Source organism: Streptoalloteichus tenebrarius, assembly GCF_024171885.1.
In the GTDB taxonomy this organism is placed as follows: domain Bacteria; phylum Actinomycetota; class Actinomycetes; order Mycobacteriales; family Pseudonocardiaceae; genus Streptoalloteichus; species Streptoalloteichus tenebrarius.
Map to the genome: position 1 here is coordinate 1 of NZ_JAMTCP010000052.1, position 42,838 is coordinate 42,838.

A 42,838-nucleotide genomic window follows, 5' to 3' on the forward strand; every position below is an offset into this window, starting at 1 on the left:
AGCAGCACCACCGGAACGCCCACCGCCGCCGACCACGCAACCAACCCACCCACCACCACAAGTGGCCCCACCAGCCAATCCTCATCCGCCAGAACCGGCCCATCCCTGGCGCCCCGCGTCAGCAATCCCAAGAATCTCCGAGGTCAGGACGCCTGTCAGCTACTCACCCCACAACAACAGGCAGAACTCACCTTCACCAAGCCAGGAGAGAAAGGAACCTCCGCATTCGGCGAGTCAGAATGCCGCTCGTCGAACGACAACCTGCGAATCTACCTCGCCCTTGACACCAAGCGTCGCGGACTAGAGGAGACATACCTCCGCAAGGAACGCTTCCCAGACTTCACACCATCAACCGTCGCCGGCTACCCGGCAGTGCGAACCCATCTGAACGACAAACTCAAGTCGTGCCGTATAGCCCTCGGCGTCGCCGACGACCAGGTGCTCTACATCACCTTCGACCTCAATTCCCACACCAATCCAGAGTACGAGGACCCCTGCGGGTTCGCGGAGAAGGTCGGGAAAATGGTGCTGGACAACCTACCACCCGCACGCTGAACAGGTCCCCGGTACGGAAGCAAAGAATGAGCAAAATACAAGGGTGGCAGACCGGAGTCCTCGTGCTAGCGGGACTGATGGTCGCTGGCTGCTCCAGCAGCACCACCGGAACCCCCACAGCCGCCGACCACGCAACCAACTCACCCACCACCACAAGTGGCCCCACCAACCGCTCCCCATCCGCCAACGCTGGCCCGTCTCTTGCACCACGGGTCGCCAACCCCAAGAATCTCCGAGGTCAGGACGCCTGTCAGCTACTCACCCCGCAACAACAAACACAACTCACCTTCACTCAACCCGGAAAGAAGGGAACTTCCATCTTCGGCGAACCAGAGTGTGACTGGTCGAACGACAACCTGCGAATTCGTCTGGCAAGTGATACGAAACGACGCGGACTGGAAGAGACCTACCTCCGCAAGGAGAGGTTTCCAGACTTCACGCCGTCAACCGTAGACGGCTACCCGGCGGTTCGAACAGGACGTAATGACAAGATCAAGTCATGCCGCGTCGACCTCGGCGTTGCCGACGACCAGGTCCTCTACATCGAATTCGACCGCAATTCCCGCAACAATCCGGAGTATGAAGACCCCTGCGGGTTCGCGGAGAAGGTCGGGAAGATGGTGCTGGACAACCTACCACCCGCACGCTGAACAGGCCCCCTGACAGGTAGCAAAGAATGAGCAGGATACAAGGTTGGCAGACCGGAGCCCTCGTGCTGGCGGGGCTGGTGGTCGCTGGCTGCTCCAACACCGCCACCGGAACACCCACCGCCGCCGACCACGAACCCAACCCACCCACCACGACAAGTGGACCCACCAACCCCTCCCCACCCTCCAACGCTGGCCCATCTCTGGCGCCTCAGGTCACGAACCCGAAGAACCTCCGTGGGCAAGACGCATGCCAGCTACTCACCCCTCAGCAGCAAGCGGAACTCACGTTCAGTGGATCCGGAACAAGGGGCGTTTCCGACTTCAAGGAGGAGGAATGCACGTGGTCGAATAGCAATCTCGCCATCTATATGGCGCTGGACACCAAGCGGCACGGACTCGAAGAGGTGTACCTGCGAAGGAGCACGTATTCAGATTTCACGCCATCGACCGTCGCTGGATACCCCGCGGTTCGAACCCGCCGCAACGACAAAATCAAGTCATGCCGAGTTGTGCTCGGCATTGCCGATGATCAGGCTCTTCATATCGAGTTCAGTCGTCATTCCGACGGGCGTGATCCTGGGTACGAGGACCCTTGTGGGTTCGCGGAGAAGGTCGGGAAGATGGTGCTGGACAACCTGCCAGCCGCACGCTGAGCAGGAGAGGGGGAGGAGATAGCGATGTCCTGGATCGACCGCCTGTTCCCTGGTGACGACGCCAACTGGGACGGGATCAGCCACCAGCAGTTGTGGGAGTGGTTCTCCCAGCCGAACTTCTCCGGTCTGACCGTGACGAGCGAAAGCATGTCCGAGTTGGCCGGGCACTTCGACAAGGCCGCTTCGGCGGTGTCCGCCGCGTTGAATCAGGCGGGCGCCGTGTGGGAGGGCGGCGCGGCCGACGCGATGCGAGGCGGGGTCGCCCCGTTGGTGGAGCACGCGCTGACGGCCAAGGAACACAGCTCTGCCGTGCTCGAAGCCACCTTCACGCAGCAGACAATGCTCCACAACATGGTGGTGGCCATGCCGGAGCCGGTGCCGCGCCCCTCGTTGAGCGAGATGTCGAACGGAAGCCTCGTCGACATGATGCTCGGCTCCGCTCGTTTCCTGGAGAACGAGGTCAAGGCCATCGAGGCCGAGGAGCGGGCGCGGGACATGGCGCGGAGTTACGGGAACTCGGTCAACGCGACCGTCAGCGGCCTGCCGGAGTTCGTCGAGGCTCCCCGTGTCACCTCCGACGTCACCTCGTCCGAGGGCACCACTTCGAACGACGGGTCCGGTGACGGGTCCACGCGCCAGGGAGGAGACAGGCCGCCGCGACCGGGGACCCAGGATCTCGACCAGCGGAGCCGTCCGCCGGTTGACGGCGGCGGTCAGGAGCAACGGAGGCCGATCCCGCCTCTCCCGGGCACCAGGGGTGACGTGGGCTCGGAGCCACCGGCCCAGGTCAACCCGAGCTGGCACGTCCCGAACCCCGTCAACCCTCCACAGTGGAATGGTGGGGGCGGGCCAGGCCAGGGTGGACCTGGTCAGGGCGGTGGCGGCGCCTGGGCCGTGCCCTCGCCCGTCGTTCCTCCCCGTGGCGGGCCCCAGTACCAGACCCCTGGCGGGCCGGGTGGTCGTGTGCCCGGCGGAGCTGGGCGTGTTGGTGGACCGGGCGGTCCTGGTGTTGGAGGTGGAACTGGTCCGAGGACTCCCGGGCCGGTTCGGGGTGGACTGGGTCCTGGTGGCGGGTTCGGTCCCGGTGGCGGGTTCGGTCCCGGTGGCGGGTTCGGTCCCGGTGGCGGTGTCGGGCAGGGCGGCCCTGGGCAGAGCGGTGGTTTCGGGCCGAGGGGCTCGGGGTTCGGTCCGCTCGGGCCGGGCGGTGGCAGCGGCGCGGTCAACCCGGGCGGGCCGGGTGGGCCGGGGTTCGCGGGTGGCTCCGCTGGCAGTGGGGCAGGCGCACGTGGCGCGGCTGGTGGCCCGGCGGGCGCTGCCGGCGCGGGCGCGGGTCGGGGACAGGGCGGCGAGGACACCGAGCACCAGCGACCGTCGTACCTGATCGAGATGGAGGACGTTTACTCCACCGACGTCAAGGTCGCGCCGCCGGTGATCGGCGAACGCCCACAGGGGTAGCGGTAGATCGTCGTCCGTCCGGCTCGGCGTTGGGGTCGCCCCAGGTCTTCCGCCTGGCCCGGTTTCCCGCGTGGGCAACAGAACGTGTGCGCGGGATGGTCGATCTGGACAGAGGGTGAGCGCGTGCGGGCAGCCCGCTGGGGTGTCCGCACGAACGCACTCTGACGTCCGTGGCGGGATGTCTACTGTGGACGGTGTCGCTCCAACAGGTGGATCTCGGCGTGGTCCACTCGCATGGGTCATGCAGCGGGGCGTTTTCTGTCAGACCCCCGTGAGACGTTTGAAGTGGGGGTCCCCCTATTACAACTCTCGGGCGCGCCGCGCCCGGCGGACGGCCGCACGGGCTGGCGGACAGCGCCGTGCTCGCGCTCGCGCCTCCGCGGGGGATGCCCAAACCCGTTGTCGAGGCCCGTCGGCCGCTGTTAGCGTCCCACCAGCGCGAAGGACGCGTGATCACCGGTACGTGGGGGTTGATGAATATGGCTGCCAGCAGCCGTCTTCAGCATGCCCTCGTCCGGTCCGCTCGCGGCTGGTGAGCAGCCCGTGGACCGGGTCGTTCCTCACGACCAGGAAGTGACCACGTGTCTTCGTTCTCTTCATCCACCACCGACCTGACCACCGAGCGCCTCGTCCTGCGGACCTGGCCCGCCGGTGACGTCTCCGCCGTCCTCGCGGGCTCGCGCCTGCCGCACTGGGCCGAGGACTTCCCCGCCGAGGGGGACGGCGTCATCGCCGGCTTCATCGCCGAGAGCCCCGAATCCCTGGGCGAGTACGGACAACGGCAGATCATCGAACGCGCCAGCGGTCTCGTGGTCGGTTCGCTCGGCCTGTTCTGGCCGCCCCGGGACGGCATCGTCGAGATCGGCTACGGCGTGGTGGCCTCCCGCCGGGGCAAGGGCTACGCCACCGAGGCCGCCAGGGCGTTGGCGGAGTTCGCGCTCCGCGCGCCCGAGGTCCACACCGTCCGTGCCGGGGTGGAGTTGGCGAACCCCGCATCGGTCCGGGTGCTGGAAAAGGCGGGCTTCCAGCGGTGGCCGGCGGAAGGACCAGCGGAGGAGCCGGTCACGACAGCCCAGTTCCGCCTGACGGAGCGGGATCTGGCGCGCGGCTGATCCACACCGGGTGAGACGGACCCCGTGCCCCACGACGGGGCACGGGGTCCGTTCCGCTCAGTCCAGGGTGAACGGGTCGTACTTGATCCGGTCCAGCGGTGTGCCGGCGACGAGCATCCGCGAGACGGTCGCGCGGATCATGCCCGGCGAGCCGCAGACCAGCACGTCGCGGTCCGACCAGGCGCCGTAGCGGGTGACCGCGTCCGCCAGGGTGCCGTGCTCCGCGCCGTGCATCCGCTCGTTCTCCAGCACCGGCACGACCGTGAGCCACGGGTTGCCCATGGCGATGCGTTGCAGGTTCTCCAGGTCGTACAGGTCCTCGTGCCCCCGGCCGCCGACGAAGAGGTGGACCCTGGGGTTCTCGCCCCACCCCGCCATCTCGTCCAGGATCGCCCGCATCGGCGCGACGCCGGTGCCGCCGGCGACCATCAGCAGGTCGCGGTGGGTCCGCCGGTCGTAGCCGAGCCGGCCCATCGGCGGGCCAATCCGCCAGACGTCGCCGAGCCGGGAGTGGCCGACGATCGACCGGCTCACCCAGCCGTCGGGCACCGAGCGCACGTGGAACTCGATGACGCCGTCCGCGCGGGGGGCGTTGGCGGGGGACAGGTACCGCCACAGGCGGGGGCGCTGCGGCACCTCCACGCTGAGGTACTGCCCCGCCCGGTAAGGGACCTGGTACTCCGGCTGCACCCGCACCACGGCCAGGTCCCAGCTCAGGCGCTGGTGGTCGACCACCTGGGCCGGCCACCACGCCGGGTTGTCGTCGGCCGCCGCGGCGTCCTGCATGGTCCGCGCCATGATCCGGTACGCCTCGTACCAGGCGCGCTCGACGGTGGGGCTCCACGCGTCGCCGCAGAACTTCTTCAGCGCGCCGACCAGCGCGGTGCCGACCGCCTCGTAGTGCGCGCTGACCACGCCGAACTTGCGGTGGTCGCGGCCGAGTTGGCGGAGGAAGGGGATCAGGTCGTCGGGGCGGTCCACCATCTGCACGACGTGGACCAGCGCGCGCAGCAGGCGGCTGCGCTGCACCTCCATGTTCACCGGGAACAGCTCGCGTGTGGCGGGCGCGATGCTGAACAACATCCCGTAGAAGAACTTGGCGACTTCGTCCGCCCGCGGCTCGACCACCGCGAAGCTCTCGCGGATCATGCGCACCATGGCGCTGACTCCCGACGGGGGCTCGCGGCGTGGCGGCGGGACTGGGGTAAGCACGGCGTTCGCGGTCATGGTCCGGGCGCAGTCTTCTCCAGGTTGTCCGGTGCGCCGGCGAGGCGCGCCGTTGCTGTCGTCATGCATCCCCCGACGGGGGTGGACACTAACTCGGTTCGGAGCCCTCTTTCTCCTTGATGCCACCTTCGGGTGCACTTGTGCTACTGCCAGTAGATCACTGCTGCGAAGGACGGGGGAACAACCGGGGCCGGATGTGCACGCGCGGTCTCGTTCATGACACGGTGGGGCACGTGACCCCCGACACCCTCGTCCCGACCGGCATCGCCGGTCCCGAGTTGTTGGAGCTGGAACTGGCCGAGGGCGCGCCCTCCCTCCCCCACGCGCCCGCCCCCTCCGCCCAGTTCGCCGACCGGTCGCCCGCCGCCGCGCCGACCGACCGGCCCCGGGACGGCGACCCGCCGCCCGACCCCCTCCAGGACGACCTGCCGCGCGGGATGCCCGGCTCGCAGGGCGAACACCTGTTGCAGTGCGCCTACGGCACCCAGGACCGGGCGCGGCGCTTCTACACGCAGCAGGTGCTCGACCGCCTGAACCCGGCGATGATCGAGTTCATCGGCCGGATGGACATGGCGTTCGTGGCGACGGCCGACTCGCGCGGCGAGTGCGACGCGTCGCTGCGCTGCGGTCCCCGCGGGTTCATCCAGGTGATCGACGACCGCCACCTGGCCTACCCGGAGTACCGGGGCAACGGCGTGCTGGCGAGCCTGGGGAACATCAGCGAGAACCCGCACGTGGGCATCCTCCTCGTCGACTTCGTCACGGACCTGATCGGACTGCACGTCAACGGACGCGCCCGGATCATCGAGGACATCGACCTCCGACTCACCTACCCTGAGCTCCCCGACGACTTCGAACGCGGACGCACACCGGAGCGGTGGGTCGTGGTGGAGGTCGAGGAGGCCTACATCCACTGCCGCAAGCACATCCCCCGGATGGTGCCGGTGGTGCGGAACCGCCCGTGGGGCACCGACGACACCAAGCGCAAGGGCGGCGACTACTTCAACGCCAAGGCCGAGCCCCGCCCGTGGGTCATCCCCGAGGACGCCGACCGGGCCGACCAACCGGTGGCCAGTCAGCTCTGACCGCCAGCGCGGACAACGGAAGCCGTTGCGGGGTGGGGCGTCCGCCGGGACGCCCCACCCCTTCCGTCATGAGCGCCGGGAAGGTGACGCGCCCCGACGCTCGGACCACCGTCAGACCCTGCCGTGACGGGGGCGTGACAACGAGCGGCGACCGTTGGCCCGGGGCGTCGCGGGGCCGGGCGACAATTCGGACGACAATGAGGTCAACGGACGACAGCACGACGGCCGTTCCCCCGACTCGTTCCTCCCGGCGGAACGGCGCACCGGGCCGGGACGGCTCATGACCGGCGGACCCGGGTGACTACGGTTCCCCGGGATCGAGTGGCGGGAGGACGAGCTGGTGACCACCGGAAACGGCGAGGCGGGGCGCAGGACGGCGTTGGACGCCGTGGAGCGGGAGCTCGCCGTGTTGTTCCGGCGGGCCCGGAGCACGTCGATGGCGGTGGCGGCGAAGGTGCACCCCGGCCTCGACGCGGCGGCGTACGGGTTGCTGGTCCTCATCGACGACGCGGGCCCGCTGCGCGGCGCCGACGTCGTCGAGCGGCTGGGTCTGGACAAGTCGACGGTGAGCCGGCAGATCGCCGACCTCGTCTCGTTGGGCCTCGTCGAGCGGGTGCCCGACCCCTCGGACGGGCGCGCCCGGCTCGTCCAGCTCACCGAGGTGGGCAGGGACCGCCTGCACCAGGTGCGGGCGGAGCGGCGGCGCCGGGCCAGGGACCGGTTCGCGAGCTGGCCGACCGACGACCTGGAGCAGCTCGCGCGGCTGCTCTCCCGCCTGCACGACGTGCTCTGACGTCGTCCGCTCCGCGTGCGCCGCCCGCGCGCGGCACTGCCGGCCGCCTCGCGCGGCGCGTGCCGGCTCCTTCGGCACTCCTTCCGCTCCCTGTCCGGAGTGACGCGGATCTCAGGATTTGTCGGCCCACTGATCCATAGTTGTGGAATACAACCAACATCCCTATAGTTGTGTGTAGCAACTAAGGAGGTGTCATGGGTCCGACGTCCGACGCGTGGGTCGACCTCGTCAGGGAACTGCGCGAGCTCGGCCAGTTGTCCCAGACCGCCATGCACCGCACCTGGCGCAACGACCTCGGGTTGCATCCGGCCGCCGCCGGGCTGCTCGCGGAGCTGGCCCGCCGGGGCGAGTGCAGGATCACCGAACTCGCCCACCGGCGCATGGTCGACGTGTCGGTGATCAGCCGACAGGTCGCCCAGCTCGAACGGGTCCAGCTCGTCGAACGACGACCGGACCCCGGCGACCGCCGCGTCGCCCTCGTCCACGCGACCGAGCACGGCCTGACCACGTTGGCGCGCTGGCGGTGCGAACAGGTCGACGCCCTCCACCAGGCGCTCGGCGACTGGGACGAGGGAGCCGTGCGCGCCGCCTGCGCCACGCTCGGCGCCATCAACGACCAGCTTCGTCGGTCCCTGACCGGCGACCCCGAACCCGCCAACCCCGACATCCTGGAAGGAGCCCGATGAGTAGCGCGTCCTCCGCTGTCCCGGCGCAGGCCACCCCGCGCGCCCAGGGCGTCGGCGGCGGTCACGAGCGGCCGATGGGCCACCGCGAGGTGCTGGAGGCCATGAGCGGCCTCCTGCTGGCCCTGCTGGTCGCCATCCTCAGCTCGACGATCGTCTCCAACGCCCTGCCCACGATCGTGGCCGACCTGCACGGCACGCAGGGCCAGTACACCTGGGTCGTCACCGCGACCCTGCTCGCCTCCACCGCGACCACGCCGATCTGGGGCAAGCTCTCCGACCTGTTCAGCAAGAAGCTGCTGTACCAGGTGGCGATCGGCGTCTTCACCCTCGGCTCGGTGCTGTCCGGCTTCTCCCAGTCGATGGGCGCCCTGATCGGCTTCCGCACCCTCCAGGGCGTGGGCATGGGCGGCCTCCAGGCCCTCGCCCAGGTGATCATCGCCGCCATGGTGAGCCCGCGCGAGCGGGGCAGGTACAACGGCTACACCGGCGCCGTGATGGCCGTGGCCACCGTGGGCGGCCCGCTGGTCGGCGGTGTCATCGTGGACACCTCCTGGCTCGGCTGGCGCTGGTGCTTCTTCGTGGTCGTGCCGCTGGCCGTGCTGGCGCTGGCCGTGCTCAGCCGCACCCTGCACCTGCCGGTGGTGCGCAGGAAGGCGCGCATCGACTGGGCGGGGGCGACGCTGATCACCGGCGGCGTGAGCCTGCTGCTGATCTGGGTCTCCTTCGCCGGCAAGGACTTCGCCTGGTGGTCGCTGTCCACGCTGGCCTACCTGGCGGGGGCGCTGGCCTGCGTCGTGCTCGCGCTGGTCGTGGAGTCCCGGGTGGCCGAGCCGGTCATCCCGCTGCACCTGTTCCGCAACCGGACGACCGTGCTCGCCGTGCTCGCCAGCGTGGCCGTCGGCACCGCGATGTTCGGCACCTCGGTGTTCCTCGGCCAGTACTTCCAGCTCTCCCGCGGCTACTCGCCGACGGAGGCCGGTCTGCTCTCGCTGCCGATGGTGGCCGGCCTGTTCGCCGCCTCGACCGTGTCCGGCCAGGTCATCTCCCGAACCGGGAAGTGGAAGGCGTTCCTGGTCGCGGGCTCGCTGCTGCTGGTCACCGGCCTCGGCCTGCTCGGCACCGTCGACCACGAGACCAGCCTGTGGGTCATCGGCTGCTTCCTCGTGCTGGTCGGCCTGGGCATCGGCATGACCATGCAGAACCTCGTGCTCGCGGTGCAGAACACCGTCGGCCCCAGGGAGCTGGGCGCGGCCAGCTCGGTCGTGACCTTCTTCCGCTCGCTCGGCGGCGCCGCCGGCGTGTCCGTGCTGGGCTCGGTGCTCGCCACCCGGGTGACCGAACTGGTCAACGAGGGGCTGTCGCGGCTGCCGCGCCGGCCCGGCGCGACCGGGGGCTCGGGCGGCCTGGCCATGGACATCGGCCACATGCCGGAGCCGGTGCGGGGGATCGTCCGCGCGGCGTACGGCGACGCGACCGGTCGGATCTTCCTCATCGCGGGGATCGTCGCGGTCGTGACCGTGGTGACGGTGGTCTTCATCAAGGAGGTGCCGCTGCGCACCTCGGCCGGCGGCGCGCCGCAGCCCGAGGCCGCTCCTCGGGTCGGGCAGCCCTCCGCGACCCCGTCTGTGCACAGCGTTATCCACAGGCCTGTGGATGAGTTCCAGGGGAATGTGGACAACTCAGCCCCGACTGTGGACAACTCGCTGCGTCGTGTGGGTGAACTGGGGGTAACTCCGGCGACCTCCCCGACACGGGCGAACGGGCACGCCGAGCGGGTCGACGACTGGTACGCCCGACTGCACGCCCACCTCGCGGAGTTCACCTCGTCGCTGGCCCAGGCCGGCCGACAGCTCACCGACCAGGCCACCGCCCTGCGGGCCGAGCTGGACGCCGCCCCGCCCAGGGTCGCCCCGCCGGCGCCCGCGCCGGAGGTCGACCAGGAGGCGCGGGAGCGACTGCTGGCGGAGGCCCGGCACGAGGCCGAGCGCATCGTGGCCGCGGCGCGCGAGGAGTCCGAGCGGCTGCGCCGGGAGGCCGAACGCCAGGCGGAGGAACTGGTGGCGTCGGCCAGGGCCCGGGCCGCGCGGGTGGCCGCCTCGGCGGAGCCGACCGGGACCGGCGACACCGCCGACACGATCGCGTGGCCCGAGGCTCCGGTCACCGCGTCCGCGTCCCGGCCCGAGGCTCCGGCCGGCGCGCCCCTGCCCCAGGCCGGGCCCCAGACCGAGCCCGGGGTCGAGGCCAGGCCGGAGGGCGCCGGCGAGACCGGGAAGGCTCCCAGGCGGGCGCTGTTCGAGGTGCCCCGCGCCGCCACGCGTCGGGAGTCGTCCTTCGCCGGCGAGCTGCGCGCGTTGTTCGGCTACCCCGACGGCCCGATGAACGGTCAGCGCGGACCGCGCCACGCGGCCGGCAAGTAACACAGCAGGTCAGAACACCAGCGGCGCGCCCGCGGGAACGAGCGTTCCCGCGGGCGCGTTCGCATGTCCGCCCAGGCCCGCTGCCAGAGGCCCGTCGGGGAGGGACCCGCGCCTGCCGTGTCGGAGGGAGGTGGCCGGCGTCGCGCCGAGGAGACTGCGGCGGGAAGAACGACGAGAAAGAATGGGTTGAGTGGAACTGACTCAACTTTTCTGACGTTGTCCTGGATGAGCGGTCGCCGCCCGCCCCTGGGCGGGTGCGACCGGCCCGAGTGGACGTGCCGATGAGGTGAGGGATGGACGCTTTCAACCCGACCACGAAGACCCAGCAGGCGATCTCCTCGGCGGTCCAGGCCGCCACCGTCGCGGGCAACCCGGACGTCGGGCCGGTGCACCTGCTGGGCGCGCTGCTCGCGCAGGCCGACGGGGTGGCGAGCCCGCTGCTCTCGGCGGTCGGGGCCGACCCCGCCAGGGTGCGCGCCGAGCTGGACCAGCTCGCGAACCGGCTGCCCTCGGCGTCCGGCGCGACCGTGGCCGCGCCCCAGTTCTCCGGCGAGGCGGTCCGGGTGCTCACCCACGCCCAGCAGCTCGCCACCGAGATGCGCGACGAGTTCGTCTCCACCGAGCACCTGCTGGTCGGGCTCGCCGCGCAGGGCGGGCAGGTGGCCGACCTGCTCCGCAGGCACGGGGCGACGCCGGAGGCGCTGCGGGAGGCGTTCGGGAAGGTGCGCGGCTCGGCCCGCGTCACCAGCCCGGACCCGGAGGGCACCTACCAGGCGCTGGAGAAGTACGGCGTCGACCTGACCCAGCGCGCCAGGGAGGGCGGGCTGGACCCGGTGATCGGGCGGGACGCCGAGATCCGCAGGGTCGTGCAGGTCCTGTCCCGGCGCACCAAGAACAACCCGGTGCTGATCGGCGAGCCCGGCGTCGGCAAGACCGCGATCGTCGAGGGCCTCGCCCAGCGCATCGTCGCCGGCGACGTGCCGGAGTCGTTGCGCGGCAAGCGGGTCGTCGCGCTGGACCTCGGCTCCATGGTGGCCGGCGCGAAGTACCGGGGCGAGTTCGAGGAACGGCTCAAGGCGGTGCTCAGGGAGATCACCGAGTCCGCCGGCCAGGTCATCACGTTCATCGACGAGCTGCACACCATCGTCGGGGCCGGCGCGACCGGTGAGGGCGCGATGGACGCGGGCAACATGATCAAGCCGATGCTCGCCAGGGGCGAGCTGCGGATGGTCGGCGCGACCACGCTCGACGAGTACCGGCAGCACATCGAGAAGGACCCGGCGCTGGAGCGCCGCTTCCAGCAGGTGCTGGTCGGCGAGCCCAGCGTCGAGGACACCATCGGCATCCTGCGCGGGCTCAAGGAGCGCTACGAGGTCCACCACGGCGTGCGGATCACCGACGCCGCGCTGGTGGCCGCGGCGACGCTGTCCGACCGCTACATCACCGCCCGGTTCCTGCCGGACAAGGCGATCGACCTGGTCGACGAGGCCGCGTCCCGGCTGCGGATGGAGATCGACTCACGTCCGGTGGAGATCGACGAGGTCGAGCGGGCGGTCCGCCGGCTGGAGATCGAGGAGATGGCGTTGTCCAAGGAGGACGACCCCGCCTCCCGGGAGCGGCTGGCCGCGCTGCGGGCCGAGCTGGCCGAGAAGCGCGAGGAGCTGGCCGGCCTGACCGCGCGCTGGCAGAACGAGAAGGGCTCGATCGAGCGCGTGCGGGAGCTGAAGGAGCAGCTCGAACAGCTTCGCGGCGAGTCGGAGCGGGCCGAGCGCGACGGCGACCTTGGCCGGGCGGCCGAGCTGCGCTACGGCCGCATCCCCGCGCTGGAAAAGGAGCTCGACGCGGCCACCGCCGCCACCGACCAGCAGAAGGTCATGCTCAAGGAGGAGGTCGGCGCGGACGACGTCGCCGACGTGGTGAGCGCGTGGACCGGCATCCCGGCCGGCCGGCTGCTGGAGGGCGAGACCGCGAAGCTGCTGCGGATGGAGGAGGCGCTCGCGCGGCGGGTCGTCGGCCAGTCCGAGGCGGTGCGCGCCGTGTCCGACGCGGTGCGCAGGGCCCGCGCCGGGGTGGCGGACCCGGACCGCCCGACCGGCTCGTTCCTCTTCCTCGGCCCGACGGGCGTGGGCAAGACCGAGCTGGCCAAGGCGCTGGCGGAGTTCCTGTTCGACGACGAGCGGGCCATGGTGCGGATCGACATGAGCGAGTACGCCGAGAAGCACTCGGTGGCCCGCCTGGTCGGCGCGCCGCCCGGCTACGTCGGCTACGACCAGGGCGGCCAGCTCACCGAGGCGGTCCGGCGCCGGCCCTACACGGTGGTGCTGCTGGACGAGGTGGAGAAGGCGCACCAGGACGTCTTCGACGTGCTGCTCCAGGTGTTGGACGACGGGCGGCTCACCGACGGGCAGGGCCGCACCGTCGACTTCCGCAACACCATCCTCGTGCTGACCTCGAACCTGGGGTCGCAGGCGATCGTCGACGTGAGCATGACCGAGAAGCAGCGCGAGGACGCGGTGCTGGCGGTGGTGCGGCAGCACTTCAAGCCGGAGTTCCTCAACCGGCTGGACGACGTGGTGGTGTTCCACGCGCTGTCCACCGAGGAGCTGACGTCCATCGTGGACATCCAGGTCTCCCGGCTGGCCGCCCGCCTGGCGCAGCGCCGGCTCAGCCTGCGCGTCACCGAGGCCGCCAGGGACTGGTTGGCGATCAACGGGTTCGACCCGGTCTACGGGGCGCGGCCGCTGCGGCGGCTGGTGCAGAGCGCGATCGGCGACCAGTTGGCGAAGAAGCTGCTCTCGGGTGAGACGCGGGACGGCGACACCGTCGTCGTCGACGTGACCGACGACAGCTCGGGGCTGACGGTGACGCGGGCCGAGGCGGCCGCGGCCGCGCACGCCTGACCGGTTTCCGGCGGTGCTCCCTGGTGACGGGGAGCACCGCCGGCCCGCCGTCGGGGTGACGCGGGAGGTAACGAACCGCTTTCAGTTCGCGACAACTTTCCGAAGCGTGACGGCGTCATCCCCAATGTGCGACGCGCTCACTCGCTAGAACGTCACTCGATCGATGCCGAGCGCCGGTGTCGACTGCGCAGACGGCTCGCGCTGCTCGCACGCGTGGGGGGCGTCTCCGCGTTCGTGCTGGTCGGAGCGCTCGTCGTCGGCTACCGGCTCGCCTACGTGATGTGGGACGTGCCGGAGCCGGCCGAGATCGCGGCGAGCCAGAACCAGACCGTCACGCTGTACTACGCCGACGGCCGGACGGAGCTGGCGCGCATCCACCCGGACGGAGGAGCGCGCACCCTCGTCCGGTTCGAGGACATCCCGAAGTCCGTGCAGGACGCGGTGCTCTCGGCGGAGAACGCGACGTTCTGGACCGACGACGGCTTCTCGGTGCGCGGCATGATCGGCGCGATCTACAACAACCTGCGCGGCAGGGACGGCGGCGGCTCCACGATCACGCAGCAGTACGTCAAGAAGGCCACCGGCAAGGAGGAGCACAGCCTGACCAGGAAGGTCAGGGAGCTGGTGCTGGCCAAGAAGCTCACCGACACCCACTCCAAGCAGGAGATCCTCACCGCGTACCTCAACACCATCTACTTCGGGCGCGGGGCCAACGGCGTCCAGGCCGCGGCCAGGGCCTACTTCGGCAAGGACGTCCGGGACCTCGACGTGAGCGAGGCCGCCGTGCTCGCCGGCGTGATCCAGCGGCCGACCTACTGGGACCCGGCCGTGGACCGGGAGAACTCCGAGGCGCGCTGGAACTACGTGATGGACCGGATGGTGGAGAACGGGTTCCTCGACCGGAAGGAGCGGGAGCGGGCGAAGTTCCCCGCCGTCGTGCCCCGCGCGTCCGAGCCGGGGGCGCGCGCCCACATCAAGGCGCAGGTCCTCGCCGAGCTGGAGGAACGCGCGGGCATCGGGCTGGACGAGGCCCAACAGCACGGCTACCGCGTGGTGACCACCCTCGACAGGGACGCGCAGTCGCGGGCCGAGACCGCCGTCCGCGAGGTCATGACCGGCCAGCCGGACTCGCTGCGCGCCGCCCTCGTGTCGATCGACCCGCGCACGGGCGGCGTGGCCGCGTACTTCGGCGGCGACAACGGCAACGGCCTGGACTACGCGCAGAGCCTCCAGGAGCCCGGCACCGCGTTCACCCCGTTCACGGCCGTGGCCTTCCACCAGCGGGGCCTGAGCCCGGCGCGCGCGGTCGGACCAGGGGTGAGCGAGGGCGACATCGCGGCGCTCACCAAGTGGATCGGCCCGGGACACGTGGCCGACGCCGCGTACGCCGCCGGCATCCCGCGCGAGGTGCGCGGCCGCGCCACGATCACCTCGCCCGACGAACAACTCGGGGTGGGCGGCGGGCGCACGGCCGTCCGCCCGTTCGACCTCGCCGCCGCCTACGCCACCCTGACCGACGGCCAACGCTCCCAGCCGCACTTCGTCGACCGGGTCCTGACCGCGGCCGGCGAGGTCCGGCACCAGTTCTCGGGCACGAGGACCCCCGCGTTCCACGCCGACGCGCAGGCCAGCGCCGACACGGCGAGGGAGATCACGTCCCTTCTGGAGACCAACCAGGCGCAGGTGAACCTCCCCGCGCCCGCCAACAACCCGGTCGCCGTCCAGCCGGGCGTGCTCCGGTACGGCTCGCGGGGTCAGGTCGCCAAGGCGTGGACGGCCGGCTACACCCCGCAGCTCGCCACGGCGGTCTGGGTCGGGTCCGACCGGTTCCAACCGATCAAGGGCAGGTACCAGGAGCGCGCCGGCGGGGAGCACGACATCGACGGGAAACGGGAACCGGCGGCGATCTGGAGCGCGGTGATGGGCGCGTACCACGAGAACCGCGCTCCGCAGCCGTTCCCCACACCCAACCCCCAGGCCAGGCCGATCCCGCCCACGACCACCTCCGCCCAGGGCGCCCCCGCCGGCAGCCAGAAACAGCAACAAAAAGCGCAGCAGCCACCGAAACACACCGAGACGACCGAGAAGTAGGAGCGGAAGAGGGACAGTGCGATGACTCCCCGCGGAAACAGCGGAGCAGCCTCCCTCTCGAATGCGGGACGAAAAGCCGGGTTGGACAAAACTCTGATTGTTCATGAAGCGATACCGACAGGGACCCCGATCGGCCGAGACACCGGGCTTTCGGCGGGCAGCACCCGGGAAGACGCTGAAGCCACAGCCGAGCTGAGCATTCTGGCCAGGGTTCCTGGCGCATCTGGGGCGTTGCGTCTCCGCTGGTGCGACACCTCGCACGACCAGCGCCCCCGCGATCGGACACAGGGACCGTGTTTCAGGTATACGATCGACGACACGAACAACCGCGCCACCAGAAGCCCAAAGCGCCGCGAAGCGCCTCGCGCGCGACTACAGGCTATAGTATGGGGGAACCCCCATTCTTATCATTACACGTGGCACTGACATTTTTGCCGGGGCGGGTGGGGGTGAGCCGGAAAGTGGACACGATCTGGTGGTTGGCGGGCGTCCCTCTTGCCAGAGGCCGGGATCTTCTGACACTCCCGCACGGGACCTGATTGGCGAGGGCAGGCAAGCGAAACCGGCGGCGTCCGCCCTGGGCGCGGGGGAGCCGTTCGGGTCGCACGACGGCGGGCAGTGAGCAGGTGGCGGCCCGCGCCGGAGTCCGAGGCGCGCCGCGCGAGGGCGGCGCGACGACGTGGTACCCGGCCGCGAAGCGGCGTACCGTCACTCGGGTGGGTGGCCTTGTGTCCCAGGCCACACCTGACCATGGTCCTAGGTATGCCGATGCGCCTGCTCGCCGTCGAGCCGACCGAACTCTTCATCGGTCCGGAATCCGCTCCCCTCCAGGTGGTGCGGGTGGTGGTCGACGGCGTCGAGGGGGTCGCCGGCCAGGCCGGACCGGTCTGCGTGCACGTGACCGGGCGCGGGCTCGACACCCCGGCCCCGGTGACCGTGCGCGCGGGCGGCCGCACCACCGTGGAGGTCGGCGTCGCCACCGGGTCCCACCGGCCGGGGAGCACCGTGCCCGCACGGGTCGTGGCGCGCGCCGGCGACGAGGAGGACAGCCTCGACTGCGACCTGGTCGTCGCGGAGCCGGGGTGGACCATGCACATGGTCAGCCACTTCCACTACGACCCGGTGTGGTGGAACACCCAGGGCGCCTACACCAGCGACTGGGACCGGCTCGACTTCCCCGCCTCGGGGAGGGCGCGCCACCAGATGGCCGGGTTCGACCTGGTCCGCGCGCACCTCGACCTGGCGCTGCGCGAGCCGGAGTACCGGTTCGTGCTGGCCGAGGTCGACTACCTCAAGCCCTACTGGGACACCCACCCCGCCGACCGCGCCGTGCTGCGCCGGCTGCTGGCCGAGGGCCGCCTGGAGATCATGGGCGGCACCTACAACGAGCCGAACACCAACCTGACCAGCCCGGAGAGCACGATCCGCAACTTCGCGCACGGCACGGGCTTCCACCGGCACGTCCTCGGCGCGGACCCGGAGACCGCGTGGCAGCTCGACGTGTTCGGCCACGACCCGGCGTTCCCCGGCATGGCCGCCGACGCCGGGTTGTCGAACAGCTCGTGGGCCCGCGGCCCCTTCCATCAGTGGGGGCCGATGGAGCTGCGGGACGGGGTGAAGGGTGACCCCACGCGGATGCAGTTCCGCAGCGAGTTCGAGTGGCTGTCCCCGTCCGGCCGGGGCGTGCTCACGCACTACATGGCCGACCACTACTCCGCCGGGTACTGGATGGACTCCTCGCCCACGCTCGAAGCCGCGGAGGAGGCCACCTACGAGCTGTTCAAGGGCCTGCGGAAGGTGGCGACCACCCGGCACGTGCTGCTGCCGGTGGGCACCGACTACAGCCCGCCCAACAAGTGGGTCACGCGGATTCACCGGGACTGGAACTCCCGCTACACCTGGCCCCGGTTCGTCTGCTCGCTGCCCAGGGACTTCTTCGCGGCCGTGCGGGCGGAGCTGGCCGAACGCGGGGTCGCTCCGGCGCCGCAGACCAGGGACATGAACCCGATCTACACGGGCAAGGACGTCTCCTACATCGACACCAAGCAGGCGCAACGCGCGACCGAGGACGCGTTGCTCCAGGCGGAACGGTTCGCGGTGTTCGCGGCGCTGCTGACCGGCGCCCGCTACCCGGACGCCGCGTTCGCCAAGGCGTGGGCGCAGTTGGTGTACGGAGCGCACCACGACGGCATCACCGGCTCGGAGAGCGACCAGGTCTACATCGACCTGGTGACGGGCTGGCGCGAGGCGCGGGACCTCGCCGTCGGGGCCAGGGACGCCGCACTCGCAAGACTGTCGTCCATTGTGGACACTGGGCCACGGGCGGGGACGCCCGTCGTGGTGTGGAACCCCCTCACCCGGGACCGGGCGGACCTGGTGACGGTCCGCCTCGGCGGCCGTCCGCCGGGCGGAGTCATGGTGGTGGACGGCGTCGGCCGCGAGCTTCCCTGCCTGGTCGAGCACGACGGCGCGTCGGTGACGTTCCTCGCCGAGGACGTCCCCTCGCTGGGGTGGCGGACCTTCCGCGTTCTTCCGTCCACTTCGGACCACCAGGGCTGGTCGGAGGTCGAGGGGACGGAGATCCGCAACGAGCACTACCGCCTCACGGTCGACCCCGCGAGGGGTGGCGGCGTGTGCAGCCTGGTCGAGCTGGCGACGGGGCGGGAGCTGATCGCGACCGGGCGGCTGGGCAACGAGCTCGCGGTCTACCAGGAGTACCCGGCGCACCCCCGGTTCGGCGAGGGGCCGTGGCACCTGCTGCCGAGGGGGCCGGTCACGACGTCGGGTTCCCGGCCCGCCAGCTCCGTCCGGGCGCTGCGGTGCGCGGTGGGCGAGCGCGTCGAGGTGCGTGGCGAGGTCGGGCCGGTGCGCTTCACGCAGCGGATCACCCTGTGGCGGGGCGTCCGCCGCGTCGAGTGCTCGACCGTGGTGGAGGAGTTCACCGGCTCCGACGAGCTGCTGCGGGTCCGGTGGCCGTGCCCGGTGCCGGGCGGGTCGCCGGTGAGCGAGGTGGGAGACGCGGTGATCGGTCGCGGTGTCGGTTTCCCGGACGTCGACACCGCGACCCACCCCTGGACGCTGGACAACCCCGCGTACACCTGGTTCGGGCTCGGCTCCACGGCGCGGGTCAGGGTCAACGGCGCGGTCCGGTCGCTCGGGGTCGCCGAGGTCGTGGTGCCGCACCGGGACGAGGCCGCGCCCCTGGCGCGCGACCTGGTGTGCGCGCTGGCCCGGTCCGGCGTCACCGCCACGACGGGGGAGGCGGGTGGCTCCCGGTACGGGAACCTGGACGTGGACTCGAACCTGCCCGACTTCCGGATCGCGCTCGGCGGACCGGCCCGCAACGCCTTCACCGCCGAGGTGATCGGCCGCGCCGGCCTCGCCTGGCACGCCGAGCTGGACCGTCAGCTCGCCGAGACCGGGCGGGCGGTGCTGTGGGTGCCGGCGGAGCACGCGTTGTGCGCGGTGTGGGCGCCCGGAGCCGACCTGACCGACGCCAGGGCCCTGCCCGTGCTGGTCGTGGCCGCGCGGGACGAGGCCGACCTGCCCGCCGTGGTCGCCGACCTCGCCGCCGACCTCGACGACCACGAGATCGTCGTGGAGCAGCGGGGGCCGGTGGAGGAACACGGGATGGAGGAGCGCACGGTCGCCCTCCTCAACCGGGGGATGCCGGGTTTCGTGGTGGACGCCCACGGCACCCTCCACGCGTCGCTGCTGCGGTCCTGCACCGGGTGGCCGTCGGGGATCTGGATCGACCCGCCGAAGCGCACCACCCCGGACGGCTCTGGATTCCAGCTCCAGCACTGGACGCACGTCTTCGAGTACGCCCTCGTCTCCGGGGAGGGCGACTGGCGCGACGTGGACGTTCCCGGCGCGAGCGCCGCATACGCCCAGCCGCTGCTCGCGGTGCCGGTCCTCGACCAGGACCGGGCCGGGGAGCCGGCCCGGCTGGCCGACCACGGCTCGTTGCTCCGGGTCGAGCCGGCCGACAGGGTGTGGCTCGGCGCGTTGAAGGCCGCGGGCAACCCGCTCACCCGGTGCTCGGCCGAGCCCGCCGACCCGTCCACGAGCGTGGCGGTGCGCCTGGTGGAGACGCGCGGGGAGCCCACGACGGCCACCGTGACCTCGTCCGTGCTGCGCCTCGCCGACGCCGCGCGGGCCGACCTGCTCGAACACCCCGGGATCCCGTTGCGCGCCAACGACGGCCTGACCGCGGAGCTGTCCGGCTACGAGATCGCCACGTTCGTGGCCAAGCCGGTGCCCACGACCGGACTCCTCGGGGAGGCCGGCGACCGGGACCACGGGCGTCTCCTCGCCCCCGAGGCGGAGGACGCCCAACCCCTCTACGCGCGGTACTGGCTGCACAACCGGGGTCCGGCTCCGCTCGGCGGGCTCCCCGCGTCCGTGCACGTGGAGCCGACGCGGGCCGAGGTCGCGCCTCGGGGAACGGTGACCATGGCGGTTTCCGTCGCCTCGGACCGCACGGACGGCGACCTGCGGGGCACCGTGCGGATCGTGACACCCCCGCACTGGGCGGCCGAGCCCGCCGAGTTCGACGTGACCCTCCCGCCGGGCGGGCACGTGACGGCGGACGTCCTGGTGCACGCGCCGCCCTCGGGGCACGGTGAACCCGTTCCCCGCCCGGGGTGGCACCCGGTGCGCGCGCGGCTCGCGCTCGTCGGGGACGACCTGCCGCCGAGCTGGTCCCAGGTGGTCGAGGACGTCGCGGTGGTCGGCGTCGCCGAGTGGGAACCGGGCGTCTTCGGGTTGGAGGGGATGGTCGACGAGGCGGACCCCGTCTACGGGCGCCTGCTGCGGCTGGTGGGCGGCCCCGAGCCGGTGCGGGTCGCCGCCGGCGGCCGGGGCCGGCTCGCGGTCGTCGTCGGCACCGACGCCCACGCCCCGATCGCCGTGGAGGCCCGGCTGGTGAGCCCGTGGGGCACGTGGGAGGCGACCCCGACCGCCGCGCTCGGCGTCGAGGTGCCGGCCAGGGGCGAGGTGGAGATCGCCTTCGACGTCGCCCCGCCCCGCTGGGCGGACCCGGGGACGTGGTGGGCGCTGGTGAAGGTGGCGGGTGCGGGGCGCCTGCTGTACTCGCCGGCCGTACCCGTGGAGGTGACGAGGTGACCCGGGTCGATCAGGTGACCGAGGTGGCCGCCTGGGTCGACGGCCGGCCCGTCCCCGTCTCGGCGGTGGACGACGCTGAGCGCGCGCTGCGCGGCGGACGGGCCGCCTCGGCGTTGCCCTCGCCGGGGACGAGCGAGGGCCGGCAGCTCCGCCGGTGGCTGGTGCAGGTGCTCTCCGCCGACCTCCTGGTGCGGTCCGAGGCGGAGCGCCGGGGCCTGTCCGCCGACGACGCGCCCCCGCTGGCCCAGCTCGCGCCCGCACGGCACCACCTGTTGGAGCTGGGCAGCGCCGCGGCGGCCCTGCTGGCGAGGAACGCCCTCGCCAGGGCGGTCTTCGTCGCGGTCACCGCCGCGGTCGACGTGCCCGAGGCCGAGGTCGTCGCCTACCGGGCCCGCAACCACGATGTGCCGGGGTCGACGTCGGAGGAGCGCGTCCGAAGCCACCTCCTCGGGGCGGCGCGCCGGCGCGCCTTCGTGGAGTGGCTCGACGTGGAGCGGGCCCACCGGGTCCGGCTCGCGCCCGGCTACGAACACCCCGGCGACCCGCGCCAGCCGGACAACACGCACCGGCACTAGGGTCCGTTCCCACGGGGCTGGCCGCCCCGGGAAGGGGGACCGCGTGAGCGACCTGGTGCTCGCGATCGACGTCGGTGGCACCAAGATCGCCGCTGGCGTGGTGGACGGTGACGGCAGCCTGCTGCGTGGCGCGGTCCGCGCCACGCCGGCCGACGACGCCGAGCAGGCGTGGGCCCAGGTGCGGTCGGCGGTCGACGAGGTGTTGGCCGGAACGCCCTCGGTGCGGGCCGTGGGCATCGGGTGCGCGGGGCCGGTCGACACCGGGCGCGGCACGGTCAGCCCGATCAACATCGGCGGCTGGCGCGACTTCCCGCTGCGCGCCCGCGTCGCCGACCTCGTGCCCGGTGTCCCGGTGCGCCTGGCGGGCGACGGGGTGTGCATCGCGCTGGGCGAGCACTGGCGGGGCGCCGGCCGGAGCAGCCAGCACCTGCTCGGCATGGTCGTCTCGACCGGGGTCGGCGGCGGGCTCGTGCTGGCCGGTCGCCCCTTCGGCGGGCGGACCGGCAACGCGGGGCACGTCGGGCACGTGGTGGTCGAGCCGGACGGGTTGCCCTGCACCTGCGGCGGCCGGGGGTGTGTGGAGACCGTCGCCAGCGGCCCCCACCTGGTGCGGTGGGCCCGTGAGCACGGGTGGCAGGCCCCGCCCGGCGCGGACGCCGCCGACCTCGCCGAGGCCGCCCGGTCCGGCGACGCGGTCGCGGCGGCGGCGTTCGAGCGGGGCGGCCGCGCGGTGGGCATGATGATCGCCGGGGTGGCGGCCGTCTGCGACCTGGACCTGGTGGTGGTCGGCGGCGGGGTGGCCAAGGCGGGCCCGCTCCTGTTCGACCCGGTTCGTCGCGCGCTCGACACGCACGCCGGCCTGGGGTACCTGTCCGGCCTGCGGGTGGTGCCGGCGGAGCTGGGCGGCGAGGCTGGCCTGATCGGCGCGGCCGCGCTCCTGCGTCCCTGAGAACGCTCCAACCCGGCTCACCTGAGATGCCGTCCTCGCCCCAGGGCGCCGGTGCTCGACCGGGCGGAACACGGCCACGAGCCGCCGAACGTTGACGCGCAAGAACCTTCGACGCGCACCGCCCCCAAGTGGTGGGCAGTTCTCACCCCACCCGGTGAGATTCGCCGCCCGCCACTCGTCCGAGCGACCACAGGCCCCGAGTTCTGTCAGCCCTCCATGAGACGTTCGAAGTGGGGGGTCCCCCTACTCAAGAGTTGTAGTAGGCGCACAGCGTTTTTGGTTGTGTTCCAACGGCGTGGCCGATGGTGGGCCGGAAGAACACCGGCCCACCCCGCCACTCACCGGACGAGCAGGGGGCCGGCGAGTCCGGGTCAGCCGCGGGGGAGTCGGCCCATCAGGTGGAACTCCGGGTTGGGCCGCAGCGCCATGAGGTGGGCCAGCCGGTTCGACATCGCGAAGAACGCGGTGATCGCGCCGACCTGCCAGATCTCCTCGTCGTCCAGGCCAGCCGCCCTGGCCGCCTCCAGGTCGTCCTCGACCAGCGCGGCCGAGTCGCCGGCCAGGACGAGGGCGAGGTCGACGATGGCCCGCTCCCTCGGGGACAGCTCCACCGCCCACGGGTTGGTCGCCACGAGGTCGGCCAGGTGCGGGTCCTTGCTCCTGATCCGCAGCACCGCCCCGTGCGCCACGACGCAGTACGTGCAGTGGTTGGCCCCGGAGGTGGCGACCACGACCAGCTCGCGCTCGGCCTTGCTCAGTCCGCCCTCGGTGTCCATCAACGCGTCGTGGTAGTCCATGAACGCGCGCAGCTCGTCGGGCCGGTGGCCGAGGGCCCGGAAGATGTTGGGCACGAAACCGGACTTCTCGGCCACGGCGTCGACCCGGCGCCGGAGGTCCTCGGGCAGGGCCTCCGGCTCGACGACGCCGAAGCGGCTCACCGGGTCGGGGATCTCAGGGGAGGCGGACATGTCCGCACGCTAGCCGGACGGGCCGGCCACGGCCAGGTCAGTTCGAGATCACGATCAGGAACGGGCCGGAGTGCCGGGCGAGCCCCTCCGGGGTCGCGCAGGTCGACGCGTCCTCCTCGCGGCTCAGCGGGAATCCGGCCTCCACCTGGTAGCCGGTGAAGTCGCCCCCGGTCACCGTTCCCTTCAGCGTCAACAACCGGACCCCCGACACGTCGCGCATCTCCGACTCGTCGGCCCTGAAGACCGTCTCGGTGTTGTCGCTCCACGTGAGCCTGCCCGCGAGGGCGGTCCGTCCGGTGGAGCAGGAGAGCAGCGCGGGCAGACCGTCGTTGCTGAGGCTGATCCTGCCCCTCCTGTGCGGGTCCGCCTCGACCGGGCACACGAACGTCCCGTCCCCGGTGACGCCCACCGGCCTCTCGGTGTCGTTCAGCCCGCCTGTGTAGAACAGGTGGATCGTTCCGGTGCAGCCGTGCCGGGCGGCGGCGTGTGTCGGGGTGGTGGGGACGGCGAGGGCGGCCAGCGCGGCCATCCCGGCGAGGGCCGTCCACCAGCTTCCGGCTCGTCGCAGACGCGTCATCACGCCCCCGCATCGGCAGGCGCGCCCCGGCCCCACAGCTCCTGTCACCTGAACGGGCCGGAACGCCGACGCCGGGTCCCCGTCGGCCAGGGACCCGGCGTCGGTGGCGGAACGGACGAGAGGCGACGTCAGTGCGCTCCCACCGGCTTGAGCCGGGGGTCGCCCTCGTCGGCGTGGTAGTCGCCGGGGTTGGTCTCGTCGGTGCCGTTGAAGACGCGGGTCCGGCGGAGCACCAGGGTGACCACGGCCGCGACCAGCAGGTTCGCCACCAGGGCCACGAAACCGACGTAGATCTGCACCTGCGAGCCGGCGAAGGGCCGCCAGCCGAGGACCGACAGCTCGCCCAGGGTCAGCGCCGAGCCGCCGAAGTGCGCCTTGCCGGCCGCCGGGTTCGGGATGCCGTAGAGCATCACGAAGCCCCACACCATGCCGACCACCCAGCCCGCGACCAGGCCCCACACGTGGAACCAGCGCGTGTAGAGCGAGATCGCCACGGCCGGCAGCGTCTGGAGGATGATCACGCCGCCGATGAGCTGGAGGTCGATGGAGAACTGCGGGTCGACGAACACGATGAAGGCGATCGCGCCGAACTTCACGACCAGCGAGGCGAGCTTGGCCTGCTTCGCCTCCTGCGCCGGCGTGGCGTCCTTGCGGAAGTACTCCTTGTAGATGTTGCGGGTCCACAGGTTCGCCGCCGCGATCGACATGATCGCGGCCGGCACCAGGGCGCCGATGCCGATGGCGGCGAACGCGACACCGGCGAACCAGCCGGGGAACTGCTGGTCGAACAGCACCGGGACGATGGTGTTCGAGTCCGGCCGCCCGGTCGCCTGGTTGGTCAGCGGCGACGACTTGGCGCTGATCGCGACGTAGCCGAGCAGGGCCAGCATGCCGAGCAGCAGCGAGTACGCCGGCAGGGCCACCATGTTCCTCTTGATCACCCTGCGGCCCTTGGAGGCGAGGATGCCGGTCAACGAGTGCGGGTAGAGGAACAACGCCAGCGCGGAGCCGAGCGCGAGGGTCGCGTACTGGAGCTGGTTGTTGCCGTTGAGCAGGATGCCGTCGCTCGGGGTCTTGGTCGCGTCGAACTTGGCCTGCGCCTGGTCGAAGATCGTGTCCCATCCGCCGAGCTTGCTGGGCAGGTAGAACACGGCCACCAGGATCACGATGTAGATCAGCGTGTCCTTGACGAACGCGATCAGCGCCGGCGCGCGCAGGCCCGACTGGTACGTGTACAGCGCGAGGATCACGAAGGCGATGAACAGCGGCGCGTGGCCGAGGAACCCTGAGCCGTTGAAGCCCATGGTGCGCAGCACCGCCTCCAGCCCGACGAGCTGGAGCGCGATGTAGGGCATCGTGGCGATGATCCCGGTCAGGGCGACGAGCAACGCCAGCAGCGACGAGCCGTAGCGGCCCCGCACGTAGTCGGCGGGGGTGACGTAGCCGTGCACGCGGGAGACCGACCACATCCGCAGCAACGGCAGGAAGACGATCGGGTAGAGGACCACCGTGTACGGCAGGGCGAAGAAGCCCATCGCCCCGGCGCCGAAGATCAGCGCCGGCACCGCGACGAACGTGTACGCGGTGTAGAGGTCACCGCCGACGAGGAACCACGTGATCCAGGAGCCGAACTTGCGGCCGCCGAGGCCCCACTCGTCGAGGTGGTCGAGGCTCGCCCCCGACCGCCACCGGGCCGCGACGAAGCCCAGCACGGTGACGAGCAGGAACAGCGCGCCGAAGACGACGATCTCGGTCCACTGGAGGTCGTTCACCGGCGGTCGCTCCCGTTCCCGTCGTGCTGGGTGGCGCTGTCGAGGTCGTCGACCGACAGCCGGTCGGGCTGGTCGGTCCGCACGGGTTCGTCCCTGGTCCTGACGTAGACCAGCCCGACGCACAGGACGCCGAGGGGCACGAACAGGAACTGGAACCAGTAGAAGAACGGCAGCCCGAACAGCCGGGGCTGGTCCTGGTTGAACATGGCCGTGACCAGCATCAGCAGCGGCACCAGGAGCAGCAGGTTCCAGGCGTTCCAGCGCAGCCCGTTGCCGCCGTGGTCGGCGCGTGGCGGCGAACCAGTGGACATCGGTCTCCCTCTCGGTGGCGACCCTGGCCGGGGGACGCCCGGCCGACCCCGCCGGGGCGGGTGTGTCGCGGATGTTAGGCCGACATGTTGGCCACGTCACCTGTTCGGGTGGATGAGAACCCCCGGGTGGTGCCCAAATTGTGACCACATGTGTCCACGATTCGGGAGAACAGGACTCAATTCACCCGTCTTCCGTATCGGCTGTCCCCCGAGAGCAGTCACAGAGCACCCGACGCAGAGACCGTCCGATCTCCCTCCGGTCAGGACGCGAACGCGCCGGCCGTCACCCGTGTGACGACCGGCGCGTTCACCCCTCGACCACGGCTCGCGCCCTGGCTCAGCCCTGGCGGCGCAGCTTCGCGGTCATCTCGGTCGCGGTCACCACCCTGGCGACCTGCGCGCAGTCGTCGCTGGTCGTGCCGGCGACACCCCCAGCGGCGTTCTGCCGGCAGGCGGTGTTCAGCGCGGTGCCCAGCTCGGCGTAGTCCGCGCCGGAGGTCAGCAGGTTCTGCACCGACCACCACAGCGCGGCGGACTTGTCCATGCCGATGCCGCGCACGCGCTGCCCGTTGAAGCTGCCGCCGTCGGCGATCAGGGCGGCCGCCTTGTTGCCCACACCGCTGTTCTTGTGGACGAAGACGCTGTTGTCCCTCGCGGTCTGGTAGCGCGGGTACCAGAGCGAGCTGCCCTTGCGGTCCGGATCGTTGTACGCCGGCGGGTTCGCCATGTCGCGGATGACGCCCAGGGCGGAGCCCTCGCCCATCTTCCACCGGTTGGCCGGGGTGTCGTCGGCGCTGCCGTTGGTCAGGTCGACGAACTCGCCGAAGATGTCCGACAGGGACTCGTTGATCGCCCCCGACTCGCCCCGGTAGACCAACCCGGAGACGTGCTCGGTGACACCGTGGGTCAGCTCGTGCCCGGTGACGTCGTCGGTCGTCACGCCCTCGCCGAAGACCATCTGCTGGGCCTGCGGCGACCAGAAGGCGTTCTGGTACGGGCAGCGCTCGCCGGAGACGCAGACCCGGACCGTGGCGCGCAGCGCCTTGCCGGCCCCGTCGCCGTAGTCGACGCCGATCAGGTTGGTGAGATCCGTGCCGACCTTGCTGGCGTAGAACTTCGCGGTGTCGCCGAAGAAGTCGTAGACCTTGTTGACGTCCGCGACCGACGAGGCCGGGCCGCCCTCGCGGCGCGTGACCCGGAACGCGGTGCCGCACCGGAAGGCGCGGTCGTCGTTGCCGTCGACGGTCCTGCGGTTGGCGTCGCAGACCGCGCGGTTGACCGCCTCGTGGGTGTCCGACCAGGTGGCGAGCGCGGCCTTGGAGCCCGCGTCCACCACGACCGTCCACCGGTCCTCGGCGTTCTTCCCCGCGACGGTGACCTGGAACGCCGGAACCGCGTCGGCCGCGCCCTCCGCGCCGAGCAGGCTCGCGTCGTACCAGTACGGCTTGGTCTCGGCCACCCGCAGGTCCGTGACGCCCTGGCCGGACTCGGCGGCCACCCGGTCGAGCGCGGACCGCGCGGCGCCCTCAGCCGCGGCGGTCCGGTCGGCGGGGAAGGACCCGGCGCGCCCACGCGTCGTCCTGCCGTGCGCGGAGACGAGCGCGCCCGAGGTGTCGAGCACCTCGACGACCTGGCCGCCGAGCACCGGGACGCCGTCGATGGTCTGCTGGAGCCGGACGACCCCTCCCGCGGGCGTCGTCCGGCTGCTCAGCACGTCGAGGGAGCCCACGGTGGCCCCGAACTGCCCGGCGAGCCGGGCGGCGTGGGCGCTCCCCGCGGCGCGCAGGTCGCCGTGGCCGGACGGCGCCGGCCTCGGGCTGCGCGGGGTGACCTCGCGGGTGCGGCCCAGGTCGTCGACCTGGACGTCCGCGTCGGAACCCGGCGGGGCTGGGGCGGCGAACGCGGGCTCCGCGGCCGCGACGACGCCGAGGGCGAGGGCCGTCGCGAGCAGCGCGGCACCTCGTCGGGTACGGGACATGCGTCACTCCAAAGAAGCAACAGAAACAGCAGGGAGTCACTATTCGTGACGTGTGGGTGATCATGTCCAGGCTTTCGGGGTACGCACACCCGTCATTCGTCGGGTGAATTGCGACTAACGGCGCAGGACCGGGCGAAGCAACCACGAACCGTTGATCACCGATATGACCCATTCGTGGGGAGCCGGCCCGGCGGTACGGTCGGAGCCGGATGATCACGGCGCGACGCGTTACCCCGGTCCGCGCCCTGGCCGCGGTGCTGGCCACCGTCCTGGCCACGGCGTCGGTCGTCTCGTGCTCGGGGCCGGTCGACGGCACCCCGGTCGCACGTCCGTCCACAGTGGAGGGTTCTTCCCCTGTCCAGCCGACGTCCTCGCCCACGGCGCCCGTCCTCGGCGGGGCCACGCCCCGGGTCGGCGGCTGCCTGCGCGGGAACGACTACGACGAGGTCCCCTGCGACCAGCCGCACGAGGGCGAGGTGACCGCGACCGACAGCCTCCCGGGGACGCTGCCCGCCACGCCCGACGACGCGACGGTGCGGCGCGCGGCGTTGCCACGGTGCCGGCAGGCCGCCGTGGAGTACCTGGGCAGCGGCGACGTCGACGCCACCCGGCTGCGGTCGTGGGCGTTCTGGCCCTCCGCCCGCGACTGGGCGTCGGGCCAACGCTGGCTGGTGTGCGCGGTGTTCGAGGCCGGCGCCGACGACCGGCCGGTCGGCCGCACCGGCTCCCTGCGCGGAGCGCTCACCAGCGGCTTCGACACCTACCAGCAGTGCACGGCCGGCTCCCCGAGCCGGGACGACCGCCTGGTCACGGTCCCCTGCGACCAGCCCCATCTCGCCGAGGCGGTGCCCGGGGTGCTCACCCTGGGCGCGGCGCACGAGTCCCCACCGGACGCGGACCAGATGACCCAGTCGGCGCAACGGCACTGCGCCCAGGCCGTGACCGGCTATCTCGGCGCGGCCCGATCCGACGTGCTGGTCTCGTGGCGGCTGCCGAGCGCGGCGAGCTGGTCGGAGGGGTTCTCCGTCGCCGTCTGCTACGTCGAGACCGCCACCGCGGTGAAGGCGCGGCTGCGCGGCGTCGGGACGAACCCGCTCCCGTCCTGACCACCCGGCCCCGACCCGGCCCCACTGATCACCCAGCTCGGGTTCCCCCGTGCGCGGCCACTCGTGAGGGCAGCCGGGCGGATCCCGCGGCTCCAGGACTGGCCGAATGACCGACCGTGACCCCACTTCCGTCGCTAGTCCCCCGACACCGTCCCTCGATGGGCTGATGGTGTGCCCGGCCGACCGGCCGGACCGCCGCCAAGCCGACATCGAGGGAGGATCATGCGGAGGCTCTTACTGGCCGCCACAGGAGTGGTGGCCACCGCGAGCGCGCTCCTCACCACCGCCCCGTCCGCGACGGCCGCGCCGGACGCCACGCCCGGGGTGCCGGACCGGTACCTCCACCAACAGATCACCTGGAAGCCGTGCTTCCCGGACCGGCTCCCCGACGGGGCGTCGCCGGGGTCCGAGCGCCTGGAGTGTGGCTCGTTCAGCGCGCCCCGCAACTGGGGGAGACCGGACGAGAAGGTCGACATCGTCGTCGCGGTGAGCCGACTGCGCCCGGCGAAGGGGGAGCCCCGGGGCAGTGTGCTGACCAACCCGGGTGGTCCCGGCGGTCCCGGCCGCACGCTTCCGCTGGTGTTCCTCCAGCAGAACCGCGCGAAGCTGCTGGACAACATGGAGATCGTGGGCATCGACCCGCGCGGCACCGGTGAGAGCAGCAACGTGAGCTGCGGCGGTGGCAGCGAGATCGGCGCCGGCCTCGACCCGAGGGACCGGAGCCAGGGCAACATCGACCTGATGCTCGACTCGGCGGCGTTGGCCGCGAAGTTCTGCCAGACGAAGTCCGGCGAGCTGGGCCGGTACGTCACCACCGAGCAGACCGTGAAGGACCTCGACCTGCTGCGGCACCTGCTCGGCCGGGAGAAGGTGAGTTACGTCGGCTACTCCGGCGGAAGCTGGATGGGCGCGTACTACGCGACGTACTTCCCGAACCGAGTGGACAAATTCGTCCTTGACTCCAACACGGAATTCACGACGACCTGGCAGAAGTCGTTCGCGTGGCAGCCGAAGGGCTTCGAACGACGGTTCCGCGAGGACTTCCTTCCGTGGGTGGCGCGGTACGACGGCGTGTACCACCTCGGCACCACGGGCGAGGCGGTGCGCCAAACATACGAGCGGGTCCGCGCGAAGCTGGCCGAGCAGCCGGTCGACCTCGGACAGGGCACGACCATGAGCGCCCCGCTGCTGGACGACACCCTCGCGAGCGGCATCTACGGCAAGACGGCCTTCCCCGACCTCGCCGACGCGCTGGCCCAGCTCAACACCCTCGTGGAACGGCCGGCGACCGAGCAGGCGCGGGCGGCGGCCGCCGCCGTCCGCCAGGCGCTGCCCCGCCTCACCCGCGCGGCGCTGCCCGGCGTGCTCCCGGTGTCGGCGGACGCCTTCCCCGCGACCTTCTACAACATCACCTGCAACGACACGCCAACCACCGCCACCCGGCAGTCGCTCATCCGGGACACCGAGCGGAGCGGGAGGAAGTACCCGCTCATCGGCTGGCGGAAGATCTCCGACGTGTGCGCGTTCTGGAAGCGCCCTGACGTGCACATGCCCACGCCCGACGGGAAGGGCGTGCCCCCGGTCCTGATGGTGCAGTCCGTCAACGACCCGGCCACGCCGATGGAGGGCGCGAAGCGGGCGCACGAGGCCTTCGCCAACTCCCGCATGCTCACGGTGACGGCGGAGGGCGACCACGGGATCTACTCCGCCGGGAACGCCTGTGTCGACGAGGTCGTGGAGAAGTACCTCGTGGACGGGGTCGTCCCGGAGCGCGACCTGTCCTGTGCCGGCACCCCGCTGCCGGAGCCGAAACAGGCCGGCGCGCGGGAGAAGCGCTCGGTGGCGCCGGAGGCGGCGAACCCGCTGCTGCTGCACGCGCAGCTCAGGGACCTGATCGGGCCGATGCCGCGCTGAGCGGACGGAGGGCTCCCGCCGAGGCGACGGGAGCCCTCCTCGTTCCGCGTGCCCCCTGTGGTTCCCGGAAGTGCCCGGAGGACAGGGGAAACAACCGCCGGAGCGGCGAACGCGAGTGATCAGAGCAGGCGGCGCGCCACCCAGCCGTGCGCGTCGGTCACCAGCCGGAGGAGCCAGGGGGACGCCAGGATCGCGAGCACTCCCAGTCCACTGTGGACCAGGACCGCTCCCGTCCACGTCGGCCCGCCCCACGCCGTGGACAGGTCGACGCCCCACATGACGAACGGGTAGCTGACGCCCCGCGCGGCCATCGCCCCCAGCAGGAGGACCACCACGCCCTGCGACGCGCCCAGGGGCAGGGCCAGCAGCAGGTAGAGGAGTTCCCTCCACCGCCGCCCGTCGCCCAACGCGCGCCACGGCCCTCCGGAGGGCGGTGGTGGATCGGCCAGGGCGGCCCCCAACAGCACCCGCGCCCGGGTTCGCTCCAGGCTCGCCAGGAGCCGCGCCAGCGCGAGAACGGCCAGGAGCACCACCAGGCCCACGAACACGACAGCGGTCCCCACGCCGACCCCGAGCCCGACCAGCAACACGGGGAACCACAGCAGGGCGAGCGGCAGGGACAGCACGGCGAAGAGCAGCCGCCGACCGAACGCCCGAACACCGGGGCGTCGCCAGACCACGGTCTCGCTCCGCACCAACGGCCAGTACCACATCGACACCGCTTCCCCCCGGCGATCGCACCTTCGACCCCACGCTAGGAAGCCGGGGCCGCCGGGAGAACCCGGCTGGCGGCGACGCCGGCCGGGGGTCAACCCCCGGTGTCCCCCGGGGCGGGCCGGGGGTGGTTCGCCCGCGGGGGCAGGCGCGTCACCATGGGCGGGAGCGTGGACAGAAGCACGGGCGGAGGCTCACGGAGGACAGGACAAAAAGCGGCGCCGGGGTGCCCCTCCCCCTGACGGGCACCTCGACGCCGCTTCCGTTCCCGGTCCTCGCCTCAGGCGCACCAGGCGCTGGGCCGCCCCCGGTCCGGGACACGGTCCTGGTCCTCCTCGCTCCTCCGGTCGGCGCGGTCGGGCGTGACGATCACCATCACGACGGCCGCCACGGACAGGACCAGCATCGCGAGTCCCGCGTTGACCATGGCGCACCTCCTCGCGGGTCTCGTTCCTGCCTTCTCCTGACTGCGTTGCCCGGGGACCGGTGAGGACCTGTCCCCCGACAGTGAGGAGCATGGCCCCGCCCGCCAGATACATCTGTGACTCAGATCACAGAAAAGGGGACGCCCCCGGAACCGGACCGGTCCCGGGGGCATCCCCCTTTCCCACGGCTCCCCGCGGCGGACGTGCCCGCGGGTGCGGTGGCGCTCAGCCGAGGCGCTGCTTCAGCGCCTCCAGCTCGTCCCGCAGCGAGGTCGGCAGCTTGTCGCCGATCTTGGCGAACCACTCCTCGATCAGCGGGATCTCCGCCTTCCACTCCTCCGGGTCCACGGCGAGCGCGGCCTCGATGTCGGCCACCGGGGCGTCGAGGCCCTCCAGGTCGATGGCCTCGGCGGTCGGCACGTACCCGATGGGGGTCTCCACGGCGGGGGCCCTGCCCTCCAGCCGCTCCACGACCCACTTCAGCACCCGCGAGTTCTCGCCGAAGCCCGGCCACAGGAAGCGCTTGTCCTCACCCCGCCGGAACCAGTTGACGTAGAAGATCCGCGGCAGCTTCGTGGCGTCCGCGCCCTTGCCGGTGTCGATCCAGTGCTGGAAGTAGTCACCGGCGTGGTAGCCGATGAACGGCAGCATCGCCATCGGGTCGCGGCGCACCACGCCGACCTGGCCCACGGCCGCGGCGGTGGTCTCCGAGGACAGTGTGGCGCCCATGAACACGCCGTGCTGCCAGTCCCTGGACTCGGTCACCAGCGGGATGGTGGTGGCCCGACGGCCGCCGAACAGGATGGCCGAGATCGGCACGCCCTTCGGGTCCTGCCACTCCGGGGCCACGATCGGGCACTGCTCGATCGGCACGCAGTACCGGGAGTTCGGGTGCGAGCTGAGCTCCTCGCTGTCCGGCGTCCAGTCCCGCTTCTTCCACGAGGTGAGGTGCGCGGGCGGCTCGCCCATGCCCTCCCACCAGATGTCGCCGTCGTCGGTGAGGGCGACGTTGGTGAAGACCGAGTTGCCCCGCTCGATGGTGCGCATCGCGTTGGGGTTGGTCTTCCAGTCCGTGCCGGGGGCGACGCCGAAGAAACCGTTCTCCGGGTTCACCGCGTACAGCCGGCCGTCCTCGCCGAAGCGCATCCACGCGATGTCGTCGCCGAGCGTCTCCACCTTCCAGCCCGGAATGGTGGGCTCCAGCATCGCCAGATTCGTCTTGCCGCAGGCGCTCGGGAAAGCGGCGGCCACGTAGTAGACCTTGTTCTCCGGCGAAATGAGCTTGAGGATGAGCATGTGCTCGGCGAGCCAACCCTCGTCCCGGCCCATCACCGAGGCGATCCGCAGCGAGTAGCACTTCTTGCCCAGCAGGGCGTTGCCGCCGTACCCGGAGCCGAAGCTCCAGATCATGCGCTCCTCGGGGAAGTGCGAGATGTACTTCGTCTCGTTGCACGGCCACGGGACGTCCTGCTGGCCCGGCTCCAGCGGCGCGCCCACCGAGTGCAGGCACGGCACGAAGTCGGCGTCGTCGCCGAACCGCTCCAACGCCCTGGCGCCCATCCTCGTCATCACCCGCATGGAGACCACGACGTATTCGGAGTCGGTGATCTCCACGCCGAGCATGGGCTTCTCGGCGTCCAGCGGACCCATGCAGAACGGGATCACGTACATGGTGCGGCCGCGCATCGAGCCCCGGTACAGCTCGGTCATCGTGGCCTTCATCTCGTCCGGGTGCATCCAGTTGTTCGTCGGCCCGGCGTCGGCGGGGTCCTGCGAACAGATGAAGGTCCGCTCCTCCACCCTCGCCACGTCGCCGGGGTCCGAGGCGCACCAGAACGAGTTCGGCTTCTGCTCCAGCCGCACGAACGTTCCGGCCTCGACCAGCTTCGCGGTCATCCGCTCCCACTCGTCGTCCGAGCCGTCGCACCAGACGACCTGGTCGGGGGTGGTGAGTTCGGCGACCTCACGCACCCATGCAAGCAGGCGCTGGTGCGTGGTCGGTGCTTGGTCGAGACCAGGGATGGTCAGCGCGGTCATCTCGTCTCGTCTCCTGACTGGGCGCCACAGCCCGTGCCGCACGCCGGCTCCACCCAGGGGAGATCGGCGACGCCGCCGAAAACACCGAAAGCTTCGCCCCGCCCGGGTGGGACGGGCGTGCTGGGAAAGGGATGTTTTGCAGGTTAGCCCCGGGCAGGCCGGAAAACCGACGGCCACCCTGTCGCTTCTCTCACAAGAACGATCAGGGAATCGATTCAGGGCCGGCCCGATGACTGAGAACGGGTGAACCCCAAATGGGTGCGACTCGCAACACAGAGGGCGTGCGGGGCCGCCGGAATGGGCATCTCGGACACGAGCGAGGGATGCGTGGGCGGGGCGGGAGACAGCGCCCGGCCCCGCCATCGCGACGTGCGGTGGCGGGGCCGGGCGAAACTCCTCACGCGTGAGGCGCGGCGGGGTGAAAGCTCAGATCCACCGGCCGGTGACCGGGTCGACGCTCACGGCCGAGCCCCCGGTCGACCCCGTGCCGGCGGGCGCGGTTCCTGACTCGGACCACGCCGCGTCCGACCAGGCGGCGTCCCCGGCCGGGTCGGCGGCGTCGCCGGCGTCGCCGGCGTCGTCGGCGTCGTTCCCGGAGAAGGCGTCCTTGCTGTAGGTGCCGTCCTTGTTGATGTGGCCCTGCTCCACGACCTTCCAGTCGCCGTGGCCCTGGTGCTCGCGGATGGTGACCTTGCCGTCCTTGCTGATCTCCGTGGCGGCGTCCGCGTCGCCGTCCCCGTCGGTGTCGGTGAACAGGATGACGTCGCCGTCGTCGTCCCTGACCACGGTGGTGTCGGCCTTGCCGTCCTGGTTGAGGTCCTCGGTGGCCGGGCCGACCGTGCGCTCCCCGTCCCTGGTCTCCACCACCATCGCGGAGCCGTCGCGGCTGGCGGTCTCCCGGTGGTCCCCGCCGCCCCCGGCCTTCCCGGTGTCCACCCACTGGCCGCTGCTCGCGTCGAACCTGGCCTGGCCGACGACCCTGCCCTGGCGGTCGAGCATGGTCAGGACGTCGGCGTCCCCGTCGTGGTCGGTGTCGGTGTAGGCCAGGTACCCGTCGTCGGTCTGGACCATCGCGGTGTCGTCGACACCGTCGTGGTCCTGGTCGTAGTTGGCCTCGGCCGTGAACTCCTCGCCGTCAACGGTGATCTTGAGGTCGCCGTCGCCGCCGTCGTTCTCGATGTACACCAGGTCCCCCTCAGGGCGTCGGGCACCACGCCGTCGGGTGCGGTCTCGTCCTTGCTCCGCCGGTTGGACTCACGGTAGGGGGCCGGGGTTCCCTCGCGGAACAGGGGGCGTCCCGCTCACTCCGACGGCGGCGCCAGCCGAACGACCTCCCCTGGTGTTCGCCGGTCTCGGGCCGAGTCCTCGCCGGCGGCGACGTGTGATCCGGGGTGAGGCTTCGGCGGCCGTACAGGGGAGCCCATTGCTGGGCGACCGCATGTGGGAAGCCACTTCCTGCTGGGACCACTTTTCGCGTGGTGTCAAGGCATTCACCGAGATGAGCGACAGAGTTATCCACAGGCTCCGGAGTTGTCCACAGCGGAGCCGAGTGAGGTCGATCCGCGGGGTGTGCGGCGGTAGGCTGGAGCAGGGCTCGCCCCCCAGGGCGGGTGGGGGCTGTCCTGAGGTGGGTGTGCCGGGCTCGCGCCTGGTGGGAGCCGGAGGCGGCGGGCGGCCGCGGGCGGCATGAGTGAGGGTCCCGTTGGGGACGGGCCACGACGAACCGTCGGTGTTCGGCTTCCTCGGTGCTCCTGGTCGTGTTCCGGCCTGGCGGAGGAACGGCCGCGAGTCAGGAACGGCCGCGGCTCAGGAGCGGTCGCGCAGCTCCCTGATCCTGGCCAGCAGTGACTCGACCCGTTCCCGGCCGGACTCCGCCTCGCCCAGCCGCCTGTTCACCACCTGGAGTTCCTTGGCGCGCTCGGCCGCGTCCATCTTCAACGCCCTGTCCACCTCGCGCAGCTCCGCCTCGATGGCGTCGATCCGCCGGCCCAGCGCCTCGTCCAACGCCAGCGAGAGCTGCTGCTCGGCCTCGATGAGCTGCTCGGCGACCAACTGGTCCAAAGTGGACCGCGCGTCGGCGATCGCCTCGGTCAGCCACTGCTTCATGTGCTGCTTGTCCGCGGCGTGCCGCCGGGTGCGGGCCATCCACCACCCGGCCCCGAGGCCGAGCGCGATGGTCACCGGCAGGACGAAGGGGTTGAGCGCGGCGACCCCGAGGCCGGCCAGCGGCAGGGCCGCGACCCGGCCGGCCCCGAGACCGCCGGAGATGCCCATGAACACCAGGAGCTTGTCCTCGGCCGTCGGCGGGCGCTTCTCCGGGGGCCGCAGCACGACCGGGGGTTGCGGCGCCCTGGCGAGCTGCGCGCGGATCACCGCCAGCTCGTCCTCGGAGAACAGCTCGGCCAGCGCCGCGTCCGCCACCCCGCTCAGCCTGGTGGCGAGCGCCCCGCTGACCCGCGCCGACGCCATCTGCAACGCCGCGTCCACGTGGTACGGGAGCTGGGCGAGCTGCTCGCGGTCGGCGCCCTCGATCGCCCGGCGGAACCAGGACTGCACGTCCAGCATCTGCCGGGCGACCTCGTGGCTGGTCTCCACACGGCAGCGCTGCACGGCGGCGCGCAGCCGCACGTTCCAGCCCCGCGTCGACGACCGGCGCTCCGAGGTCAGCTCGTCCCGCCGAGTCCGCAACGCCTCGGCCTCGTCCTCGCCGGTGGTCAGCACGCGGCGGTCCGACTCCAGCCGGACCACCAGCTCGTCGAGGGCCGTCGCCAGCGCCCGCAGCGTGTTGGCCTCGTTGAGCATCACCGAGCGGCCGACCACCAGCTCCTGCAACGCGGTCTGGAGCTCGGCGACGCCGGAGCGCCCGCGCAGCAGCGCGGCGGCCTCCTGGTTGGGCGCCTTCCCCGCCATCTCGGCCATCCTGGCCGACACCGGGTGGAAGGTGGCCTCGGCGAACCGGGGCGCGTGCTCGGCGAGCAGCGCCCGGTTGGCCTCCAGCACCTGGCGCCAGCCCCGGTACTGGTCGGTCTTGGTCAACGCGAAGACGACGGTCTCGACCCGCTCGCCCACGTTCCGCAGGAACCGCAGCTCCCCCTGGGTGAACGGCGCGGACGCGTCCACCACGAACAGCAGCGCCGTCGCGTGGGCGGCCGCCTCGACCGCCAGCTCGCCGTGCACCTCGTCGAGCCCGCCGACGCCGGGAGTGTCGATCAGCCGGAGGCGCTCCAGCAGCGGGATCGGCGCTCCGACCCGCACGTGGCGCGGCGGGAGCTGGCCCTCCGGCAGCTCCCTGCCCGCCGACACCCACGCCGGGAGCTGCTCCAGCGCGAACGGGACCGGCTCGACGTCACCGGGGTAGCACGCCTGGGCGCGCCACTCGGTCGCGTGCTCCAACACCAGATAGACGGCGGTGGCCACGTCGGCGTCGACGGGGGACAGGCCCGGGCTGGCCAACAACGCGTTGACCAGCGAACTCTTCCCCCGGTTGGTCTCGCCGACCACCACGACGGTGGGCTGCTCGGGCCGGGCGGCGCGCACCTCCTCCACCCAGTCCGCCGACCCGGCCCCGGCCTCCCTGAGCAGGCCGACCAGCCGCTCGCGGGTCTGCCGGACCACCTGGGGCAGGGTCGGGGCGTTCGGCGCGGGCGCGGTCACGAGCCGGTCCTCGCCCGGTAGACGGTGACGACCGGCGCGCGCAGCAGGTGGCCCCTGTCGACGAAGCCGACCACCTCGGTCTCGGCGATCACGCCGTCCAGCCCGGGGTCGTCGGTCGGCGTGGTGCCGCCCGCCTCGTGGTGGGCGGGGTCGAACCGCTCGCCGTCCGGGCGTACGGCGAGCACGCCCACCCCGGCCAGGCCCTCCTCGATCCGCTCGGCGACCCCGGCGCTCCTGGCCCTGTCCCACGCGTAGACACAGAGCTGGACCAGCGCGCGGCGCTCCGCCGCCGCCCGACTCGCCAGCTCGGCCCCGCCGGCCGCACCGCCCCGGTCCAGCGACTCACCCGACACACCACTCGGCTGCACGTCCCGCACCCCGTGTTCGACGTCGGCGGCGGCGCCGGGGTTCCGTCCGGTTCCGCTCTCCTCGCCCCGGTCCCGTCGTCGGCGCCACCACCCGCTCACGTCGCCCCCCGTCCCCTGAGCTGCTGCCAGATCAGGAAGTACGCGCGGTGCACCACGTGGGCGATGCGGCTCTGCGCCGGTGTCGCGCCGAACGCCGCGAAGGAGCGCCACCACCCGGCCCGTTCCAGGGCGTAGGCCTCCCACTCGTGCGGCGGGCGTCCGGGCAGGCCGAGCTGCTCGCCGGGATCGGCGCTGCTGCCGACCCGCAGCACCTCCTCGGCCAGGTCCTCCGGCATCACCACGGCCCCGGCGGCGACCAGCGTCAACGCCTCCAGCAGCCGGAGCTGGTGCGCCTCCGGCTTCGCGAGCAGCACCTCGATCGCGTCGTGCACCCGCTGGCGCTCGCCGGGATCGCCGGAGGCGTGGGCCAGGGCGGTCACCGAGGCCAGGGCGGCCGCCGCCTTGATCCCGTCGGCGCGGGCGCGGAACACCGCGTCGAGCCGGCCCCGCACCCCGTCCAGGCCCGAGGCGTCGAGCAGCCGACGCCGCAACGCGCCGGCCGTGATCGCGGGCTCCGCGTCGAGGATCTCCAACGCGCGGCGGACGCCGTAGAGGTCGAGGCGCTCCAGCAGCCGGGCCCTGGTGCCGGCGGGCACCGCGCACTCCCAGGTGGCGAAGAGGTCCGCGGAGATCAACATCATCTCTCTCGTGGCCTCGTCCAGCTCGGCGAGCTGCCGCAGCGCGTCGGCGTCGGCGGAGGTGAAGCCGCCGGTCTCCGCGGTCTCGGCGAGCAGGCCGATCACCGGGAGCACGTCGGCGACCCTGGGCTTGAGCGTGCTGGCCTGCTTCTCGGCGAGCAGGGTCGCGGCCCGCCACACGTCGCCGTCGGCCCCCTCGACCGACTCGGGGGCGATCGTGTCCGCCTTGTTCAGCACGGCGATCGCGTTGACCGGGCCGGCCTCCCTGCTGGCCGTGGCGGCGGTGAACGCGGCGAGCGCCTGGTGGTCGTCGGAGCGGACGGCCTGGGTGACGACGTAGATCACGGCCTCCGCTCCGGCGACCGCGTTGCGCGAGACCGGGTCCAGCTCGTCGTCCCCGCCGCCGTTGCCGGCCTCGGCCCGCGCCGCCCCGAGGAGCTGCTCGGTCCTCGCGACCGAGGCGGCGTCGAGCGAGCCCAGCCCCGGGGTGTCGATGACGGTGAGATCGCGCAGCACCGCGTTCGTGAGGTAGGCCTCCAGGTGCGAGACCTCGTCGACGGCCACGCCCAGCTCGGCGGGGATCATGCCGTGGGCGTCGAACGGGAGCACCTGCTTGCGCCCGTCGGTGAACACCACCTCGACCCGGTCCACGGTGCCGTACTGGAACCGGGTGACCAGGCGGGTGCACTCGCCCACGTCCGTCGGGGCCACGCGTCGGCCGATCAGGGCGTTGACCAGCGTGGACTTGCCCGACTTGATGCGGCCGGCCACCGCGACCTGCAACGGGGCCGACAGGCGGCGCAGCACCTCCCTGAACCCCGCGGCGGTGCGGTCGCAGACCTGCGGTCGCAGCCGTTGGCAGAGGTCGGCCACCGCGGCCGACAGCGGACCGGCGAAACGCTGCTGGTCGGTTGCCGTGCTCACCCGTACGAACCCCTCGCCGATCCGGCCACCCGTGGCGTCTGCGAGGGGCATCGTGCCACGCCCCGCCCGGTTGGCGGTCCACTCCCCGGGGGATCTTGCCGGGGAACGGCGGCGCCGGGGTTTGTCGGACCGGCCCCGCCGGGTAGTTCCCCGCCGACGCATCTCCCCTCGATAGGGCTGGAGGCCGTCGTGGACGACGCGACCACTGGTTACCTCTTCTTCCTCCTGATCGGCGCGTTACTCGTCCTCGCCGTCGGCCGGCTGCTCGCCAGGAGCGGCCGCACCGTCCTGCACGAGGTCTTCCCGGAACGCGACGCGGCGCGGTCGGTGAGCCGGCTGATCGCGGTGCTGTTCCACCTCGTCACGCTCGGGCTCCTGGCGCTGATCGCGATCTGGGACCCCTCGGCCGACGACCCGACCCAGGCGCTGCTCGCGAAGTTCGGGGTGCTGCTGCTGGCCCTGGGTCTGACCTACGGGATCACCCTGGTGGTGCTCAGCCGGGTCCAGACCCGGCGGCGCGACCAGCTCCTCGCCGAGCACCTCACCGCGCAGACCGAGGCCGCGCTGGAGCTGGAGGAGGAGCGCGCGCACGCCGAGGGCGGCGCGAGAACGCCCGACGGGTCGGTCGTGCGGCCGGTCGCCGAGGCGCGCCCGGTCGTCGACCCGGCCGCGCCGGCGCCCAGGACGCCCCGGTCGGCGCCCTCCCCCGGGCACCGCACCCTGCCGCCCGACCTGGCCCCGCCCACCTGAGACGGGCCGGACCGGGTCCGACGTCGGTCGTAGGGCCATCTCAGCCCCTGGACCGACGCACCCCCTCAGCCTCCGCACCTAACCTCGTGGGGTGCGGAGGCTGAGCTTGTGGTTGCGCGCCCACCCCTGGGTGGGTGACTCGCTGCTGGCTCTCGTGCTGTTCCTCTTCGACCTCGCCAGCAAGCGGGGCAGCCAGTACGACCCGGTCACCGAGACGTTCGTCCAGGTCGTCAGCGCCAGCGACTACATCCTCGGCTCGTTCCTGCTGGTCGGCCCGCTCGTCATCCGGCGGAAGCGGCCGGTGCTGGCCGCCTACGTCACCCTGTTCGGCGGGATCTTCGTGCTGGTCACGCACGGGCCGTTCGCCGCGCGCATGGGGGCGTTCGCGCTGGCGATCATGCTCTACACCCTGCTCACGCACGCCACGCGGCGGGTGGCCGCCGCGTACGCGGCCTGGCTGCTCCTGGGCACCCTGCTCTTCTCGATCGCCATGGCCAGGGAGTACGGGCTGGCCACCGCCCCGTTCACGGTCTTCTTCCCGGTGCTGATCTTCGCCGTGTTCTGGATGACCGGGGAGTTCGTCGGGGCCCGCAGGGCCTACCACGCCGAGGTCGAGCAGCGCCTGCGCATGCTGGAGCACGAGCGCGACCAGCAGGCCAAGATCGCCGTCGTCGAGGAGCGCAACCGGATCGCGCGGGAGCTGCACGACGTGGTCGCGCACGCGGTGAGCGTGATGATCGTGCAGGCCGACGGCGCGTCGTACGCGCTGAAGACCAGCCCGGAGACCGCGGGCAGGGCGCTCGCGACGATCTCCGACACCGGCAGGAAGGCGCTGGGCGAGCTGCGCCGGCTGGTCGGCGTGCTCCGCAACGACAGCGAGGGCAACGCCGAGTACGCCCCGCAGCCCGACGCCAGCGCCCTCGGGGAGCTGGCGGAGAAGATGCGCCAGGTCGGTCTGCCCGTGCGGCTGACCATGACCGGCGACCTGTCCGACCTGCCGACCGGCGTCGGCCTGACCGTCTTCCGCCTCGTCCAGGAGGCGTTGACCAACACGCTGAAGCACGCGGGGCCGGGCGCCTCGGCCCAGGTCGTGGTGACCAGGGCCGAGGACGGGGTCGAGGTCGAGATCGTGGACGACGGCCTCGGCACGGCGAACGGCTCGCTGGTCTCCGGCGGCAACGGGCTGATCGGCATGCGCGAGCGCGTCGCGGTCTACCACGGGACGCTGGAGGCGGGGCCGAGGCCGGGCGGCGGGTGGCGGGTGCGCGCGGTTCTGCCCCTGTCGAGGGAGTCCGCGACGTAGGCTGCTGGGCATGGTCCGGGTGCTGCTGGTGGACGACCAGGAACTGATGCGGATGGGCTTCCGGATGGTGCTCGACGCACAGGAGGACCTCGAGGTCGTCGGCGAGGCCGGCGACGGCGCCGAGGCGGTGCGCAAGGCCGCCGAGCTGCGCCCGGACGTGGTCCTGATGGACGTCCGGATGCCGGTGCTGGACGGGGTGGAGGCGACCAAGCGGATCGTCGAGGAGGAGACCGCGAAGGTCCTGGTGATGACCACGTTCGACCTCGACGAGTACGCGCTGGCGGCGCTGCGCAACGGGGCGAGCGGGTTCATGCTCAAGGACACCCCTCCCGCGGACCTGGTGTCGGCGGTGCGCGCGGTGGCCAGCGGCGACGCGGTGGTCTCCCCGAGCGTGACCAAGCGGCTGCTGGACCGGTTCCTCGGCTCGGGCGGCGGCGAGCTGCGCGACGCGAACGTGCTGGACGTGCTCACCGAGCGGGAGCGCGAGGTGCTGGTGTTGATCGCCAAGGGGCTGTCCAACACCGAGATCGCGGTCAAGCTCTTCCTGTCCGAGGCCACGGTGAAGACCCACGTGGGCCGGATCCTGTCCAAGCTGGACCTGCGGGACCGGGTGCAGGCGGTCGTGCTGGCCTACGAGACCGGGCTGGTGCGGCCCGGCGAGAGCTGAGCGTCGGAGCCGAGCCCGGCCGGCTCCCGAGACGACCGGGACGACCCGCACGGCTCAACGGCCAGGACGGCCAGGACGGCCAGGACGGCCAGGACGGCCAGGACGGCCAGGACGGCCAGGACGGCCAGGACGGCCAGGACGGCCAGGACGGCATGGTGACCGCGGCGCGGGCGGAGGCGGACGCGGTGGGCAGGGGAGGGACCGCCCCGTGGTCCCTCCCCCGCCGCACCCTTCCCCCAGGGCATGGCCCCCGTCCCCTGGCGGCGGTCGCCCCGGTCGGTTCCGGTCGCCGCCGCCCGGGGTTCCTCAGCGGTAGTTCTCGGGGTCGACGTCGACGGCCCGCCGGAACGCGGCCTCG

Annotated in this window: 33 protein-coding genes; 19 read left to right on the top strand and 14 right to left on the bottom strand. The window is 72.1% G+C overall.

From position 1 onward, the window contains the following. The 5 genes from LX15_RS28215 to LX15_RS28235 all read left to right on the top strand — a co-directional run. Positions 1–555, top strand: a 555-nt coding sequence (locus LX15_RS28215) for a DUF3558 domain-containing protein (RefSeq protein ID WP_253673360.1), incomplete at its 5' end; no start/stop codon positions are given. Between the two features lie 26 nt (positions 556–581). Then, a complete protein-coding gene (locus LX15_RS28220) occupies positions 582–1,205 on the top strand; it encodes a DUF3558 domain-containing protein (protein WP_253673368.1) in 624 nt (207 codons plus the stop codon). A 26-nt stretch (positions 1,206–1,231) separates the two neighbouring features. Then, complete coding sequence (locus LX15_RS28225; RefSeq protein WP_253673370.1) at positions 1,232–1,858, top strand: DUF3558 domain-containing protein; 627 nt, start codon at positions 1,232–1,234, stop codon at positions 1,856–1,858. A gap of 24 nt (positions 1,859–1,882) precedes the next feature. After that, a complete protein-coding gene (locus LX15_RS28230; RefSeq protein WP_253673372.1) occupies positions 1,883–3,313 on the top strand; it encodes a hypothetical protein in 1,431 nt (476 codons plus the stop codon). 581 nt (positions 3,314–3,894) lie between these two features. Further along, on the top strand, positions 3,895–4,425 hold the full coding sequence (locus LX15_RS28235) for a GNAT family N-acetyltransferase (RefSeq protein WP_253673374.1): 531 nt from the start codon (positions 3,895–3,897) through the stop codon (positions 4,423–4,425). A gap of 57 nt (positions 4,426–4,482) precedes the next feature. Here the strand turns inward: LX15_RS28235 and LX15_RS28240 are convergent, their stop codons facing one another. Continuing rightward, positions 4,483–5,583: an FAD-binding oxidoreductase gene (locus LX15_RS28240; protein WP_253673376.1), complete on the bottom strand. Its 1,101-nt coding sequence runs from the start codon at positions 5,581–5,583 to the stop codon at positions 4,483–4,485. 302 nt (positions 5,584–5,885) lie between these two features. Between LX15_RS28240 and LX15_RS28245 the strand changes: the two genes are divergently transcribed. The 9 genes from LX15_RS28245 (at position 5,886) to LX15_RS28285 (ending at position 22,275) form a co-directional block, all read left to right on the top strand. Further along, on the top strand, positions 5,886–6,737 hold the full coding sequence (locus LX15_RS28245) for a pyridoxamine 5'-phosphate oxidase family protein (protein ID WP_253673383.1): 852 nt from the start codon (positions 5,886–5,888) through the stop codon (positions 6,735–6,737). Positions 6,738–7,077: 340 nt separating this feature from the next. Beyond that, positions 7,078–7,530, top strand: coding sequence for a MarR family winged helix-turn-helix transcriptional regulator (locus tag LX15_RS28250; protein WP_253673393.1), 453 nt, complete (start codon positions 7,078–7,080; stop codon positions 7,528–7,530). Positions 7,531–7,724: 194 nt separating this feature from the next. Further along, a complete protein-coding gene (locus tag LX15_RS28255) occupies positions 7,725–8,216 on the top strand; it encodes a MarR family winged helix-turn-helix transcriptional regulator (protein ID WP_253673395.1) in 492 nt (163 codons plus the stop codon). Positions 8,217–8,290: 74 nt separating this feature from the next. Further along, positions 8,291–10,633 carry an MDR family MFS transporter gene (locus LX15_RS33320; protein ID WP_253673440.1) on the top strand — a complete coding sequence of 781 codons (2,343 nt, stop codon included), beginning with the start codon at positions 8,291–8,293 and terminating at the stop codon, positions 10,631–10,633. A gap of 293 nt (positions 10,634–10,926) precedes the next feature. Beyond that, the gene (clpB, locus tag LX15_RS28265) at positions 10,927–13,533 is read left to right on the top strand and encodes an ATP-dependent chaperone ClpB (RefSeq protein WP_253673397.1); all 2,607 of its coding nucleotides are present in this window, start codon (positions 10,927–10,929) and stop codon (positions 13,531–13,533) included. 213 nt (positions 13,534–13,746) lie between these two features. Next, on the top strand, positions 13,747–15,624 hold the full coding sequence (locus LX15_RS28270; protein ID WP_253673399.1) for a transglycosylase domain-containing protein: 1,878 nt from the start codon (positions 13,747–13,749) through the stop codon (positions 15,622–15,624). A gap of 762 nt (positions 15,625–16,386) precedes the next feature. Beyond that, positions 16,387–20,751, top strand: a complete 4,365-nt coding sequence (locus LX15_RS28275; RefSeq protein ID WP_253673401.1) for a glycoside hydrolase family 38 N-terminal domain-containing protein — start codon at positions 16,387–16,389, stop codon at positions 20,749–20,751. After that, the gene (locus LX15_RS28280) at positions 20,748–21,326 is read left to right on the top strand and encodes a DUF7158 domain-containing protein (RefSeq protein WP_253673403.1); all 579 of its coding nucleotides are present in this window, start codon (positions 20,748–20,750) and stop codon (positions 21,324–21,326) included. Before LX15_RS28275 ends, LX15_RS28280 begins: the two co-directional genes overlap by 4 nt. Positions 21,327–21,369: 43 nt before the next feature. Then, a complete protein-coding gene (locus LX15_RS28285; RefSeq protein WP_253673405.1) occupies positions 21,370–22,275 on the top strand; it encodes an ROK family protein in 906 nt (301 codons plus the stop codon). A 371-nt stretch (positions 22,276–22,646) separates the two neighbouring features. On the opposite strand, the gene LX15_RS28290 is transcribed toward LX15_RS28285, so the two are convergent. The 5 genes from LX15_RS28290 to LX15_RS28310 form a co-directional block, all read right to left on the bottom strand. Next, entirely contained in the window at positions 22,647–23,243 is a 597-nt protein-coding gene (locus LX15_RS28290; protein ID WP_253673407.1) for a peroxidase-related enzyme, read from the bottom strand. A 37-nt stretch (positions 23,244–23,280) separates the two neighbouring features. Then, the gene (locus LX15_RS28295) at positions 23,281–23,820 is read right to left on the bottom strand and encodes a hypothetical protein (RefSeq protein ID WP_253673409.1); all 540 of its coding nucleotides are present in this window, start codon (positions 23,818–23,820) and stop codon (positions 23,281–23,283) included. 128 nt (positions 23,821–23,948) lie between these two features. Then, positions 23,949–25,592, bottom strand: coding sequence for a monocarboxylate uptake permease MctP (gene mctP, locus LX15_RS28300; RefSeq protein WP_253673411.1), 1,644 nt, complete (start codon positions 25,590–25,592; stop codon positions 23,949–23,951). Beyond that, positions 25,589–25,903 (bottom strand): DUF3311 domain-containing protein, encoded by a 315-nt coding sequence (locus LX15_RS28305; protein ID WP_253673413.1) that lies wholly within the window; start codon positions 25,901–25,903, stop codon positions 25,589–25,591. Before LX15_RS28305 ends, mctP begins: the two co-directional genes overlap by 4 nt. 337 nt (positions 25,904–26,240) lie before the next feature. After that, positions 26,241–27,881: a M4 family metallopeptidase gene (locus LX15_RS28310; RefSeq protein WP_253673415.1), complete on the bottom strand. Its 1,641-nt coding sequence runs from the start codon at positions 27,879–27,881 to the stop codon at positions 26,241–26,243. A gap of 209 nt (positions 27,882–28,090) precedes the next feature. Here LX15_RS28310 and LX15_RS28315 point away from each other — a divergent pair, with 209 nt between their 5' ends. Then, complete coding sequence (locus LX15_RS28315; protein WP_253673417.1) at positions 28,091–28,987, top strand: septum formation family protein; 897 nt, start codon at positions 28,091–28,093, stop codon at positions 28,985–28,987. A 222-nt stretch (positions 28,988–29,209) separates the two neighbouring features. Beyond that, positions 29,210–30,901: an alpha/beta hydrolase gene (locus LX15_RS28320; RefSeq protein ID WP_253673419.1), complete on the top strand. Its 1,692-nt coding sequence runs from the start codon at positions 29,210–29,212 to the stop codon at positions 30,899–30,901. A gap of 119 nt (positions 30,902–31,020) precedes the next feature. On the opposite strand, the gene LX15_RS28325 is transcribed toward LX15_RS28320, so the two are convergent. From LX15_RS28325 to LX15_RS28355, 7 genes are all read right to left on the bottom strand, one after another. After that, entirely contained in the window at positions 31,021–31,614 is a 594-nt protein-coding gene (locus tag LX15_RS28325; protein WP_253673421.1) for a sensor domain-containing protein, read from the bottom strand. Between the two features lie 281 nt (positions 31,615–31,895). Next, positions 31,896–32,042, bottom strand: coding sequence for a hypothetical protein (locus LX15_RS28330; protein ID WP_253673423.1), 147 nt, complete (start codon positions 32,040–32,042; stop codon positions 31,896–31,898). Positions 32,043–32,265: 223 nt separating this feature from the next. Beyond that, entirely contained in the window at positions 32,266–34,077 is a 1,812-nt protein-coding gene (locus LX15_RS28335) for a phosphoenolpyruvate carboxykinase (GTP) (RefSeq protein WP_253673425.1), read from the bottom strand. 426 nt (positions 34,078–34,503) lie between these two features. Continuing rightward, positions 34,504–35,262: a DUF6802 family protein gene (locus tag LX15_RS28340; RefSeq protein ID WP_253673427.1), complete on the bottom strand. Its 759-nt coding sequence runs from the start codon at positions 35,260–35,262 to the stop codon at positions 34,504–34,506. A 621-nt stretch (positions 35,263–35,883) separates the two neighbouring features. Further along, a complete protein-coding gene (locus LX15_RS28345; protein WP_253673429.1) occupies positions 35,884–37,731 on the bottom strand; it encodes a dynamin family protein in 1,848 nt (615 codons plus the stop codon). Then, positions 37,728–38,198 (bottom strand): nucleotide exchange factor GrpE, encoded by a 471-nt coding sequence (locus tag LX15_RS28350; RefSeq protein WP_372502804.1) that lies wholly within the window; start codon positions 38,196–38,198, stop codon positions 37,728–37,730. The genes LX15_RS28345 and LX15_RS28350 overlap by 4 nt, the downstream gene beginning before the upstream one ends. Next, on the bottom strand, positions 38,195–39,760 hold the full coding sequence (locus LX15_RS28355) for a dynamin family protein (RefSeq protein WP_253673431.1): 1,566 nt from the start codon (positions 39,758–39,760) through the stop codon (positions 38,195–38,197). The genes LX15_RS28350 and LX15_RS28355 overlap by 4 nt, the downstream gene beginning before the upstream one ends. Before the next feature lie 189 nt (positions 39,761–39,949). Between LX15_RS28355 and LX15_RS28360 the strand changes: the two genes are divergently transcribed. The 3 genes from LX15_RS28360 to LX15_RS28370 all read left to right on the top strand — a co-directional run bounded on the left by LX15_RS28360 (position 39,950) and on the right by LX15_RS28370 (position 42,480). Next, entirely contained in the window at positions 39,950–40,510 is a 561-nt protein-coding gene (locus tag LX15_RS28360) for a hypothetical protein (RefSeq protein ID WP_253673433.1), read from the top strand. Positions 40,511–40,601: 91 nt separating this feature from the next. After that, positions 40,602–41,813 (top strand): sensor histidine kinase, encoded by a 1,212-nt coding sequence (locus LX15_RS28365; protein WP_253673435.1) that lies wholly within the window; start codon positions 40,602–40,604, stop codon positions 41,811–41,813. A 10-nt stretch (positions 41,814–41,823) separates the two neighbouring features. Beyond that, on the top strand, positions 41,824–42,480 hold the full coding sequence (locus LX15_RS28370; RefSeq protein ID WP_253673437.1) for a response regulator: 657 nt from the start codon (positions 41,824–41,826) through the stop codon (positions 42,478–42,480). Here LX15_RS28370 and LX15_RS28375 read toward each other — a convergent pair. After that, the coding region (locus LX15_RS28375; protein WP_253673438.1) for a hypothetical protein at positions 42,444–42,838 on the bottom strand (395 nt) is incomplete at its 5' end. The two genes, LX15_RS28370 and LX15_RS28375, sit on opposite strands and share 37 nt — an antisense overlap.

Bases quoted from the DNA above. Each gene is read 5' to 3' on its own strand.
- LX15_RS28335 (WP_253673425.1), bottom strand. From the start codon at position 34,077: ATGACCGCGCTGACCATCCCTGGTCTCGACCAAGCACCGACCACGCAC.
- LX15_RS28255 (WP_253673395.1), top strand. From the start codon at position 7,725: ATGGGTCCGACGTCCGACGCGTGGGTCGACCTCGTCAGGGAACTGCGC.
- LX15_RS33320 (WP_253673440.1), top strand. From the start codon at position 8,291: ATGGGCCACCGCGAGGTGCTGGAGGCCATGAGCGGCCTCCTGCTGGCC.
- LX15_RS28315 (WP_253673417.1), top strand. From the start codon at position 28,091: ATGATCACGGCGCGACGCGTTACCCCGGTCCGCGCCCTGGCCGCGGTG.
- LX15_RS28370 (WP_253673437.1), top strand. From the start codon at position 41,824: ATGGTCCGGGTGCTGCTGGTGGACGACCAGGAACTGATGCGGATGGGC.
- LX15_RS28225 (WP_253673370.1), top strand. From the start codon at position 1,232: ATGAGCAGGATACAAGGTTGGCAGACCGGAGCCCTCGTGCTGGCGGGG.
- LX15_RS28220 (WP_253673368.1), top strand. From the start codon at position 582: ATGAGCAAAATACAAGGGTGGCAGACCGGAGTCCTCGTGCTAGCGGGA.
- LX15_RS28275 (WP_253673401.1), top strand. From the start codon at position 16,387: ATGCCGATGCGCCTGCTCGCCGTCGAGCCGACCGAACTCTTCATCGGT.
- LX15_RS28310 (WP_253673415.1), bottom strand. From the start codon at position 27,881: ATGTCCCGTACCCGACGAGGTGCCGCGCTGCTCGCGACGGCCCTCGCC.
- LX15_RS28295 (WP_253673409.1), bottom strand. From the start codon at position 23,820: ATGACGCGTCTGCGACGAGCCGGAAGCTGGTGGACGGCCCTCGCCGGG.
- LX15_RS28320 (WP_253673419.1), top strand. From the start codon at position 29,210: ATGCGGAGGCTCTTACTGGCCGCCACAGGAGTGGTGGCCACCGCGAGC.
- LX15_RS28330 (WP_253673423.1), bottom strand. From the start codon at position 32,042: ATGGTCAACGCGGGACTCGCGATGCTGGTCCTGTCCGTGGCGGCCGTC.
- LX15_RS28290 (WP_253673407.1), bottom strand. From the start codon at position 23,243: ATGTCCGCCTCCCCTGAGATCCCCGACCCGGTGAGCCGCTTCGGCGTC.
- LX15_RS28305 (WP_253673413.1), bottom strand. From the start codon at position 25,903: ATGTCCACTGGTTCGCCGCCACGCGCCGACCACGGCGGCAACGGGCTG.
- clpB (WP_253673397.1), top strand. From the start codon at position 10,927: ATGGACGCTTTCAACCCGACCACGAAGACCCAGCAGGCGATCTCCTCG.
- LX15_RS28230 (WP_253673372.1), top strand. From the start codon at position 1,883: ATGTCCTGGATCGACCGCCTGTTCCCTGGTGACGACGCCAACTGGGAC.
- LX15_RS28240 (WP_253673376.1), bottom strand. From the start codon at position 5,583: ATGGTGCGCATGATCCGCGAGAGCTTCGCGGTGGTCGAGCCGCGGGCG.
- LX15_RS28325 (WP_253673421.1), bottom strand. From the start codon at position 31,614: ATGTGGTACTGGCCGTTGGTGCGGAGCGAGACCGTGGTCTGGCGACGC.